The organism is Streptacidiphilus cavernicola (assembly GCF_042510955.1).
GTDB lineage: Bacteria > Actinomycetota > Actinomycetes > Streptomycetales > Streptomycetaceae > Streptacidiphilus > Streptacidiphilus cavernicola.
Genome location: NZ_JBHFAB010000007.1, coordinates 244,910 through 301,614 on the forward strand (window position 1 = coordinate 244,910; position 56,705 = coordinate 301,614).

Genomic DNA, 56,705 nt, shown 5'->3' on the forward strand with positions numbered 1-56,705 from the left:
CGGTCGGTCTTCCGCTGACGGTGGCTCGGATCCGGCACGACTGGGCGGGGCCGCCGGCGTTGCGGGCCCGGCCGGGCCCGCCGCTAGCATGGCGATCATGAACACGGCACCCGGACGCGTGGTCCTGCTCGGCGGCGGCTTCTCGAACGACCCGGACACCGTCCTCGACGACTACGTGCTCGGGCTGACCGGTCGGGCCCGGCCCAGGGTGTGCTTCGTGCCGACCGCGAGCGGCGACTCGGCCGGCTATGTCGAGCGCTTCCGCAGCGCCTTCGGGCCGCGCGACTGCGAGCCCGCCGAACTGCCGCTGTTCCGCCGCACCGAGCCGGACCTGCGCCGCTTCGTGCTGTCCCAGGACGTGCTGTACGTCGGCGGCGGCAGCACCGCGAACCTGCTGGCGGTCTGGCGGACCCACGGCCTGGACGAGATCCTGCGCGAGGCCTACGCGGCCGGGGTGCTGCTCTGCGGCATCAGCGCCGGGGCCGCCTGCTGGTTCGAGGCCTGCCTGACCGACTCCTTCGGCGCACTGGCTCCGCTGCCGGACGGGCTCGGCCTGCTGCCCGGCAGCATGTGCCCGCACTACGACTCCGAGGAGCACCGCCGCCCGGCGTACCGGGCCGCGGTCGGCTCCGGCGCGCTGCCCCCCGGCTGGGCCCTGGACGACGGCGCCGCCGCGCTGTTCACCGACGGGGCGCCGACCGAGGTGGTCACCCGCAGGCCCGGAGCAGCCCTCTACCGGGTCACCGCGAACGCCGAAGCCCCGTACACCCCCTGAGGGGCGTACGGGGCCTGGGGGGCCGCTGAGGGGCCCTGAGGGGTGCGGCTCAGCTCGCGCCGACCACGTCCACGTCCTCGGCGAAGTGGCAGGCCGACTCGTGCGCGGCCGGGGTGTCCTGACCCCGGAACAGCTCGGGGACGGCCAGCAACGGCTCATCGGTCGAGCACTTCTCCTGCGCCTTCCAGCAGCGGGTGCGGAAGCGGCAGCCGGACGGCGGGTTGGCCGGCGAGGGGATGTCGCCGGAGAGCAGGATCCGCTCCCGGCCCTCGCGCCCGGACGGGTCCGGCACCGGCACCGCGGACAGCAGCGCCTGGGTGTACGGGTGCGTCGGGTGCTCGTAGATCTCCTCGTCGGAGCCGATCTCCACCATCTTGCCCAGGTACATCACGCCGACCCGGTCGGAGATGTGCCGGACGATGGAGAGGTCGTGCGCGATGAACATGTAGGAGAGGTCGAACTCGCCCTGCAGCTGCTCCAGCAGGTTGATCACCTGCGCCTGCACCGACACGTCCAGGGCCGACACTGGCTCGTCCGCGATGATGATCTCCGGCTTGAGGGCCAGGCCGCGGGCGATCCCGATGCGCTGGCGCTGGCCGCCGGAGAACTGGTGCGGGTACCGGTTGATGTACTCGGGGTTCAGCCCGACCACGTCCAGCAGGTCCTGCACCGCCTTGCGGCGGTCTCCCTTGGGGGCCACCTCCGGGTGGATCTCGTACGGCTCGCCGATGATGTCGCCCACCGTCATCCGGGGGTTCAGCGAGGTGTACGGGTCCTGGAAGACCATCTGGATGTTGCGGCGGATCGACTTCAGCGCCTTGCCGGACGCCTTGGAGATGTCCTCGCCCTTGAACAGCACCTGGCCCGACGTCGCCCGTTCCAGGTTCATCAGCACCTTGGCCAGGGTCGACTTGCCGCAGCCCGACTCGCCGACGATGCCCAGGGTCTCGCCCTGGTAGAGGTCGAAGGAGACCCCGTCCACCGCCTTGACCGCGCCCACCTGCTTCTTGAAGACGATCCCCTGGTGCAGCGGGAAGTGCTTCCGCAGGTCGCGGACCTGGAGGATCGGCTCCCCGTGCCCGCTTCTGACCGATTCCGACGCCTCAGCCATGGAGGGTCTCCTTCCAGAAGTGGCAGGCGCTGCCGCGGCCCGGCAGCTCGCGCCCGTCGTCCTCGGTGACCGCGTGCAGCGGCGGCACCTCGACCCGGCAGACCTCCTGCGCCATCGGGCAGCGCGGGTTGAAGGCGCAGCCGGACGGGATCCGCAGCAGGTTCGGCGGCAGGCCCTTGATCGCGTAGAGCTCCTGCCCCTTCTGGTCCAGCCGCGGGATCGAGTCCAGCAGCCCGCGGGTGTACGGGTGCGCCGGGCGCGCGTACAGCTCGTGCACCGGGGCGGTCTCGACGATCCGGCCCGCGTACATCACCGCGATCTTGTCCGCGACGTCGGCGACCACGCCGAGGTCGTGGGTGATCAGGATCAGGCCCATGTCGTACTCGCGCTGCAGGTCCTGCAGCAGCTCCATCACCTGGGCCTGGACGGTGACGTCCAGGGCGGTGGTGGGCTCGTCGGCGATGATCAGGTCGGGCTCCAGCGCCAGCGCCATGGCGATCATGACACGCTGCCGCATACCGCCGGAGAACTGGTGCGGGTACTGGTTGACCCGCTCCTTGGCGGCCGGGATGCCGACCCGCTCCATCAGCTCGACGGCCTTGAGCTTGGCGTCCTTGCGGCTGCTGCCCTTGTGCACCCGGTACATCTCGCCGAGCTGGGTGCCCACGGTCTGCACCGGGTTCAGCGAGGACAGGGCGTCCTGGAACACCATGGCCATCTGCGCGCCGCGGACCTTGCGGCGCTCCTCGGCGGAGAGCTTGAGCAGGTCGCGGCCCTTGAACAGGATCTCGCCGCCGGTGACGAACCCGGGCGGGCTGTCCAGGATGCCCATCACGGCCTGCGAGGAGACCGACTTGCCGGAGCCGGACTCGCCCAGGATCGCCAGCGTCTCACCGGCCCTGACGCTGTAGTTCACCCCGTTGACGGCCTTGGCCACGCCGTCCCTGGTCCGGAACTCCACGTGCAGGTCGCGGACCTGCAGCAGGGGCTGGTTCTCGGTGTCGCCGGTCCTCGCGCGTGCGGAGACTGCTGTACTCACGTTTCCGCCTCTCTCAGCGCAGCTTGGGGTCGAGGGCGTCGCGAACGGCATCGCCGAGCATGATGAACGCCAGAATGGTGATGCACAGCGCGCCCGCGGGGAACAGCAGCATGTGCGGGGCGTTGCGGAAGGTGTCCGCCGCCGCCGAGATGTCGATGCCCCAGGAGACGGTCGGCGGCTTCAGGCCGACGCCGAGGTAGGACAGGGTCGCTTCGAGCGAGATGTAGGTGCCCAGGGCGATGGTGGCCACCACGATGATCGGAGCCAGCGCGTTGGGCATGATGTGGCGCAGCATCAGCCGGCCGTTGCCCGCGCCCAGCGCCCGCGCGGCGGTCACGTAGTCCTGCTGCTTCGCGGTGATCACCGCGCCTCGGGCGATGCGCGCGATCTGCGGCCAGCCGAGCACCACGATGAAGCCGACCACCACCCAGATCGACTGGCTCGGGATGACGGACAGGAAGACCAGGCCGCCGAGCAGGATCGGGATGCCGAAGAAGATGTCGGCGATCCGGGAGACCACCGCGTCGATCCAGCCGCCGAAGAAGCCGGCCAGACCGCCCATCACCGTGCCCAGCAGCGCCGCGCCCAGGGTGGCGAACACGCCGACCGTGATCGAGGCGCGGGCGCCGTAGATCGTCCTGGCGTAGACGTCGCAGCCCTGGGTGTCGAAGCCGAAGGGGTGCCCGGAGGTGGGGCCGAGCTGGGACTTCGACAGGTCGCACTGGAGCGGGTCGGTCGAGTCGAACAGACCGGGCCAGATCGCGACCAGCACCAGGAAGACGATCAGCACGCCGGAGATCAGGAAGACCGGGTTGGTGCGCAGCTCGCGCCAGGCGTCCTGCCAGAGACTGCGGGCCACCTCCCGGTCGGTGACCGCGACCGCCTCCGCCGACTGCGGCGGGGTGCGGGTCAGGTCCTCCTTGTCGAGCAGGGGCTGTGCCCCCATCGCGCCCAGCGTGGGGGTCTCCGGAAAGGCGCTGGAGGACTCGGTGCTGGAGACGTCGGGGATGCCCTCGGGCTTGTTCGGCTGCTGGTCAGACATAACGGATCCTCGGGTCCAGGACCGCGTAGAGCAGGTCGACGAGCAGGTTGGCCAGGAGGTACACCACCACCAGGATGGTCACGAAGCCGACCACCGTGGGGGTGTTCTGCCGGACGATGCCCTGGTAGAGCCAGTAGCCGACACCCTGGATGTTGAAGATGCGCTCGGTCACCAGCGCGCCGCCCATCAGGGCGCCGAGGTCGGTGCCGAGGAAGGTGATCACCGGGATCAGCGAGTTCCGCAGCAGGTGGTTCATCACCACCCGGCGGCGCGGCAGGCCCTTGGCGGTCGCGGTGCGGACGTAGTCGGCCTTGCTGTTCTCGGCGACGGTGGTCCGGGTCAGCCGGGCGACGTAGGCCAGCGACACCGAGGCGAGCACGAAGCCGGGCAGGATCAGGTCGCCGATCGGGGCGCCGTAGCCGGCCGTGGCGTTGACGATGCCCCACTTCACGCCGAGCAGGTACTGCAGCACGTAGCCGATCACGAACACCGGGATCGAGATGACCAGCAGGGTCAGCACCATCACCAGCGTGTCCACCAGCTTGCCCCGGCGCAGCCCGCTGATCAGGCCGAGCCCGATGCCGAACACCACCTCGACGGTGAAGGCCACCGCGGTGAGCTTGAGCGTGGTCGGGTAGGCCGACGCCAGCAGCGAGGTGACGGTCTGTCCACTGAAGGTGTTGCCGAGGTCCCCGGTGAAGATCCCCTTCATGTAGTGCAGGTACTGCAGCCACAGCGGATCGTTGAGCCCGAGCTGCTGCCGCAGCTGCGCGGCCACGGCCGGGTCCGGCGCCTTGTCTCCGAACAGCGCGTTCACGGGGTCGCCGAGAGCGTGCACCATCGCGAAGATGATGAATGTGGTCCCGATGAAGACCGGGATCATCTGGAGCAGTCGTCTGATGACGTAGCGCCCCATGGAACCTCCAGGGAGTGGGCGAGGCGGCAGCCGGGAACCTGTGGGTTCCCGGCTGCCGCCGTCCGTCGAGCAGCGGCCGGCGTCGGGCGGCTACTTGTTGACGGTGATGTCGGTGTAGACCGGGACGCTGAACGGGTCCAGCGTCACGTTGCTCACCTTGGACGACCAGCCGGCGGTGCCATTCTGGTACCAGAGCGGGATCACCGGCATGTCGGTGACCAACTGCTGCTCGGCACTCCGGAAGTCGGCGATGGCCTTGGTGGTGTCACCCTCGGCGTTGGCCTGGTCGACCAGCGAGTCGAAGGTCTTGTTGCTGTAGTGGGAGTCGTTGGAGGCCGCGTTGGTGTAGTAAAGCGGCTGCAGGAAGTCCTGGATCAGCGGGTAGTCCATCTGCCAGCCGGTGCGGAAGGCGCCGGTCTCCTGCTTCTTGGTGACCTGGTTGCGGAAGTCCGCGAAGGTGCCGACCGGCTTGCCGACGCAGGCCTTGTTGTTGCCCAGCACGTTGTTGATGCTGTTGCAGACCGCGTCCACCCACTCCTTGTGCGGACCGTCGGCGTTGTAGCTGATGGTCAGCTGGCCGCCGGGGATGCCGCCGCCCTGGGTGATCAGCTGCTTGGCCTTGGTGGGGTTGTAGGTGCAGAAGTCACCGCACAGCCCCTCCTTGTAGCCGCCCGCGTCGCCGAGCACCGGGGAGGTCCAGTCGGTGGCCGGGGTGCGGGTGTCGTTGAAGATCTGCTTGGTGATGGTCGGCCGGTCGATGGCCATGGACAGGCCCTGCCGGACCAGCTTCGCGTTCGCGGTGTTCCAGCCCGGCTGGTACAGCGGGAACGAGATGGTCTGGTTGATGCCGGCCGGCTCGTTGATGTAACGGCCGTTCAGGTCGGTCTGGACGGTCTTCAGCGCGGAGTTCGGCAGGCCGTTGTCGACGTCCAGGTTGCCCGACTGCAGGTCCGCGTAGGCGGCGTTGGCGTCGGTGTAGACCTTGAGGTCGATCCCGCCGTTCTTGGGCTTCTGGTCGCCCGAGTAGGTGGGGTTGGGCCGCAGCTGCATCTGCTGGCTGTGGGTCCACGACTGGATCACGTAGGGGCCGTTGCCGATCGGCTTGGCCTCCCACGCGGCCTTGTTGGTGAAGAACGCCTGCGGCAGCGGGTAGAACGCCGAGTAGCCCAGGGTGTCCGGCCAGGTGGAGAACTTGTGGGTGAGCGCCACGGTGAAGGTGTTGTCGTCGATGACCTTCAGCCCGGACATGGTCTTCGCGGTGGGCGCCCCGGTGGCCGGGTGCACGTCGGTGTAGCCCTTGATGGCGGTGAAGAACGGGTCCGTGTTGTTCTGGCCGTTGGGCAGGTAGGTGCCCCAGTTCCAGGCGTCCACGTAGGAGTGGGCGGTCACCGTGGTGCCGTCGCTGAACTTCCAGCCGGGCTTCAGCTTGATGGTGAAGTTCTGCTGGTCGGTGGTGGTGACCGACTCCGCGTTGGCGTTCATCGCCTTGGCGGTCTTCGGGTCGTAGGACTTCAGGCCCGTGAAGATCATGTTGAGCACCGCTCCGCCGTTCACCTCATTGGTGTCGGTCGGGATGAGCGGGTTCTGCGGGTCACCCCACCATGCGCGGACAACGCCACTGGCGTTCGCGGCGCCGGAGCTCCCGGAGCTGCCGCTCCCGCTCCCACTGCTGCTGCAGGCAGTGGCCGCAAGGGCGATGACGATCGCTCCGGCGGCGAACTTGGCTTGCGTGGCTCCACGCATGGACGTGCCTCCTCAGACGTGCTGTCCAGTCGTTCCCGTACGCGCGGCACCCACCCCTGGGCACCCCGATTCCTACTATCCGTCACCATCAGAACTGCTTATGACCAAATTACATTTCGTTTTGATCACACGCCTGTGACCCTTGTCTCGCAAGCCGGGCGTGTCCAGGTGGGTTCAAGCAGCCATCAAACGGACAGCAGGTGCGCTCGGGGCGCATCATGTCACCGATATCCGTACCATCGGGGCGCGGACACGCGAACCCCTCGACACTACGTACAGTCACGGCCCCGGGGATGCAAAAAACCGCCCGGCGACACCCTTTCGGGTGCCGCCGGGCGGCGTTCGGCCCAGCGCGCGGAGGCGCCCGCGGCTACTTGTTGCGGCCGCGCATCCGGCCGCGGGTCTGCGCGTCCAGGACGACCTTGCGGATGCGCACGGTCTCCGGGGTGACCTCGATGCACTCGTCCTCGCGGCAGAACTCCAGCGACTGCTCCAGCGAGAGCTTGCGCGGCGGCACCAGGTTCTCGGTGGTGTCGGAGGAGGCGGCGCGCATGTTGGTGAGCTTCTTCTCCTTGGTGATGTTGACGTCCATGTCGTCGGAGCGGGAGTTCTCTCCGATGATCATGCCCTCGTACACCTCGGTGGTGGGCTCGACGAAGATCACGCCGCGCTCCTGCAGGCCCATCATCGCGAACGGCGTCACCACGCCCGCGCGGTCGGCGACCAGCGAGCCGTTGTTGCGCATCCGCAGCTCGCCGAACCACGGCTCGTGGCCCTCGAAGATGCTGTGCGCGATACCGGTGCCGCGGGTGTCCGTGAGGAACTGGGTGCGGAAGCCGATCAGGCCGCGGGACGGGACCACGAACTCCATCCGGACCCAGCCGGAGCCGTGGTTCGTCATGGTCTCCATGCGGCCCTTGCGGACCGCCATGAGCTGGGTGATCGCGCCCAGGTACTCCTCCGGGGCGTCGATGGTCATCCGCTCGACCGGCTCGTGCAGCTTGCCGTTGATCTCCTTGGTGACCACCTGCGGCTTGCCGACGGTCAGCTCGAACATCTCCCGGCGCATGGTCTCCACCAGGATCGCCAGCGCCAGCTCGCCGCGGCCCTGGACCTCCCAGGCGTCCGGGCGCTCGGTCGGCAGCACCCGGAGCGAGACGTTGCCGATCAGCTCGCGGTCCAGCCGGTCCTTCACCATCCGGGCGGTGAGCTTGTGGCCCTTGCCGCCCTTGCCGACGATCGGCGAGGTGTTGGTGCCGATGGTCATCGAGATGGCCGGCTCGTCCACCGTGATCAGCGGCAGCGCGACCGGGTTCTCCAGGTCGGCCAGGGTCTCGCCGATCATGATGTCCGGGATGCCGGCGATCGCGCAGATGTCACCGGGGCCCGCCAGCTCGGCCGGCTTGCGGGTGAGCGCCTCGGTCATCAGCAGCTCGGTGACCTTGACCTGCTTGATCGTGCCGTCGCGCTGGATCCAGGCCACCTGCTGGCCCTTGCGGATCTCGCCCTCCTCGACCCGGCAGAGCGCGATCCGGCCGAGGAAGTTGTCCGCGTCGAGGTTGGTGACGTGCGCCTGCAGCGGCGCGCCCTCGGTGTAGGTCGGGGCCGGGACGGCCGACAGGATGGTGGAGAAGAACGGCTCCAGGTTGTCGCTGTCCGCCGGGACGGTGCCGTTCTCCGGCTTGGTCAGCGAGGCCACGCCGTCACGCGCGCAGGCGTAGACGATCGGGAACTCGATCTGCTCCTCGGTCGCGTCCAGGTCCAGGAAGAGGTCGTAGGTCTCGTTGATGACCTCGTCGATCCGGGAGTCCGGGCGGTCCGTCTTGTTGATGCAGAGGATCACCGGCAGGTTCGCGGTCAGCGCCTTGCGCAGCACGAAGCGGGTCTGCGGCAGCGGGCCCTCGGAGGCGTCGACCAGCAGCACGACTGCGTCGACCATGGACAGGCCGCGCTCGACCTCGCCGCCGAAGTCGGCGTGGCCGGGGGTGTCGATGATGTTGATGGTCACCACGTCGCCGCCACCCTTGGGGTGGTACTTGACCGCGGTGTTCTTCGCGAGAATGGTGATGCCCTTCTCGCGCTCCAGGTCGTTCGAGTCCATCATCCGGTCATCGAGGTGCTGATGAGCGGCGAAGGCGCCCGCCTGCTTGAGCATGGCATCGACCAGCGTGGTCTTGCCGTGGTCGACGTGGGCGACGATGGCGACGTTTCGGATGTCATTACGCGTGGGCATACGGGGGCGAATCTCCCGGGTCGTGGGGCGTGGACGGTGCCGTTTGGCTCGGGCCGCACTCGATGCGCCGACCCTCCCGAGTCGTCCGCGCCACCTGCCGCCGGTCCACCTGCCGGGCAGAACATGCCACGGCTTACCCCCATGGTACGGGGCCGCGCGCACTGGCACCGCCCGCGCCGGGGCCGCACCCCGGCGCGAGCGGTGCGACCCGCGTCACACTCCGCCCCGCCGCACCCTCGTGAACGGGCTCAGAACCGCCTCAGGAGTGGGCCTGGGTGAAGCCCAGGTCCTGGAACCGCGGCGCGGTGAAGCCGAAGGCCCCGGCGTTGGCCACGCCGGAGCGGACCGCGACCACCTCGGGGCGCTGGAACAGCGGCAGCGAGGGGGCCTCCTGCCAGATCCGCGCGTCCGCCTGGACCACCAGCTTCGCGGCCTGGGCCGGGTCCAGCGCCGAGGTGGCCTGGGCCAGCAGCCGGTCCACCTCGTCGGTGCCGGTGCCGGAGAGGTTCTGCCCGTTCACCGGCGCTCCGTCCGGGCCCACCTGCGGCTTGGTGAACAGCGCGGCCTCGTCGGCGACCGGGAAGGCGGAGGCGGGCCAGGAGAACAGCGCCAGGTCGAAGTCGCCCCCGGCCACGTGGTCGGTGAAGAAGGTGCCGCTGGAGACCGCCCGGGTGGTGACCGGGATTCCGATCTTGGCGAGCTGGGTCGTCAGCAGCCCGGCCACCTGCGCGTCCAGCGCCGAGCCGGTGCGGGTGAGCAGGGTCAGCGCGAGCTGGTGGCCGTCCTTGGCCCGTCCTCCGGTGGACGGCGCGGGCGAGCCGCTGGCGCCGCCGGCGCTGCCGGACGGGGCCGGGGTGGCGGCCGCGCTGGACGGCGCGACGGCGTCGCCCTGCACCGCGACCGGGTTGCCCAGCTTCCAGCCGGCCGCGTCCAGCCGCTTGGCGGCGTTGTCGGTGCCGGCCCCGAGCGCGCCGCTGTCGTCCTGGTAGCCCTGCTGGTCGGCCATCACCAGGTGGCTGCCGAGCGCCACCGCGGGCAGGCCGAGCGGGGTGAGCACCGCATTGGCGATCTGGGTCCGGTCGACCGCCTGGGCGACCGCCCGGCGCAGGTCCGGGTCGGCCAGCGGGCCGCTGCCGCCGTTCAGGGTGAGCTGGACGTAGGCCGGGGCGGAGGCCCGGTGCAGGGTCACCCCGGACACCGCGGCGGCCTTGGTCAGCGCGGCGGCGCCGTCGTCGTCGACGGTCTCGCTGAGGTCGGCGACGTCCAGCTTCCCGGCGCTGAGCGCGGCCGTGCGGGCCTCGGGGGCGACGGCGGTGAAGTCGATGGCGTCCAGCTTGGCCGGCTCGCCCCACCAGTGCGGGTTGCGGACCACGGTGACCGTGCCGCCGGTCGCCGACTTCAGCGTGAACGGGCCGGCGTCGGCCGCCAGCTTGGTCCGCGAGCCCTCGTTGAAGGCCGCCGCGGTGGCGGTGGCCGCGGCCGGGTAGAGCGGTGCGAACAGGCCCTTCCACGGGCCGTAGGGCTTGCTGAAGACCACCTTGACGTCCTGCGGGGTCGCCCCCTGGGAGACCGAGGCGATGTCGTCGTAGCCGGCCGTGCCCGCGGTCCAGAAGGCCTGGTCCTTGCCGTTGAGTGCGTGCCACTGGGCGCTGAAGTCGGCCGCCGAGAGCGGCTTGCCGTCGCTCCAGACCGCCTTGGGGTTGAGGTGGTAGACCACGGTCTGCGGCTGCGCGGAGGTCTGCTCGACACCGGTCAGGTAGTCCGGGTCCGGCTTGGCGTCGGCGTGCTCGTCCAGGGTGAACAGGGTGGGCAGCACCGCCTCGGCAACCAGCGTGGTGTCGTCGGTGGCATCGGCCTGGAAGGCGTTGAAGGTGCTCGGCACGGCGTCGACGGCCCAGCGCAGGGTGCCGCCCTGGACCACCGAGGCCCGGCCCGCCTGGACCAGGTCGGCGGCCCTGGGCGTGGCGCCTCCGCCGCCGCTGCCGCCGCCGGAGCAGGCCGCCAGGGTCACCCCGAGGGCGGCGGCGGCGACGGCGGCGATCGGGCCGTGGGAGAGCTGGCGACGGGACACGGTGACCTCATACCTTCGTGCGTGCACAGCGGCGCACATCGACCGGTGACTGGTGGTTTGACGCCCCATCACTGAAATCCACCGGAGCCGCGACCGGCGCCCGACACGGCTACGACAGTACGAAGAACCACCCGTTCGGGGCAGCGGTCGCACCGCCCGCGGGGCGCGCGCCGCCCGCGCGGACTCGGGAAATCCCGCCAATCCTGCCCAAGCCCTTCCCAGCGGCCTGTGATCGGGGACACACTCGCTTCCGCACCACTGCCTGACGGAACATCAGACATGTTGATCAGCACGCACGTGCGGAGGTGGCATCGTCATGCCCTCGACTGCTCCTACCCCCGGCCCCGCTCCCCTGGCCGCGGCCGGGCGCTGCCTGGAGGAACTGGACCGGGCGCTGCGGACCGCCTTCCCGGGAACCGACGACGCCGATCTCGACGTCCGGCGGGTCCGCACCGACCTGGTGCACCTGCGGGAGAGTCTCGCCCTGCTCAGCGCCGCGGCGGCGGGCCCGGTCCCCGGGCCGCGGGCGATGGTCGACGTCCCGGACACCCCGTACGACCCGTCGATGTGGCGTGACGCCGACGACGAAGGCATCGGCTGCCGGCACCGCTGACCGGTGCGCGGGAGCGACCAGCAGGAGGAAGAGAGCAGCGTGACGACCGAGATCCGGCCACCGGAGTCCCCGTCCAGTCCAGAACCGCCGGGACGGGGGGTCCACTCCCCCGGGCGGGCCGCCATCTCCGCGCGGCACCTGCGCACAGACCGCTGGTGGGTGCCCCAACTCGCCACCGGGCTGGGGCTGCTGGCGTTCATCGTGTACTCCACCTGGCGCGCGTTCTGGGGGCTGCACACCTCCTACGCGGCGCCGTACGTCTCGCCGTTCTACTCGCCCTGCCTGGCGGCCAACTGCCCGGACATGCCGGGCGGCGCGGACTGGGCGCTGTTCGGCAGTTGGTGGCGGATCTCCCCGGCGCTGATCGTGCTGATCTTCCCGCTGGGCTTCCGGATGACCTGCTACTACTACCGCAAGGCCTACTACCGGGCGTTCTGGTCCTCGCCCCCGGCCTGCGCGGTGGCCGAGCCGCACGCGAAGTACAGCGGGGAGACCCGCTTCCCGCTGGTGCTGCAGAACATCCACCGGTACTTCTTCTACTTCGCCATCGTGGTCGCCGGCATCCTGACCTACGACGCGGCGCTGGGCTTCCGCAACCCGGCCGGGCAGTGGGGGCACGCCGGCCTGGGGACCCTGGTGCTGCTCGTCAACATCGGGCTGATCTGGGCGTACACCCTGTCCTGCCACTCCTGCCGGCACATCGTCGGGGGGCGGCTGAAGCACTTCTCCAAGCACCCGGTCAGGTACCGGATGTGGAGCTTCGTCGGGAAGCTGAACGCCCGTCACATGCAGCTCGCCTGGGCCTCGCTGATCAGCGTCGGGGTCGCCGACCTGTACGTGTACCTGGTCGCCAGCGGTGCCTTCAGCGACCCCCGCTTCTTCTGAGAAGGACTGAACCGAATGACTGAGGTGGAGCGCCACAGGTACGACGTGGTCGTGGTCGGCGCCGGAGGCGCGGGGCTGCGGGCCGCTATCGAGGCCCGCGAGCAGGGGATGCGCACCGCGATCATCTGCAAGTCGCTGTTCGGCAAGGCCCACACGGTGATGGCCGAGGGCGGCATCGCCGCCAGCATGGGCAACGTCAACTCCGACGACAACTGGCAGACGCACTTCCGCGACACCATGCGCGGCGGCAAGTTCCTGAACCACTGGCGGATGGCCGAGCTGCACGCCCGGGAGGCCCCGGACCGGGTCTGGGAGCTGGAGACCTGGGGCGCGCTGTTCGACCGCACCAAGGACGGCCGGATCTCCCAGCGCAACTTCGGCGGGCACGAGTACCCGCGGCTGGCGCACGTCGGCGACCGGACCGGCCTGGAGCTGATCCGCACCCTGCAGCAGAAGGTGGTCAGCCTGCAGCAGGAGGACTTCAAGGAGTACGAGGACTACGAGGCCCGGATCAAGGTCTTCCAGGAGTACACCGTCACCCGGGTGCTGAAGGCGGAGGACCGGGTCAGCGGGGTGTTCGGCTACCAGCGGGAGTCCGGGCGGTTCTTCACCATCGAGGCGCCCGCGGTGATCCTGGCCACCGGCGGCATCGGCAAGTCCTTCAAGGTCACCTCCAACTCCTGGGAGTACACCGGCGACGGGCACGCGCTGGCGCTGCTGGCCGGGGCGAACCTGCTGAACATGGAGTTCGTCCAGTTCCACCCGACCGGCATGGTCTGGCCGCCGTCGGTGAAGGGCATCCTGGTCACCGAGTCGGTCCGCGGCGACGGCGGGGTGCTGCGCAACAGCGACGGCAAGCGGTTCATGTTCGACTACATCCCGGACGTGTTCCGGGAGAAGTACGCCGAGACCGAGGCCGAGGGCGACCGCTGGTACGCCGACCAGGCCAACAACCGGCGTCCCCCCGAGCTGCTGCCTCGCGACGAGGTGGCCCGCGCCATCAACTCCGAGGTCAAGGCCGGGCGCGGCACCCCGCACGGCGGGGTCTTCCTGGACGTCTCCACCCGGCTCCCGGCCGAGGAGATCCGGCGCCGGCTGCCGTCGATGCACCACCAGTTCAAGGAGCTGGCGGACGTCGACATCACCGCCGAGCCGATGGAGGTCGGCCCGACCTGCCACTACGTGATGGGCGGGGTCGAGGTCGACCCGGACACCGCGGCGGCGTCGGTGCCCGGCCTGTACGCCGCCGGGGAGGTCGCCGGCGGGATGCACGGCTCCAACCGGCTCGGCGGCAACTCGCTCTCCGACCTGCTGGTCTTCGGCCGCCGGGCCGGGCTGCACGCCGCCCTGTACGCGGCGGCGCTGGCGGTCCGGCCGACCCTGGACGAGGCGCAGATCACCGCGGCGGCGGCGGAGGCGGTCGCGCCGTTCGAGGGCGCCGGCGGCGACGGCGGCCCGGCCGAGAACCCGTACACGCTGCACCAGGAGCTCCAGCAGACCATGAACGACCTGGTCGGCATCATCCGCCGGGAGGGCGAGATGGCCGAGGCGCTGGAGCGGCTCTCCGGGCTGCGGGAGCGGGCCGAACGGGCCGTGGTCGAGGGGCACCGGCAGTTCAACCCGGGCTGGCACCTGGCCCTGGACCTGCGGAACATGCTGCTGGTCTCGGAGTGCGTGGCCCGCGCGGCGCTGGAGCGCACCGAGAGCCGGGGCGGGCACACCCGCGAGGACCACCCGGAGATGGACAGCGGCTGGCGCAAGGTCAACCTGATCTGCTCGCTGGCCGACAAGCCGTCGGCGGAGGGGCAGATCAGTCTGCGGCACAAGGACAACCCGCCGATCCGGGCGGACCTGCTGGGGCTGTTCGAGACCAGCGAGCTGAAGAAGTACCTGACCGAGCCGGAGCTGCCGGTGGCGGACGTCCCCGCGCAGCGCACCACCACCGACGTCCCGGACGGAGCCGAGCAGTGAGCTACCAGGCCAACTTCCGCGTGTGGCGCGGCGACTCCTCGGGCGGCGGGATCGAGGAGTACGAGGTCGAGGTGAACGAGGGCGAGGTTGTGCTCGACATCGTGCACCGGCTGCAGGCGACCCAGGCGCCGGACCTGGCCGTGCGGTGGAACTGCAAGGCCGGGAAGTGCGGGTCGTGCAGCGCCGAGATCAACGGGCGGCCCCGGCTGATGTGCATGACCCGGATGTCGACGCTGTCGCCCGACGAGCCGGTCACCATCACGCCGATGCGCACCTTCCCGGTGCTGCGGGACCTGGTGACCGATGTGTCGTTCAACTACACCAAGGCGCGGGAGGTCCCGTCCTTCATCCCGCCGCAGGGGCTGAAGCCGGGCGAGTACCGGATGCAGCAGGAGGACGTGAACCGGTCGCAGGAGTTCCGGAAGTGCATCGAGTGCTTCCTGTGCCAGAACACCTGCCATGTGGTCCGGGACCACGAGGAGAACAAGCCGGAGTTCTCCGGGCCGCGGTTCCTGATGCGGGTCGCCGAGCTGGACATGCACCCGTTGGACGACGCCGAGGGGACCGGTCTCGACCGGAAGCGGACCGCGCAGGAGGAGCACGGGCTGGGGATGTGCAACATCACCAAGTGCTGCACGGACGTCTGCCCGGAGCACATCAAGATCACCGACAATGCGCTGATTCCGTTGAAGGAACGGGCGGTCGACCGGAAGTACGATCCGCTGGTCTGGCTGGGGTCGAAGATCTCGCGTCGGAGGTAGGCACGGTCTGCGGGGAGCTGCACGACGGCGGGGGTTGCCGTTCGCGCAGTTCCCCGCGCCCCCAGCTGTCTGCAACGGGGCCGATTGCACACGCCGCAGCTACGTCCTCGGCAGTGCCAGTTCGAACCAGACGGTCTTGCCGCTGGGCGTCCGCCGACTGCCCCAGCGGTCGGCGAGCATGCTGACCAGTTGCAGGCCGCGACCGCCCTCGTCGGTGTCCCGGGCACGGCGGCGGCGGGGCTGGGCGTAGCCGTTGTCCCAGACCTCGCAGACCAGCTTGGTGTCCCTGAGCAGCCGCAGCCGGATGTTGCCGCGGCCGTGCCGCAGGGCGTTCGTGGCCAGCTCGCTGACGAGCAGTTCGCAGGTGTCGATCAGGTCGTCCAGGCCCCGGGCCAGCAGCCAGCCGCAGGCGAGTTCGCGGGCGCGGGCGACCGAGGTGGGCTCGGACGGGAGGGTCCAGTCGCCGACCGCGTCCGCGGGCAGCGCGTGCACCCTGGCCATCAGCAGCGCGATGTCGTCCTCGCCGTGGTGCGGGTCGAGGGCGGTCAGCAGGTGGTCGCAGAGGTTCTCCAGCTCGCGCGGCGGCCCGGAGAGGGTCTCCCGCAGCGCGGACAGGCCCTCCTCCAACTGGTGCTTGCGGGACTCGACCAGGCCGTCGGTGTAGAGGCCGAGCAGCGCGCCGTCCGGGATCTCGACGGTGACCTCCTCGAACGGCTCGCCGCCGACGCCCAGCGGCAGCCCCGGCGGGACGTCCAGCATCAGCGCCTCCTCGCCCGGGTTGACCAGCACCGGCGGCAGGTGGCCCGCGTTGGCGAAGGTACATCGCCGGGTGACCGCGTCGTACACGGCGTAGACGCAGGTGGCGAGGTAGAGCTCGACCCGGTCGGAGTCGGCGCTGATGTCGTCCGGGTCGTCGCCGAGGCCCCGGGCGATCTCGTCCAGGGCGGTCAGCACCTCGGCCGGGTCCAGGTCCAGCATCGCCAGGGTGCGGACCGCGGTGCGCAGCTGGCCCATCGCGACAGCGGCGTGCAGGCCGCGGCCCATCACGTCGCCGATGACCAACGCGGTCCGGTTTCCCGGGAGTTGGATGATGTCGAACCAGTCGCCGCCGACCTCGGTGCCGCTGCTGCCGGGGCGGTAGCGGCAGGCGATCTCCAGTCCGGACGCGGCCGGGCTGCCCGGGGGCAGCAGGCTGCGCTGGAGGATCAGCGCCCGCTCGTGCTCGCGCCGGTAGAGCCGGGCGTTGTCGATGCAGACGGCGGCGCGGGCGACCAGCTCGGTGGCGATGGCCACGTCCCTGGCGTCGAACGGCTCGCTGCCCTTGGCCCGGGAGAGCTGGACCAGCCCGAGCACGGTGTCCCTGGCGACCATCGGCACGATCACCGTGCTGGCGATCATCGGGTCCGGGTCGGGGTTGCCGGAGCTGGTCAGGGTGATGCTGCGGCCGGTGCGCAGCGCCTTGGCGTAGAGCGAGTGCGGCGGGTAGCAGAAGTTGCCGCCGATCTCGGCGCGCGGGCCCTGGTGTCCGGCGCCGGGGGTGAGCACCGAGGTGTGCGAGACGGTGCTGGCCGAGGCGACCCGGCGCAGTTCGCCGCCGCCGTCCGCGCGTCCGAGCTGCAGCCCGAGGCCGGGGTCGGTGTCGGCGGCCAGGACGCCCTGGTAGAGGTCGACCGAGGCCACGTCGCAGAAGCCGGGGACGGTGACGTCCAGCAGTTCGCGGGCGGTGGTCTCCAGGTCGAGGGTGGAGCCGATGTGCGCCCCGGCCTCGTTCAGCAGGGCCAGGCTGCGGCGGGCGCTGGCGGCCTCGCGCTCGGCCCGCTGGCGGCCGGTGACGTCGACCACCTGTCCGGCCACGCCCATCGGCCGGTTGTTGCCGCTGAGCAGCCGGTACAGCGAGATCGACCAGCGGCGGCGGCCGGGCTTGGCGGCCACCGCGCCGTTGAAGCGCAGGTCGACGATCGGGTCGCCGGTCTCCATCACGGTCCGCAGCGCCTGCTGCAGCCGGTCCGCCTCGGGCCGGGGCAGCAGGTCGTGCACGGTGACGCCCTGCAGCACGCCGGGGACCATGCCCAGGCCGTCGGCGAAGCTCTCGTTCACCCGCTGGACCGTGAAGTCCTGGTCGAACAGCACAAAGCCGGTCGGAGCCTGACCGAAGACCGCCTCGGAAGCGGCCAGATCGGTCTCGATCCGGCGCAGCTTGCGCAGGTCGACGGCCATGCAGACGACGCCGTTGCGGCCGTCCTCGCCCCGGGCCGGCATCAGGTACAGCTCGGCGACGCTCTCGACGCCGTCGCTGTCCCGGTAGGGGGCGGTGCCGACCCACTCCTGCCCGGCCAGGATCTCGGCCATCCGCTCCCGGCCTCGGCGCCAGAGCTCGCGCGGGGCGAAGGTGGTGACCGGGTCCCGGCCGACCGCCTCTTCGGCCGGGACGCCGAAGAACTCGGCGGCGCGGTCGCTCCACTGGCTGATCAGGCCGTCGGAGTCGATCGAGAAGGAGGCGATCCGTATGTAGTCGTAGATGGAGCCGGGCTCGCCGTGCCCCCAGTTCTCCAGGGCGGTGGGCTCACCTTCCGACGCGGCCGGCGCGGTCGTCGGGGCGGGAGCCATCGGGGCCGCGGGTGCCGCCGGGGCCGCGGGCACGTCCGCGGGACGGGTCTTGTGGTCCATCGCGTCCGATCGGCCCTCGGCGGCGGGGTGCGGAAAAGCACCCCGCGCATGCTCGGTGGACTCTGGGCCCGACCCGCTGCCCAGAGATGCCCTGCGTGTCGGCAACTCGCTCAACTGCCCGACTCCTCCAGCCATCGGAACCTGGGTGTCGCTGGTCCGAGTATTCATCATTCCGGGGCGACCGCACACGCCCCGGCGCCACACAACATCAAATCGAGGTAAGGAATTGCCATATCTGTCCACAGCCAGGGGACAGCGACGGAAACGGAACCCTACGCCTCAGTCGACCGGAACGGGAGGGTCTGCGGGCAGTCCCTGGCGGAACCAGACCACCTTTCCGGCGCCCTCGGCCCTGGTCCCCCAGCTGTCGGCGAGCTGGTGCACCAGCTGCAGCCCGCGTCCGCCTTCGTCGGTGCCCGCCGACTGCCGTTCCAGCGGCGGGTCCGGCAGCGGGTCGGCGACCTCGACCAGCAGGTTGTGCGCGGTCTTCCGCAGCCGCAGCCCGATCGGGGCCTCCGAGTAGCGGACCGCGTTCGTGACCAGCTCGCTGACCAGCAGCTCGGTGGTGTCCAGCAGCGGGCTGAGCTGCCAGCCGACCAGGGTTCCGCGGACCAGCCGCCGGGCCGCGGAGGCGGCGGTGGGCTCGGCCGCCAGGGTCCACGAGGCGGTCTCCCCCGGGGGCAGGCTGTCCTTGCTGCCGAGCCGGGCCAGCAGCAGCGCCACGTCGTCCGGCTCCTGCCCGCGCTCCAGGGTGCCGACCACGCGTTCGCAGGCCTCCTCCACCGTGTCGAACTCCTGGTCGAGGACCGCGCACAGCCGTCGGGTGCCGACGTCGATGTCCTCGGTCCTCGACTCGACCAGGCCGTCGGTGTAGAGCACCAGCAGGGTGCCCTCCGGCACGGTCAGCTCCACCGAGCCGAACGGCACCCCGCCGACGCCCAGCGGCGTGCCCGAGGGCAGGTCCAACTGCCGGGCCGGCTCCCCCGGGACGATCAGCAGCGGCGGGGTGTGCCCGGCCTTCGCCAGCACCAGGCGCCGGGTCCCCGGGTCGTAGACCGCGTAGACGCAGGTGGCGATCAGCGCCTCGTCGGGCCCCTGGGCCAGGTCGTCGGCCAGGTCGTGGACGTGCTGCAGCAGCACGTCCGGCGGCAGCCCGAGCATGGCCAGGGTCCGGACCGCGGTCCGCAGCCGTCCCATCGTCGCCGCCGCGCGCAGGCCGTGCCCCATCACGTCGCCGACCACCAGTGCCACCCGGTCGTCCGGCAGCGGGATCACGTCGAACCAGTCGCCGCCCACCTCGGTCCCGCTGCTGCCGGGGACGTACCGGTAGCCGATCTCCACCCCCGGCGGCTGCGGCACGGTCTGCGGCAGCAGGCTGCGCTGCAGCATCAGCGCGGCGGCCCGCTCACGGGCGTAGAGGCGGGCGTTGTCCAGCGAGGAGCCGGCCCGGTCGGCCAGCTCCCCGGCGAAGGCCACCTCGTCCCGGTCGAAGCCCTCGCGCCGACCGGCCCGGCTCAGCACCATCAGGCCCAGCACGATGCCGCGCGCCCGCAGCGGCACCACCAGCATCGAGTGCACCCCCAGCTCGTACGCGGCCCTGACCCGGGGGTCGTCCTGGCTGGTGGTCTCCTCCAGCAGGGCCGGGGACTCCAGCTGCTCGGTGATGCCGCTGCGCAGCACCCGGGCGAACAGCGAGCCCTCGGTCATGGTGATCCGGGTCCCCGGCATCATCATCGCGTCGGCGCTGGCGCTGGGCTCGATCGCGGCGGTGCCGGTCATCACCAGCGGGGTGAGCCGGGTGTGGGTGTGCCGGGGCAGGTCGTCGCCCTCGGCCACGGCCTGCAGCAGCACCACCCCGGCGTAGTCGGCCAGGGCCGGGACCAGGGCCCCGGCCAGCTCCTGGGCGATCCGTCCGGCGTCCAGCAGATCGCCGATCCGGGTGCCCAGGTCGTTCAGCAGGGCCAGCCTGCGGCGGGCGTGCTCAACCTTGGCGATGGCCCGGTAGCGGTCGGTGACGTCCATGATCATGCCGGTGAGGCCGAGCACCTGCCCGGTGCGGTCGTGCAGCCGGGCGTAGGAGATCGAGCGGAACCCGGCCCGGCGCGGACGGGGCCCGGTGACGGTCACGTCGACCACCGGCTCGCCGGTGGCCAGCACCTGCCGCTGGATCGCGGTCACCTCGTCCGCCGAGCCCTCCGGCAGCACCTCGCCGGTGGTCCGGCCGATGTGGTCGGCGACCGGCAGCCCGTTCATCCGGGCCAGCGTCTCGTTCAGCCGGACGTAGCGCAGCTGCTTGTCCAGCACCGCGATGCCCAGCGGGGATTGTTCGAACAGCGCGTCCTGGACCGCGAGGTCGTGCTCCACGGCGCTCAGCCGGTTCGCGTCCGCGAGCCGGACCAGCAGGTACGACACCCCGTCGCCGTCCACCAGCAGCGACACCCGGGCGTCCAGCACCACCCGGTGCCCGGCCCGGTTGTGCAGCACCACCGGGCCGCGCCAGCCGCCCTCGCGCAGCACCTCGTCGATCACCTCCTGGCCGCGGCCCAGCAGCACCGGGTCGTCGCCGACCAGCACCCCGACATGCCGTCCGACCAGGGACTCGCTCGGCCAGCCGAGGAGCTCCTCGGCGGCGGGGCTCCACATCGCGATGGTGCCGGAGGTGTCCATCATCGCGATGGCGACCCTGACGTCCTCCAGCACGCCGCCGTTGTCACCGCCGTTGGGGCCCTCGGCGAAGAGGCGGGGGGCGGACTGCGAGGGCCTTCGCGGGTCCGCGCGGAGGGAGTCGGTCGGGGAGTCGGCTGGGGGGCCGACCGGGAAGGGCGCGGGGCGGCGGGAGCGGAAGCCGAGGGTGGGGGTCTGCGGCTGGGGGCGGTCGTCCGGGCCGAGGATCGTGCCGGGGCCGGAGCCGGAGCCCGTGCTGGAACCCAAGCCTGAGCCGGAGGCGCGGGCTCGCTCAGCGACGTGCCGCAGCTCGGAGGCGTGCCGGGGTTCCGGCTCGGGGCCGCGGTCGGCGCCCCGGTCCGAGCCGCGGTCCGAGCCACGGCGGAAGTCGGCCGCCTGGCGCAGGGCGCGGGTGCGGCGGCGCATGCCGAAGCGGGGGGCCGCGCCACGACCCGCGGCGGAGGCGTCCTGCGGCTCGGTCCGGTCGCGCGGCTGGGCGACGGCGGCGGTCCCGCGCCTGCGCAGGCGTGCGCGGGCGGCTGCGATGCTGGGCCTGCGGCGTGGCTCCCTCACGTATTTCCTGTCCGGATCGCGGCACGGGCCACCGCTCGGGGAGTGGCCGAATACTGACATACCCGTTCAAAGATGGCTCTACCCCGGCGTACGGGTCAACTTGGGGGTCGCCAAGCGGGTCAACGAACGGGTCGCGGCGCGGGTCAGCACTCGGCAGGTCAGCGCTCGGCGGGGAGGGTGAGCAGCGCCGCGACCGCGGGGAGGGCGAACCGGTCCTGGTCCAGCCAGTCGACGCTGTCCAGCTCGGCGGCGGTGAGCCAGCGCAGCTCGGAGTGGTCCTGCAACGCGGCCGGGGTGCCGGACAACAGCTCGGCGGTCCAGATCTGCAGCTCCAGGTCGGCCCGGACCGGCCAGGCGCCGGGGATCCGGGCCAGCGCCCGCGCCTCCACGCCCAGTTCCTCGCGCAGCTCCCGGACCAGCGCCTGCGCGGCGGTCTCGCCCTGCTCCAGCTTGCCGCCGGGGAACTCCCAGCGGCCCGCCGTCTCCGCCGGCGCGCTGCGGCGGGCCGCCAGCACCCGGCCGTCCGCGAGCAGGGCGGCGCCGACGACGATCCGCCGGGCAGTGGTGTCGCTGTGCGTCATGGGACGAGCCTAGGGGGCGTTCCGGCGGGGCCGGGCCATGGCCGATAATTACCGGACCCGCCTCCGTGGGGGATGAAGGCGGGTCCGGGGTCCGTGGGTACTGCGGCGGTGCGGGCGCTGCGGTCGTACGGCGGTGCGGCGCCGCGTCCGTGCGCTCGACTCACTGCACGGACGGCATCCCCAGCAGCACTGGTTCCGTGGCCGCCGCGCCACGGGTGCAGGCGTCGTGGCAGTCGGCGTCCAGGCTGCAGCAGAGCGAGCAGATCGTACCGCTGTGGAACGGGCAGTCGGCCGTGTCCGGGGTCTCGTACGCGCCGTCGCAGACCACGCAGGTCAGCGTGCTGATCTCGGCGCCGGGCTCGACGCTGCCCGCGGCGGCGAGGGCGTCCGGGTTGGGCCGGGCCACGTAGTAGCGGCCCCGGGTGGCCCAGGCGATCAGCGGGCTGCAGACCACGGCCAGGGCGAGCGCGATGAACGGCGAGAACGCCTTGGCGTAGTCGCCGAAGAAGCCGTAGAAGGCGAAGATCGAGACCCCCGCCGCGACGCACATCGCGCCGAAGCCGACCGGGTTGACCGGGTGCAGGTAGGCCCGCTTGAACTCGATGTACTTCGGGCTGAGCCCGAGCGGCTTGTTGATCACCAGATCCGCGGTGACCGCGCCGATCCAGGCGATGGCGACGTTGGAGTAGAAGCCGAGCAGCGAGTTCAGCGCGCTGAACATGTTGAGTTCCATCAGCAGCAGCGAGATCCCGCAGTTGAGGAAGATGTACCAGACCCGGCCCGGGTGACGGTGCGTCAACCGGGAGAAGAAGTTCGACCAGGAGAGCGAGCCCGAGTAGGCGTTGGTCGAATTGATCTTCACCTGGGAGACCACGACGAACAGCCCGGCCAGCGGCAGCGCCGCCGCGCCGAACCAGGGCCGCAGCGACTCCACGTACGGGGCGATCGGCTCCAGCGCCTTGGCGTTGCCGACCACGCCCAGCGCGCTGAACGCCAGCAGCGCGCCGCCGAGCTGTTTGGCTGCGCCGATCACCACCCAGCCGGGCCCGGCCGCGAGCACCGCGAAGTTCCAGCGGCGGGCGTTGCCCGGCGTCTTCTGCGGCATGAAGCGCAGGTAGTCGGCCTGCTCGCCGATCTGCGCGATCAGGCTCAGCGCGATGCCGGTGCCCAGTCCGAAGCCCATGACAGTGAAGCCGGAGCCGACCCCGTGCGTCCCGCCGAAGTGCGTGAACGCCGAGAAGGTGTGCGGGCTGTGGACCGCCAGGACGACGAACGGGACGATCAGCCCGAGGATCCACAGCGGCTGGGTCCAGGCCTGCATCCGGGCGATCCAGGCCATCCCCTTGAACACGATCGGGATCACGATCAGCGTGGTGAGCAGGTACCCGATCGGGGTGGGGAGGTGCAGCACCTGGTGGAACGCCTGCGCCATGATCGAGCCTTCGAGCGCGAAGAAGATGAAGGTGAAACTGGCGTAGACGAGCGAGGTGAGGGTGCTGCCGAAGTAGCCGAAGCCGGAGCCCCGGGTCAGCAGGTCCATGTCGACGCCGTTGGCGGCGCAGGCGCGGGCGATCGGGATGCCGGTGAGGAAGATGACCACGGCCGCGGCCAGGATCGCCGCCAGTGCGTTGGTGAAGCCGTAGGACATCACGATCCCGGCCCCGATCGCGTAGTCCGCGAGGTAGGCGATCCCGCCGAGGGCGGTGGTCGCCACCGCGAACGGGGACCAGCGGCGGAACGAGTGCGGCGCGTAGCGCAGCGAGTAGTCCTCCAGCGACTCGTCGGCCGCGGACTTGGCGTAGGAGCGGTGCGCTTTCGGCGCCTCCGGCTGCTCCGGCTGCTCCGGCTGCTCCGGCTGCTCCGGCTGCTCGGTGGCGGGTGCTGCTGCGGTATCGGTCATCGCGGGCTCCCTGGGGACGGCGAGGCGTGGCCGACACGCTAGGCACGCCGTGTAAAGCGCGGCGTACACCGGGCGTTTCCATCGGGTGACATGATCCGGTCACCGATGTCCGGGAGTCCGTTGAGCTGTCCGCGTAGAACCGCGCACGGATGGCCGGATTCTGAGCCAATGGAAGCAGCGGCGCGCGCACAGACGAGGAGACCACCGTGGCCCAGCCCGAGCCCCTACCCCAGCCCATGCCACAACCCCTGCCTCGGCCCGAGGCCCCGCTCCCCGTCCCGATGCCCTCGGCCGACCAGGTGGACCTGCGTCCGCCGGACCGGGCCGAGGCCGTGCTGATCGTGCGCGGTCTCAAGGGCGCGGGCGCGGGGCCGAACGGGCTGACCGAGCTCCAGAAGCTGCTGATCCGGGCCATCTCCCGGTCCATGACCGGCTTCGAGGTGGACCCGGACGGGGTCGAGCCGCTCGGCCCCGAGCAGCTCGCCCGCGGGCTGGCCCGGCGCAACGAGGTGTTCCGGACCAGGATCCTGCAGCTGATGCTGATCAACGAGCTGGTGCTGTCGCCGCCCCCGCCGGAGGTCGCCGCGGCCGTCGGGCGCTACGCGGAGGCGCTCGGCGTGGACGACGGCATGCGTGAGATCGCCAAGGACTTCGCCGAGGGCGCGCTCGGCCTCGCCCTCACCGACTTCGACCGCAGCGGCTACACCGCCGAGTGGGACGGCGGCCGGCACGCCCAGCTGCACGCCAGGGTCGCGCTGACCGAGCCGTGGCAGCAGGTCGTCGACGACCCGGACCTCGCCGCGCGCTGGGCCGACCTCGCGCACTGCCCGCCCGGCTCGCTCGGCCTCGGCGTCCACCGCTTCTACCAGGCCAGGGGGTTCGTCCACCCGGGCCTGCCGGACAGTGCGCCGCCGTACCTGGCCCAGCACGACTGGGTGCACGTCCTGGCCGACTACGGCACCACGCTGGAGGCCGAGTTGGAGGTGTTCGGGCTGATCGGGCGGGGCATCCCGGACCCGCGTGGCTTCTCGCTGCTGGCGATGGTGCTCGGGCTGTTCGAGACCGGCCTGCTGGAGCGCGCAGCGGGACTGTTCCAGGCCGACGCCGGCCACCTCTCCGGCGAGGGGGTGGCGCTGCGGCTCGGCGACGCGATGCGCCGCGGCGCGGTGACCGGGACCGACCTGCTCGCGGTCGACTGGTTCGCGCTCGCCGAGCTGCCGGTCGACACCGTCCGCGAGCAGCTCCGACTGCCCGCCAAGGACCCGCTCGCCGTCCGCGCGGGCTCGGTCGGACCGTGGTCCCGCGGCGGCATCTCCCCATACCAGCGGGGCTCGGGGATGCGCCTGGCCAGCGCCGAGGGGCGCCGCTACGACTCCTTCGGGGCGGAGGTGTAGCCGCAGGTCCGCCCCGGGGCGGGGGCTGGGGCGAGCTGGTGGGGCGGAGGTCGCGGCGGGGCCCCGGCGGGCGCCGGAAATCCGGTGTCGGCCGATGCGTCGCGGCGGTTACTGTTCCCGGCACAGGGACGGACGGAGACGTCGTCCGACGGGTTCAGCGGGAAGGTTGTGGCGATCCATGGCAGCGGTGGTGGCGGCGAAGACCCTGGCGGAGGACCTCGTGTCGGCCGCGATGGGCCGATGCCTGCCCGCGGCGCTGTCCGGCCGCGACCCGCTGGTCCGGTCGTCCGAGCACGCCGACTTCCAGTCGAACATCGCGCTGTCGCTGGCCCGGTCGGCCGGAACGACCCCGCAGGAGCTGGCGCGGACGCTGCAGCAGGAGCTGGACGCGGGCCCGTTGACGGCGGCCAGGTCCGGGCCCGGTTTCCTGAACCTGACCCTGGCCGACAGCGCGCTGTGGGGCCTGGTCGCCGCCCGGCTGGCGGACCCGCGGCTGGGCGTGGGCGCCCCGCAGGCCGGGATCCGGACGGTGGTCGACTACTCGGGGCCGAACATCGCCAAGGAGATGCACGTCGGGCACCTGCCCAGCACGGTGATCGGCGACTGCCTGGCCCGGGTGCTGGGATTCCTCGGCGGCGAGGTGCTGCGGCAGAACCATCTCGGCGACTGGGGAACCTCGTTCGGCATGCTGATCCAGTACCTGGACGAGCACCCGGAAGCACCCTGGCGGAGCCGGGACGACGCGGTCGGGGGCTTCTGCGCGGGCGACGGCGACATGAGCGCGGCCGAACGCGACGTGAGCGAGCGGATCTCGGCGCTGGACCAGCTGTACCGGGCCGCTCGGGCCGAGTTCGAGGCCGACGCCGGGTTCGTGCAGCGGTCCCGGCTGCGGGTGGTGGCGCTGCAGTCCGGCGACGAGCCCACCCTCGCCGTGTGGCGGGAGCTGGTCGCGGTGTCCACGGCGGCGTTCCAGCAGATCTACGACCGGCTCGGGGTGCTGCTCACCCCGCGGGACGCGGCGCCCGAGTCGACGTACAACCCGGTCCTGGGCCGGATCGTCGAGGAACTGGCGGCAGCGGGCCTCGCGGTGGAGAGCGAGGGCGCGCTGTGCGTGTTCTCGGACGACACCACCGGGCCGGACGGGCAGCCGGTGGCCCTGATCGTCCGCAAGCAGGACGGCGGCTACGGCTACGCGGCCACCGACCTGGCGACGCTGCGGCACCGGGTCGAGGCCCTCGCCGCAGACCGGATCCTCTACGTGGTCGACGCACGGCAGGCGCTGCACTTCCGGATGGTGTTCTCCGCCGCCCGGCGGGCCGGGTGGCTGCCGGACCGGGTGCACCCGGCACATGTGCCGTTCGGCATGGTGCTGGGGCCGGGCGGACGGCCGTTCAAGACCCGGTCCGGCACGACCGTGGCACTGTCGGAACTGCTGGACGCGGCCGTGGACGGAGCGCGGGCGGCGATCACCGACAAGCCGCACGGGCTGCCGCCGGCCGAGCTGGAACGGGTGGTCGCGGCGGCGGGGATCGGCGCGGTCAAGTACGCCCAGCTGTCGACCTCGCGGGGGAAGAACTCGGTCTTCGACATCGAGCAGATGGTCTCGCTGCACGGTGACACCGGCGTCTACCTGCAGTACGCGCACGCCCGGATCCACAGCATCCTGGCCAAGGCCGCCAAGGCCGCGGCGGAACGGCCCGAGGAGCCGGAGAGCCACGAGGGGCCTGACCGTTCGCTCGACACCGCCCTGCCATTGCACCCGGCCGAGCGGGCCCTGATCCTGCTGCTGGACGGCTTCGCCGAGGTCCTCGGCGAGGTCGCCACGGAGCTGGAACCGCACCGGCTCTGCGGCTACCTGTTCACCCTGGCCAAGGCGTTCACCGACTTCTACGGCGCCTGCCCGGTCCTGAAGGCAGCCTCACCGCAGTCCCGCGACAACCGGCTGGCCCTGTGCCAACTCACCGGAAAAACCCTCGCCCAGGGCCTCGACCTCCTCGGAATCCAGACCCCGCAACGGATGTGACCCCACCTCAGAAGTTCGAGCCTCGGCCGACGGCGAACTCGCCCTGGTGGCATCGGTCCTCGCCGGCCCAGGCCCGGTGATCGAGCCGTACGACGGCGATGTTCACCGCCCGGCCGTTTGCCGCTCACGCGGTTGCGCGGAGGCCATCGTCCGGGGCTCCTACCGTGGGGGCGACGCTTCAGCCGGGCGGTCTCTCCCCGGAGATCTCCGCCCCTCGACGCGCCGACAAGCGCCTCTTCGGCCACTGCGCCGACGTGCGGGAACGCCCGCTGCGGCGCCAGTGATCACCGGCAGCGCTTGTGTACACATGGAACACTCAGTACGCTTGAGCGCATGACGCAGCCACTACCCATAGAGTCCATCCGCGACGTGCGCGCGCACCTGGCGGAGGTCGTGGAGCGCGCGGACCGCGACGATGTGCCCACAGTGATCACGCGCCGAGGCAGGGAAGTCGCCGCGGTCGTCTCCATCGAGGTGCTGCGCAAGTACCAGGAGTGGGAGGAGCGCGAGATCAACCGGATCATCGACGAGCGCATGGCCAACCCCGCACCCGGCATCCCGATCGAGGACATCATGAGGGAGACGCTGGCGCGCAGTGAGTGAGTACCGAACCGTCTTCCGCCCCGAAGCGCAGGCCGAGCTTCGGAAGATCCCCCGTGGTATGGCGCTGCGCATCCTGGCCAAGCTGACCGAGCTGGAAAGCGATCCACTCGGCTTCAACACCACCGCACTCGTATCCCAGCCAGACCGCCGGCGGCTGCGGGTCGGCGACTACCGCGTTGTTTACACGATCGACAACGGAGAACTGGTGGTCTGGGTCGTTCACGTGGGACACCGGTCCGCCGTTTACGACACCTGACTGTTGTCGATCCGGCGGATCAGAGCTTCAGCAACGCGGCATGTTCGGAATCGCCTGCGATGACGCGCTTGAACGAGTCCCCGCTTCTCAGGAGGCCACCGAGGCGGAACTGGTCCGGGCGCGTGTGCATGTCAGCTCCACGCGCCTCCAGGTCAAGGTTCGGCCGCACCAGCGGACGTTCGCGAACGCTGGCGAGGAACGGATCGTCCGCCGGGGCCTCCCACGCCTCGACGGAGACCCGATGGACGTCGACCTCACGACGCAGGCGCTGTGACGCCTCCTCGGCAAGGTCGAAGAGCGCGTCGGCATCGGGGGCACCCACGACGAGGACGTCCACACCAGCAGGCGGCAGCCCCGGCTCACCGTTGTACCGAGCGGCCCACGAGCCGTACAGGAGCACCAACGCGAGGAACTCCCCTGCATGCGGGACCGGAGGATGGGGAGCAGGCTCGGCGGTGCTTTCATTGGACGCTGGATGTCCAGCGTCCAATGAAAGCAACATTCCGCATTCGCACATTCGCACATTAGCTCGATGCGACTACACGTTGAAGCGGAACTCCACCACGTCGCCGTCCTGCATGATGTATTCCTTGCCCTCGATGCGGGCCTTGCCCTTGGCGCGGGCTTCGGGAATGGAGCCGCAGGCGACCAGGTCGTCGAAGGAGACGATCTCGGCCTTGATGAAGCCCTTCTGGAAGTCGGTGTGGATCACGCCTGCGGCCTCGGGGGCGGTGGCGCCCTTCTTGATGGTCCAGGCGCGGACCTCCTTCGGGCCGGCCGTGAGGTAGGTCTGCAGGCCGAGGGTCTCGAAGCCGACGCGGCCGAGGGTGGACATGCCGGCCTCCTCCTGGCCCATCGACTGGAGCAGCTCCAGGGCCTCGTCCTCGTCCATGCCGATCAGCTCGGACTCGATCTTGGCGTTGAGGAAGATGGCTTCGGCCGGGGCGACCAGGTCGCGCTGGGCCTGCTTGAAGTCGTCGTCGGTCAGCTCGTCCTCGTCCACGTTGAAGACGTAGAGGAAGGGCTTGACGGTGAGCAGGTGCAGCTCGCGGACGGAATCCTTGTCGAAGCCGGTCTCGAAGAGGGTCTTGCCGGACTCCAGGATCTTCTGGGCGGCCTCGGCGGCGGCCAGCAGGACCGCGGACTCCTTCTTGAGGCGCGACTCCTTCTGCAGCCGGGGGATGACCTTCTCGATCGACTGGAGGTCGGCGAGGATCAGCTCGGTGTTGATGGTCTCGATGTCGTCCTTGGGCGAGACCTTGCCGTCCACGTGGACCACGTCCGGGTCCTCGAAGGCCCGGATGACCTGGCAGATCGCGTCGGACTCGCGGATGTTGGCGAGGAACTTGTTGCCCAGGCCCTCGCCGACGCTCGCGCCGCGGACGATGCCGGCGATGTCCACGAAGTCCACCGTGGCCGGGAGCACCCGCTGCGAGTCGAAGATCTTCGCCAGGACGGCCAGCCGCGGGTCAGGGACGCCGACCACACCGACGTTGGGCTCGATCGTCGCGAACGGGTAGTTGGCCGCCAGCACGTCGTTCTTGGTCAGGGCGTTGAAGAGCGTGGACTTGCCGACGTTCGGCAGGCCGACGATTCCGATGGAGAGCGACATGTGGCGAGATCCTGGTGGAGGAGGCGGCCCGGGAGCCGGGAACGTCCGGAGACGCGGCGGAAGGACGGCGGGAGCGGATGACGGGACGGGTGACGCAAACGGCTCCCCAGTCTATAGAGCCTCCGGCGGCCGACGGTCCGGGCAGCCTCTAGGCAGGACGGGTGACACTGCGCGGCGGTCCGCGTGTCCGTCACCCTGAGTGGCGTTCATCCGACCGTACGTTGGTCGCGTGGAGTACCGAAGCATGCCCGACGCGCGCACGACCGACCGCCCCGGCGCCGCGACAGCCCCCCGGCGGGCCGCGGGCGTGCCCGGACCCGCACGCTCCCCCGAACCCGCGCCGCGCGCCCCGGAGCCCCGCCAGGCCGCCGGGGCCAGGACCGCGCCCCGTCCCGGGCCCCGGTCCGGCGGCTCCAGCGCACCGCACCGGCTCACCGCGGTCGGCGGGGCGGTGGTCACCCTCGGCGCCACGCTGCTCGGCGGGGCGATCGACTTCTGGCTGTTCGGCGGCACCGGGATCGTGATGGGCCTGGCCTACATCGCAACCTGCTTCCAGGTCGCGGTGCGGGTACGGGCCGCCGACCTGGCGATCGCCCCGGTCAGCGGGCCGATCGCGTTCGCGGCCACGCTGCTGGTGATGGGCGCTGGGCCGGACCACAGCGTGCTGGGACGGATCATCGGGCTGGCCACCGCACTGGCCCTGCAGGCCGGCTGGCTGTTCAGCGGGACGGCGGTGTCGGTGCTGATCGTGCTGGCCCGCCGGATCGCCCTCAACCGAGCCCGGCGCAGGGCCGCGCAGTAGGCCCGACGCGAGGCCGCGCAGTCGGCCCGGCGCAACGCCCAAGGCCCGGCGCAGGGCCGCGGCGAAGCCGTTCCGGACTCGGCTGAGCCCGGCCGGGCCCGGCCGGGCTCAGCCCAGCTTGGAGGCGGCCATCGCGGCGCCGACGATCCCGGCGTCGTTCTGCAGTTCCGCGGGGACGATCTCCGCGCGCAGCGGCTTCAGCAGCGGGAGGAACTTGTCCGCCTTCCGGCTGACCCCTCCGCCGATGATGATCAGCTGCGGCGAGAACAGCGCCTCGACCATGCCGAAGTAGTCGTCGAGCCGCTCGGCCCACTCCGACCAGCTCCAGTCGTGGTGCTCCTTGGCCGCGGACGAGGCGTGCCGCTCCGCGTCCTTGCCGTGCAGCTCCAGGTGCCCCAGCTCGGTGTTGGGGACCAGCCGGCCGTCGATGAACAGCGCGCTGCCGATGCCGGTGCCCAGGGTCAGCAGCAGCACCACGCCCTTGCGGCCCTTGCCCGCACCGTAGGCGACCTCCGCCAGCCCGGCCGCGTCGGCGTCGTTGACCACCGCCACCGGCAGCCCCAGCGCCTCCTGGAACAGCGAGGCGGCGTCCAGGTCGACCCAGCCCTTGTCGACATTGGCGGCGGTCCGGGTGTGGCCGTCCACGACCACACCCGGGAAGGTCAGCCCGACCGGACCCTTCCAGTCGAAGTGTCCGACCACTTCCTGGACCGCCTTCACCACGGCCTTGGGCTCGGACGGCTGGGGCGTGAGCACTTTGTGCCGTTCCTGGGCCAGCTCGCCGCGATCGAGGTCCGCCGGAGCGCCCTTGATCCCGGAACCGCCGATGTCCACACCGAAGACGTTCACGCTGGGATACCCCTGTTCGTCGTTGAACACGTCGTTGAACTTCCTGTCGCCAACGTAGGGCCTACCCCGTCCGTGTGCCTTACTTACCCGCCGCTTCGGCGCGCAGGTCGCGGCGCAGTTCCTTGGGGAGCGAGAACTGCAGGTGCTCCTCGCTGGTCCGGACCTGCTCCACGTCGCCCCAGCCGCGCGCGGCCAGCCACTCCAGCACGCCTTCGACCAGGATCTCCGGCACCGACGCGCCGCTGGTCACGCCGACCGTGCCGACGCCCTCCAGCCAGGCCTCGTCGATCTCGTCGGCGAAGTCGACCAGGTACGCGGCCTTGGCCCCGGCCTCCAGCGAGACCTCGACCAGCCGGACCGAGTTGGAGGAGTTGCGCGAGCCGACCACGATGACCAGGTCCGACTCCCCGGCGATCTGCTTGATCGCGGCCTGCCGGTTGGAGGTGGCGTAGCAGATGTCGTCGCTGGGCGGGCTGGTCAGCAGCGGGAAGCGCTGCTGCAGTGCGCCGACGGTGGCCATGGTCTCGTCCACCGAGAGCGTGGTCTGCGACAGCCAGACGACCTTGGACTCGTCCCGCACGGTGACGTTGGCGACGTCCTCCGCGCCGTCCACCAGGTGGGTGCGCTCGGGCGCCTCGCCCATGGTGCCGACGACCTCCTCGTGGCCCTCGTGGCCGATCAGCAGGATGTCGTAGTCCTCCTCGGCGTAGCGCAGCGCTTCCTTGTGCACCTTGGTGACCAGCGGGCAGGTGGCGTCGATGGTAGCCAGCTTGCCGCGCTTCGCCTCGTCGTGGACGGACGGGGCGACGCCGTGCGCGGAGAAGACCACGATGGAGCCCTCGGGCACCTCCTCGGTCTCGTCGACGAAGACGGCCCCCTTCTTCTCCAGGGTCTGCACCACGTACTTGTTGTGGACGATCTCCTTGCGGACGTAGATGGGAGACCCGTACTGCTCCAGGGCCTTCTCCACAGCGATGACGGCGCGGTCGACACCCGCGCAGTAGCCGCGCGGGGCGGCGAGCAGGACACGACGGGAAGCAGTAGCAGGCATGCCACCAGCGTACCGGCAGGCACTGTCGGACCCGGCGGCTACGCTCGGTCCATGCCCCTCGACAACTCGCCGGACGCGCCCATCCCGGTCGGCCGGGTCTCCCAGCTCATCGGCGGCTGGATCAACCGGCTCGGCGCGGTCTGGGTGGAGGGGCAGATCACCCAGCTCAGCCGCCGTCCCGGGGCCGGGGTGGTGTTTCTGACGCTCCGTGACCCGGCGCAGGACGTCTCGCTCTCGGTCACCTGCTACCGCGCCGCCTTCGACCCGGTCGCCGACCTGGTCAGCGAGGGCTCCCGGGTGATCCTGCACGCCAAGCCGGAGTGGTACGGGCCGCGCGGCACGCTGTCGCTGCGCGCCGCCGAGATCCGCCTGGTCGGGCTCGGCGACCTGCTGGCCCGGCTGGAGCTGCTCAAGCGCACGCTGGGCGCGGAGGGGCTGTTCGCCGCCGAGCGGAAGCGCCCGCTGCCGTTCCTGCCGCGGTGCATCGGCCTGGTCACCGGACGCGCGTCCGCGGCCGAGCGCGATGTGCTGCAGAACGCCCGTCGGCGCTGGCCCGCGGTGCGGTTCGAGGTCCGCAACGTCGCGGTGCAGGGGGTGCACGCGGTCTCCGGGGTGATCGCGGCGGTGCGGGAGCTGGACCAGCACCCCGAGGTGGACGTGATCATCGTGGCCCGGGGCGGCGGCAGCGTCGAGGACCTGCTGCCGTTCTCGGACGAGCAGCTGGTCCGCGCGGTCGCGGCGGCGCGGACCCCGGTGGTCAGCGCGATCGGCCACGAGCCGGACCAGCCGCTGCTGGACTACGTCGCCGACCTGCGCGCCTCCACCCCGACCGACGCCGCCAAGCGGGTCGTCCCCGACGTGCGGGAGGAGCTGGCCCGGGTGCACGGGCTGCGGGACCGGGCCCGGCACGGCATCCGGGCCCGGCTGGAGCGGGAGCGCGGCGGGCTGGAGGCGGTCCGCAGCCGCCCGGTGCTAGCCGCGCCGCGGCGGATGGTGGACGAGCGGGCGGCCGAGGTGTCGACACTGCTGGAACGCTCGCGGCGGACCCTGGACCACCGGCTCGACCGGGCCGGGTCCGAGCTGGAGCACACGCTGGCCCGGGTGGTCGCGCTCTCGCCCGCGGCGACGCTGCGGCGCGGGTACGCGGTGCTGCAGCGGGAGGACGGCGCGGTGGTCCGCGACGCGGCGGAGGTCGGCGCGGGGGACGTCCTGCGGGCCCGGGTCGCCGAGGGCGGCTTCGATGTGACGGTACGTCAGGACTGAGTCGGCGGGGCCAGGAGGAACGTCAGCATCGGGCGAGTCGGGGCTGAGGTCGGTCAGGGTCAGCGTGCGTCGGGGCTGAGGCGGGTCAGTGGGGTCGAACCCGGGTCGGTGAAGCCGAGCGAGCGGTACAGGCCCTCGGCCTGGTCGGTGGCGTTGAGGTGCACCCGGGCCACACCGTGCCGGTCGTACCAGGCGAGCAGCTGTTCCACGCAGACCCGGGAGTAGCCGCGGCGGCGGTGCTCCGGGTCGGTGCAGACGCTGGAGACATGGCCGACCAGGACGGCCCCCGCGGTCCGCGGCGTCGGCAGCCGCCGGTCCAGCGTCCCGACCGCACAGGCCGCGAGGCGGCCGGGGCGACCGGGGTCGTCCACCACGAACCCGACGAGACCGCCGACCCCGACCCCGACCCCGAGCGGGGTGACCGCGCCGGGCGGCTCGTCCGCCGCCGCGGGGGCGGCGAGTTGCTCGCGGAAGGCTCGTTCGCTCTCGGCCCGCCAGGGGCCGTGGTCGTCCTCAGCCGCCTTGCCCATCGCGGCGAACATCACCCCGCGGAGCCGGGCCAGCTCCGGGGCGTCGGCGGGGACGGCGGCGCGTACCGGGATCATGGGCCGGAGGCTAGCGGACCCGGGTCGGGGCTGTCTCCGGATTTGTCGGCGGCGGAATTGTCGGCAGCTCCCCCTACTCTGGGGGGATGGCGAAGCGGGCAGAACCAGCAGCGACGGCAGCGGCAACGGCAGCAGCAGCGACGTCGGTGGACGACGGCCTGGGCTACGAGCAGGCGCGGGACGCCCTGCTCGACGTCGTCCGGACGCTGGAGACCGGCGGGACCTCGCTGGAGGAGTCGCTGGCCCTGTGGGAGCGCGGCGAGCAGCTGGCCAAGGTGTGCGAGCGCTGGCTCGACGGCGCCCGCGCCCGGCTGGACGCCGCCCTGGCGGAGGGCGAGGACGCCGAGGAGCCCGCCGCGGGGTGAGCTGAATCACTTCACAGATCATCTGCTTGGGAAATAGTTGAAGCTTCACCTAGGTTGAGGACTGTGCAACCGGCGGTCATGCCGCTCCACGACCGACCGCCCCGACCTGACCTGACCTGACCCGAAGGTGAACTGATGTCTGACGCCCTGGTACTCGACGCCGCCGCCCAGGACCTGCTGTTCCGTGAGGCCCGCACCGCGAACACCTTCACGGACGAGCCGGTGACCGACGAGCAGATCCAGGCGATCTACGACCTGGTCAAGTACGCACCCACGGCGTTCAACCAGCAGCCGCTGCGGGTCGTCCTGGTCCGTTCCGCCGAGGCCCGCGAGCGCCTGGTCGCGCACATGGCCGACGGCAACAAGGCCAAGACCGCCGCCGCCCCGCTGGTCGCCATCCTGGCCGCGGACCACGAGTTCCACGAGGAGCTGCCGGCCCAGTTCCCGGCCTTCCCGCAGGCGAAGGACCTCTTCTTCTCCGAGCGCCCGGTCCGCGAGAGCTCCAGCAGCTTCAACGCCGCGCTGCAGGCCGGCTACTTCGTGGTCGGCATCCGCGCGGCCGGCCTGGCCGCGGGCCCGATGACCGGCTACGACGCGGCCGGCATCAACAAGGAGTTCCTGGACGGCGACCACTCGGTGCTGACCGTCGTCAACATCGGCAAGCCCGGCGCCGACGCCTGGTACCCGCGCAACCCGCGCCTGTCCTTCGACGAGGTCGTCACCACCGTCTGATCCCGCCTCCCGGCCTTCAGGCCTACTGCGGCCCTCCTCCTCCGTCGCCCGCCGCGCCGGAGGAGGAGGGCCGTCGTACGTCCGACGCCCGGCTCAGTGCTTCTTCGCGATGGTGTTGACGTAGTTGGCGCCCCCTGCGTAGAGGCCGTCGACGGTGTGCTGGACCTGGGACAGGGTCATCGTGTGCGCGGAGTTGTAGTAGAGCCAGTTGACCTGCATGTCCCACTGCCGGTCACCGCCCAGGTGCAGGGTGTTGACGAACCATGTGTTGAAGTTCGCCGACATCGGTTCACGCGGGTAGTACTTGCCGGTGGTCGTGTACAGCACGCTGCCGTCCATCGAGTACGTCACCACGCCCTTGGCCGCCGTGATCACCAGGGTGTGCCAGCCGTTGAGGCTGATCATGTTCTTCTGGGTGATCCGGTCGCCCGCGTCGGCGCTGTACCACGTGGTGGTGTCCAGGCGCGGACCGGGCGCGCCCCAGCCGCCGTTGGGCTCGTACTCGGCGTCGATCTCGCTGTACTTCGGGTTGTCCGGCGAGATCATGTAGAAGTCCTCGTTGATGGGGTCGCCGTTGACGCCGTGGGTGGGCTGGTCGTTGAAGTGGATCCGCGCGGCGTACGTCCCGGTGAAGAAGGGGATGTCCCTGCTCTGGATCTCCGCCTGGGTGGTCCCCGACTTCGTGCCGTCGGTGGTGGCGCGGAGGTTGAGGACCTGGCCGCCCTTGGCTCCGGACATCACCGGGAAGCTGACGCCCGACGCCTTCCAGGTGTCCAGGACGCCCGGACCGCCGTCGGCCGTGCGCACGATCCAGCCGTGCTGGTTGAGTGCCGGGTCGTCGGGCCCGGTGTAGTGGAAGTCGTCGAAGACCACCCCGGCTGCCGCGTCCAGCGGCACCGGGGCCGAGGACGCCGGCGCCGCAGCGCCGGCGGGTTCCGTGCCCCAGGCCAGCCGGCCGTTGACATAGGCGGTGATGTGCTCGTTCTCGCGATAGGCCTTCGCGTCGGCGCCGTTGAACGAGAAGTCGGCGGACTCCTTCATCGCCGCCTTGTCCGGGCGGTAGAGCTGGAGCTCGATCGCGCCGGAGTTGGCCTTCGGGGCCAGGCTGCCCGCGTCAGCGGTGAAGGAGACCTGGAGGTAGTGGTCCGCGTCGCCGACCGGGCTCGGCAGGGCGACGATCTTCTCGGCGACGTGCGAACAGCCGACTTCGGCGTAGATGCAGTTGAAGGCGTAGCCCCGGGTGCCCTCCTGCTTGAAGTAGTAGCGCAGCGTCACCTCGTCGAGGACTACGGGCTGCTGGGCGGTGTTGACGAGTTGCATCCACGGTTGCGAGAACGAGGCCGAGTCCGAGGGCTGCGCCCCGGGGCGGTACCGCACCGAGAGCAGCGGCGCGGCGGGCCCTGTCGCGTCGCCGGACCGGCTGCCGCTGCTGGACGCCTTGCTGTGCCAGAGCGGCCGGGTCACGAAGACGACTGCGGCCACCAGGGAGAAGAAGACCACCGCACGGAACACCGTCGCCGCTCTGCTGGTGGACTGGGCGCGGCGACGGCCGAGGGCAGAACCCATGATGGCTCCTAGCGAAGTGCAGAGGCCGTGCTTGCGGCAGGCCTGGAGAAGAAGAAGGGGAAGCAGTCGCGCACAGCCCGGCTAGCGGCTGGTCGGGCTTCCATCCGGGGCAGGGAAATAGGGGTCGTAGCCGGTCCGCGACTGGTGGCCCGTCGGGTCCGCCTGGTCCGTCGGGCTCCCGTAGGCGCCGACCGGGACCGGGAACGCCTGCTCCGGCCGCTGCTGTCGGACCACGCGCAGCGGGAGGGTCTCCTCCCAGCGCCCGCCCGCCGGGATCGCCGCCGACCCGGGCACGTCGTCGTCCGCCCCGACCGTCTGCGGCTCCTCGCCACCGCCGACCTCGACCGTGGCGCGGGTGCCCCAGTTGGTGCTGCGCAGGGTCGCGAGCGACCACAGCCGCAGCGGCAGCAGCAGGCAGAGGTTCATGAGTGCGTACAGCGGCGCGCAGAAGAAGGTGAACATCCGGTCGAAGAACCCGACCGTGATCGCCCCCCGCAGATAGTGGACCGAGCGCACCCAGGCCATCACGCACATGTAGCCGACGTAGGCGGCCAGCATCTTCCAGCTGGTCGGATGGAGCCCGATCGCGACCAGCGCGCTCAGCAGCCCGCCGGTGAAGAGGACCCAGGTGACCAGTTCGATCAGGTTGAGCCACCAGTACATGCGGGTGATCCGGAACTTCCCGAAGAGCAGGAAGCCCTCGCGGATGAAGGACTTGCCCCAGCGGATCTGCTGGCGGATGTAGTGTTGAGCCGCTCGGGCACGTCCGTGTAACCCACCGAGGAGGGCTGGATCAACGACAGCCCCTCGGTGAGGCAGTAGTAGGTCAGCCGGCGGTCGTCACCGAAGGTCGCCGGACGGCCGAGGAACCGCTGGTCGAGGAAGTCGTCGAGGTACTTGCGCACCACCCAGCCCCGGTACATCGCCAGCGAGCCGCAGGCGCAGAGCACCGAGCCGAGCCGGGAGTACGCCACGCGCTCGCCGAGGAAGGCGTTGACGTAGCGCATGTCTATCAGCCGGGTGAGCAGGTTGGTGCTCCGGTTGTGCGCGAGGACCAGGCCGGTGACGCAGTGCACCCGACGCTTGCTGAAGGGCTCGGCGAGTTCGGAGACGGCGTGCTGGTCGAGCACGGTGTCGGAGTCCACACAGAGGTACATGTCGGCGTTGGGGGCCTGTTCGAAACCCGCCGCGAGGCCGTGCCGCTTGCCGCGGTTGTCCGGAAAGCGGATGAAGTCCAGCCGGACGCCCAGGCGTTCGAACTGCGGGCGCATGTCGTGGATGAGGGCGGCGCAGGACATGTCGCTGGAGCAGTCGTCCACCACCGTCAGCGAGTCCACCAGCATGGTCTGGGCCAGGATCGAATCCAGGCAGCGGCGCAGCATGGCAGGCGCCTCGTTATAGGACGTAACAACTCCGTGTACGTAGTACCCACGGCTGTGATGGCGGAAGGAAAGCTCGGGTTTCCTTCGTCGCCGTATGGACAGAACCAGCTTCAGGAACAGCAGCGTTCCGACCGTCACCCCGTACCAGTGGAGGTGCGCTCCGGCTCTGATGAGCGTGTGCATGCCGGACTTGGCCTTCCTGGTGACCGAAACGTGTGTTCTCAGTGTGAAGATAGCCCACGAATGTTGCGCATTGGTGACGGAGGTGCTGGGGAGGGCTGGCCGCAAACCCGACATTCACGACCGCACGTGGGCGTTTGGGCCCGCTCGTCGGTACTCGGAGCCCGAATTGAGGCACCGTGGACGGACATCGGAGTGACGAACGACACAGCCGTCGCCGGTGTCCGGTTCACCCGGAAATAGTGGGCTAGGTAGAAATCCGGCAGCATTTCGGCTGTCCACAAAGCTCCCCAGGCCGCCGTGGGGTGCGAGTGGGTGTGAGCGGGAGGTGAGGATATAGTCCACCCCCTGGCAAGAGCGGAAAGGAAACCGATGCGGCTCACTGTGATAGGTACCGGGTACCTGGGTGCCACCCATGCCGCGTGCATGGCGGCGATCGGCCACGACGTCCTCGGAGTGGATGTCGACGAGGACCGGATCGCCGCGCTGACAAACGGTCAGGCGCCGTTTTACGAGCCAGGGTTGTCCGAACTGCTCAGGGAGCAGACCGAAGCCGGCCGACTGCGGTTCACGACGTCCTACGAGGAGGCCGCCGCTTTCGGCGAGGTGCACTTCGTCTGCGTGGGAACCCCGCAGCACAAGGACAGCGGTGCCGCGGACCTCGGCTACATCGACGCCGCGATCGACTCCCTGGCACCGCACCTGACCCACCCCTGCCTCGTGGTCGGCAAGTCCACCGTGCCGGTCGGCACCGCGAGCCGGCTCGCCGAGCGCCTCGCCGGGGCGGCTCCGGTCGGCAGCCGGGCCGCCCTGGCCTGGAACCCCGAGTTCCTCCGCGAGGGCTTCGCCCTGGACGACACGCTGCGACCGGACCGGCTGGTCTTCGGCATCGGCCCGGAGGCGCCCGAGGCCGAAGCCGTGCTGCGCGCGGTCTACGCTCCGCTCGACCCGGAACCACCGCTGGTCGTGACCGACCTGGCCACCGCCGAACTGGTCAAGGTCTCCGCGAACTCCTTCCTGGCCACCAAGATCTCCTTCATCAACGCCATGGCCGAGGTCTGCGAAGCGACCGGCGCCGATGTGCTCCAGCTCAGCAGGGCCCTCTCCTACGACACCCGGATCGGCGGGCGCTTCCTAGGCCCGGGCATCGGTTTCGGCGGCGGCTGCCTGCCCAAGGACATCCGCGCCTTCCAGGCCCGCGGCGAGGAACTGGGAGTGGATCGGGCACTGCGCTTCCTGCGTGAGGTGGACGCCATCAACCTGCGGCGCCGCGAGCGTGCCGTGGAACTCGCCGCCGAGTTGTGCGGAGGAAGCCTGACGGGCCGCCGGGTGGCCGTCTGGGGCGCCGCGTTCAAGCCGGACTCGGACGACATCCGCGACTCGCCCGCGCTCGCGGTGGCCGCGCGGATGCACGCGCTGGGTGCCGATGTCAGCGTCTTCGACCCGAAGGCGATGGACAACGCGCGGAAGGTGCAACCAGAACTCGGGTACGCGACCGGGGCCCTGGCGGCCGCCGAAGGCGCCGAGGTCGTCCTGCTGCTCACCGAGTGGTCGGAGTTCAGCGAGATCGACCCGACCGCGGTCGCCGCGGTGGTCGCACAGCGCGCTGTGGTCGACGGCCGGAACGCGCTCGACCGTGCCCGTTGGCAGGGGGCCGGGTGGACCTACCGGGGACTCGGCCGGCCCTGACCCCGCCGGGGGGCTACTTCAGCGTCGCTGCGAAGGCGGCCAGGGCGGTGTAGGACTCGGTGCCGGTGATCGCGGTGGTGCCCTTGGGGGTCTGCAGGACCAGGGCCCGGTAGCGGTCGCCCTGGTAGTGGCTCCAGACGGTGCCGTCGACGGTGCTGGTCGCGGGCTGCTTGACGCCGTTGGTGGTGGCGTCGGCGAGGAAGGCGTCCATCGGGCCGTTGCTCTGCCGGATCGCCACGTACTGCCCGTGCGGGTCGATGAAGCCCAGGGTCCACTCGGCGTTCGCGGGGTCGGAGCCGTCGTACTCCACCGCCGTGGCGTTCCAGCCCTTGGCCAGGCCGACCGGGGCCAGCACCGGGTACGGCGCCGCCCGCCGGGCGGACTGCACCGCGGCGTTGTACTCCACCGGGTGCACCCCGTCGCCGCCGCTGTGCGGGATGAAGTAGTAGATGACCAGCCCGGCCGCCATCACCGCGATCAGCGACAGGACCATGTCCCGGGCCGACTTCCCGGCCATCCCCGGACGCTTCTGGGTGCGGGTGGGTGCTGTCCCGGTCTGCGCCGGCGCGCTCTCTGTTGCCACCCGTCCATGGTGGACCATGGCCCGACCCCGGTCCGGCACCGGGGTCCCGGCCCACTCGATGGCCTGCCCGATGGCCTGCCCGCCGGCCCACCGCCGGTGCGCCGGCCAGTGCCCCAGGCCACAGACATCCCCGCAGGTCGTCGGTACCATCGGCACACCCTCATCCGGCCGTCGTCGTACAGAGAGGTACGCAACCGATGACCGAACCACAGTCGCACAACCTTCCGTCCTCGCTCGAAGTAGCCCCGGAGGCACCCGACCGCAACCTCGCCCTGGAGCTCGTCCGCGTCACCGAGGCCGCCGCGATGGCGGCCGGTCGCTGGGTCGGCCGCGGCGACAAGAACGGGGCCGACGGCGCCGCCGTACGCGCCATGCGCACGCTCGTCCACACCGTCTCGATGAACGGCATCGTCGTCATCGGCGAAGGCGAGAAGGACGACGCCCCGATGCTCTTCAACGGCGAGCGGATCGGCGACGGGACCGGCCCCGAGTGCGACGTCGCCGTGGACCCGGTGGACGGCACCACGCTCACCGCCAAGGGCATGCCCAACGCGGTCGCGGTGCTCGCCGTCGCCGACCGCGGCACCATGTTCGACCCCAGCGCCGTCTTCTACATGGACAAGCTGGTCGCGGGCCCGGAGGCGGCCGGTGCGGTGGACATCAGCGCGCCGGTCGAGCACAACGTCCGCGCGGTCGCGCGGGCCAAGGGCTGCGCGCCCGAGGACGTCACCGTGGTGGTACTGGACCGGCCGCGGCACGACACGCTGGCCGCGGACATCCGGGCCACCGGGGCGCGGATCAAGTTCATCTCGGACGGCGACGTGGCCGGCGCGGTCATGGCCGTCCGCGAGGGCACCGGCGTCGACCTGCTGCTCGGCGTCGGCGGGACGCCCGAGGGGATCATCGCCGCCTGCGCGATCAAGTGCCTCGGCGGAGTGATCCAGGGCCGGCTCTGGCCCAAGGACGAGGCCGAACGGCGCAAGGCGCTGGACGCGGGCCACGACCTGGACCGGATCCTGCACACCGACGACCTGGTCAGCGGTGACAACGTGTTCTTCGTCGCCACCGGCATCACCGACGGCGAGTTGCTGCGCGGGGTGCACTACGGGCCGGAGACCGCGACCACCAGCTCCCTGGTGATGCGGTCCAAGAGCGGCACCATCCGCCGGATCGAGAGCACCCACCGGCTGTCCAAGCTGCGGGCCTACAGCGCGATCGACTTCGACCGGGCGCGCTAGCCGTACCCGGCCCGCGGGTCGGCCCCCGGCGCGTCCCGCGGGGGTCCGTCCCCGCCGCGGTCGGCGCCCGGCAGGCCCGGACGGGTCAGCCCGCCGCGGCGATCTGCCGTGTGGCCCGCGCCGCCTCCCGGAGCTCCTGCTCCCGGCGGCGGCGCCGGGCCAGCACCACCCGGCGCTCGGCGGCGGTCAGGCCGCCCCAGACGCCGTACGGCTCCGGCTGCAGCAGTGCGTGCTCCCGGCAGGACATCAGCACCGGGCAGCGCGCGCAGACCCGCTTGGCCTGCTCCTCGCGGGCCAGCCGGGCGGCCGTGGGCTCCTTGGACGGCGCGAAGAACAGCCCCGCCTCGTCCCGGCGGCAGGCCGCGTTGGTGTGCCAGGGAGTGTCATCCGTGGACCCGCGTTGAACCGGGACGTGTGTACCGGACTCGTCCAGACGGGCTTCTATCGGATGAAGCACGACACACTCCTGACGACAGTGGCGAGAGCACGGTGAGGGGTACCGCACATCGCCGAACGGTCAAGCGATGTGAGGCCGATCTACCCCGTGGGACACCGATTCATGCACTGCGCACACAATCCGACGAACGGATCCGCACCGGATCCGCACCTCGCCGAGCCGTCGGGCTCACTCGTCCAGGAAGCGGCGCGCGGCCTCCCGGGCCTTGGCCGCAAGCTTGTTCGGCCTGCGCAGTTTGGCCTCGACTCCGCCGAACACCGCGGAGCCCTTGATGGTCACCACCGGGCCGTGCGGATCGGTCCCCTCCTGCTGCTTCACGTCGAAGCCACCGAAGATCCCGGCCCCGCCGCCGCGCAGGGTGACGTGTTCGGGGACCCTGATCTCGACCCCGCCGAACACCGCGGTGCAGTGGATCACCAGCTCGGGAGCGTCGAACACGGCTTCGGTCAGGTCGATCTCCACCCCGCCGAACACCGCCAGCGCCTTCAGCGACCGTCCGGCCCGGAACCGGCCCTTGCGCTGGGCCCCGCCGAACACCGCGACCATGGTCTCCGGCTCGGTCCTGGACGGCAGCGCGGACCGGTCCTGCTGCCCGGCGGGCCGTGGCACCGAGGCGGTCCCGGCGGCGGCGGCGTGGGTGGCCGCGTGCGAGGGGAGGTCCACGGTCAGCGGGACCAGCTCGCCGAGCGTCTTCGCGGCGTAGACCGAGTCCACCCGCTCCGAGTGCTCCTCGGCGGTCAGCCGCCCCTCCGCGTACGCCTCGCGCAGAGCCTCGGCCACCCGCTCGCGATCGGCGTCCGAGGCACGCAGGTCCGCCTCCGCGGGATCGGCGTAGGGCTTCGGCTTCTTCAACGGGTCCGGCAGGGAAGAGTTGTCCACAGGGTGAGGATAGTCACCCGCCCGCCGTCCGTGACAGCCCCGATCAGTACCCTGGTGGACGAGCTCCGATCGCCGATGATTGAGGACCCCGCCATGCCCGACTTCGCCTACACCGACCTGCTGCCGCTCGGCGCGGACCCCACCCCGTACCGGCTGCTCACCAGCGAGGGCGTCAGCACCTTCGAGGCGAACGGGCGGACCTTCCTCCAGGTGGAGCCCGAGGCGCTGCGACTGCTCGCGGCCGAGGCGATGCACGACATCTCGCACCTGCTGCGCCCGGCGCACCTGGCCCAGCTGCGCCGGATCCTGGACGACCCGGAGGCCAGCCCGAACGACCGCTTCGTGGCCCTGGACCTGCTGAAGAACGCCAACATCGCGGCCGGCGGGGTGCTGCCGATGTGCCAGGACACCGGCACCGCGATCGTGATGGGCAAGCGCGGCCAGAACGTGCTGACCGAGGGGACGGACGAGGCGGCGCTGTCGCAGGGCATCTACGACGCCTACACCAAGCTCAACCTGCGCTACTCGCAGATGGCCCCGCTGACCATGTGGGACGAGAAGAACACCGGCAGCAACCTGCCCGCGCAGGTCGAGCTGTACGCGACCGACGGCGGCGCGTACAAGTTCCTGTTCATGGCGAAGGGCGGCGGCAGCGCCAACAAGTCGTACCTCTACCAGGAGACCAAGGCGATCCTCAACGAGGCGTCGATGATGGCCTTCCTGGAGGCGAAGATCCGCTCGCTGGGGACGGCCGCCTGCCCGCCGTACCACCTGGCCATCGTGGTCGGCGGGACCAGCGCGGAGTTCGCACTGAAGACCGCGAAGTACGCCTCCGCGCACTACCTGGACACCCTGCCGACCGAGGGCTCGGCCACCGGGCACGGCTTCCGCGACCTCGAACTGGAGGCGAAGGTCCAGGAGTTGACCCAGAAGATCGGAATCGGGGCGCAGTTCGGCGGCAAGTACTTCTGCCACGATGTCCGGGTGATCCGGCTGCCGCGGCACGGGGCGTCGCTGCCGGTGGCGATGGCCGTCTCCTGCTCGGCCGACCGGCAGGCGCTGGGCAAGATCACCGCCGAGGGCGTCTTCCTGGAGCAACTGGAGACCGACCCGGCGAAGTACCTGCCGGAGACCACCGACGAGCACCTGGACGACGCTGTGGTCCGGATCGACCTCGACCAGCCGATGGCGGACATCCGCGCCGAGCTGAGCAGGCACCCGGTGAAGACCCGGCTCTCGCTCACCGGCACGCTGGTGGTCGCCCGCGACATCGCCCACGCCAAGATCAAGGAGCGCCTTGACGCGGGCGAGGGCATGCCGCAGTACCTCAAGGACCACCCGGTCTACTACGCGGGCCCGGCCAAGACCCCCGAGGGCTACGCCTCCGGCTCCTTCGGCCCGACCACGGCGGGGCGGATGGACTCCTACGTGGACCAGTTCCAGGCGGCCGGCGGCTCGATGGTGATGCTGGCCAAGGGCAACCGCTCGCAGCAGGTCACCGACGCCTGCGCCGAGCACGGCGGCTTCTACCTCGGCTCGATCGGCGGCCCGGCGGCCCGGCTGGCGCTGGACTGCATCAAGAAGGTCGAGGTGCTGGAGTACGCCGAGCTGGGCATGGAGGCGGTCTGGCGGATCGAGGTGGTGGACTTCCCCGCCTTCGTCGTGGTCGACGACAAGGGCAACGACTTCTTCACCGACCCGGGCGCCGACACCCAGCCACTGATCACCAGCATCCCGGTACGGTCGGCGGAGTAAGCCGTGAGCGGCACCGCCTACCCGAGGTAGGGCGTCGTCCGGTGGTCCAGGAAGTGATCGAGGCGAAGCCGTTGGGTGTGATGCATGGGCAGCGTCGGCACGTCTTCCGGTGCGACGAAGCGCAGTTCCGTCGACTCGTCCGATATGGCCAGTTGTCCGCCGACGACGCGCGCTGTGAAGCAGACATTGAACTGTCGGCGCACTTCTCCGTCGCTGTAGGCGATCACGTGTCGCGGGTCGGTGTACGTGCCGACAAGGCCGGTGATCTCGACGTCCAGTCCGGTCTCTTCCTTCACCTCGCGGACAGCAGTGCCTGGCAGGGAGTCGGCCATCTCCATACCCCCGCCCGGCAGCGCCCACAGGCCGTTGTCGGTCCTGCGCTGGAGCAGGATGCGCCCGTCCTCGTCCGCGACGACGGCAGAGGCCGCCACGACAAGACTGTTCGGCTGCGGGGCATCCGGGTCGTCGTAGAACTCTGTTCGCGCCATAGGCTCAGCCTTCCCGCTCGACGGACGCCGCTGTTGCCCAGACGGCTTCGAAGCTCTGAGCGTACGTGTCGAATATCCCGCCGTCGCCGACCTTGCGAAGGCGCCACAGCGGCGCTGCATAGGCGTTCACGCCCCATACGTGGGCATTGACCAGCATCTCTTCGTCGGCCCGGTAGAGGCTGTTTGTAGAGGGTCGTGCCGTGCGTGCGGATCTCGATCCCCGGCACCCCGAGAAGCGACCGGTAGTGCAGCAACGCCAGACGGCAGCACGTAGGCCGACACGGGTACGTCAGCGCGCTGGTCGTACAGCGCTACCAGTTCGGGGCCGACCGCACGGGCGGGGCGTGCCTGACGCAGAGCCGGCCACAACGCATGGACATCCTCCCCGAGGGCTTCAGCAGCACGTAAGGCGGTCGCCCGGCGGGGCGTCCGTCCGAGATTCACCCAGCGCTCTACCGATTTGGCGTCCACCTGGACGCGCTCCGCGAGGCTGCCCTGAGTCCACCCGCCAGCCGCCATGGTCGCGCGGAGCCGTTCGTTCTGCATGGTCGCTCGCTCCCAAACTTCCGGACGTTCCAAGGGACGTTCTACCCCATGCAGGACGTCCGGAAGTGGGATCCGTGGGAGGTTCCCCCGTCCTACGGGCCACCTCGAAGATCGTGGAAGGCAATCGATGGAAGGCGGTCCGCTGATGTGGTGGCTCTACACAGCGAGGAAGGAAACGTGCACCGGATGCGGCAGGTTGGCCATCCTCGTCGCGCGCACGCAGCTCTGCTTCCAGTGCGGGGCGCAGTAGTGAGCCCGAGGGAGGACGACTGCGCGGAGTGCCTGAGGCTGGCCGAGCAGGAGCAGGCAGCGATGTTGACTGCCGACTACTCCCGGCGGACGGATGTTCGTGTGATATGGCATCGACACATCACGGCAGTCCACGCCGAGGAAGAAGAAGGCGGGGAGCCCGCTACAGCGCCGAAGTTCGCTGAGGATCGGGCGAGAATGGGGGCATGGCATCCGAAGCGGCTGAGTTCGTTCTGAGCATGGGGGATCTGCGCGAGGTCACGGCCTTTGCCGAGGTGTGTGCGCGGGAGGTGCTGGGGATCTTCGAGGACGAGCGGCCGGAGGACTCGCGGCCTCGGCGCGCGATCGACACGGCAAGGGAGTTCGCCGGGGGCGGCAAGCGCGGTAAGGCGCTGCGCGACGCGGCCTGGGCGGCGCTCAAGGCGGCGAAGGAGGCGCAGCCGGCCGCGGCGGAGGCGGCGCGCGCGGCGATGGCGGCGGCGGGCGCCGCCTACCTGCATCCGTTGCCGAACGCCTCGCAGGTCAAGCACATCCTCGGGTCCGCCGCGCACGCGGCCAGGGCGGCCGAGCTCGCCGCCGACGCCGATCGGGCCGCCGGGACCGATCGGGCCGTCGGCGACGAACGCGTCGCCGAGGCGGTGCGCCACGCGACCCCGGCCCTGGTCGACGTGCTCAAGCGATACCCGGCGGCACCGGCCGGCGGCGGACGCGTCGGCGAACTGACCCGCCTGCTGGACGCCGCCCTCCGCAGCTGAGCGTCCAGCAGGCACCGTCGTGGGCCGGCAGGGTCAGGCGTTGCCGTCAGGAATTGCCGTCAGCGTTGCCGTCAGTAGTCGTTGCAGTTCCCGACCATGTTGGTGTGGAAGTAGTCCGCACCGTCCACGTAGGGAGCGAAGACCCAGCCGCTGATGGGGTTCCAGCCCTGCTCGTCCTGGGTCGACCAGGCGTCGATCTTGTACCAGACGTCGCCGTCGTTGTAGACCTGGCCACCGGAGACCCAGCAGCCGACGTTGACGACGTCGGGCGCCCACAGGGTGATGGACTTCGAGGAGGACGCGTTGGGCGAGGAGTACACGCCGACGCCGTGCGACGTGCGGATGTCGTCACCGAGGTAGTCCCCGGGTTCGAGGGTGAGGGGGTGGGCGGCGGCGGGTGCGAGCACGGCACCGGCCGGGTCGGCGTGCGCCGCGCCGGCGCCGAAACCCGCCAGGCTCGCCGCAGCCAGTCCGAGGGCGGCGGCGGTGGTCGCCATACGCTTCACATTCTTCACGTGCATTCCTTCCCCGTCAGCCTCCGCGGATGTGGCGGCGGCTGCTCTGTCTCGGACGCGTCGCGGTGTCGACGCCAGGTGGCAGGAACGGCACTGCCGACCCGTGACACGACGCTAGGGAGCGGGGTCCGTCGGTCGTCCTTGGTTCGTCCTAGGCTGGGACGGGCGGCCGACGGGAACATGCGCGGCGTCATCGCCGCTGTGGCTGGGTGGAGGAGGTTGTGGACATGGGCGCAGCGGCAGGGCAGGACGGCGGGTACCGGGTCGAGCACGACTCGATGGGTGAGGTGCGGGTGCCCGCGGCGGCGAAGTGGGGGGCGCAGACGCAGCGGGCGGTGGAGAACTTCCCGATCTCCGGGCAGCGGCTGGAGCGGGCGCACATCGAGGCGCTGGCGCGGATCAAGGCGGCGGCGGCGCGGGTGAACGCCGGTCTCGGCGTGCTGGACCCGGCGACCGCCGCGGCCGTGGTGGAGGCGGCGGACGAGGTGGCCGCGGGGCGCTGGGACGCCGAGTTCCCGATCGACGTGTTCCAGACCGGCTCCGGCACCTCGTCCAACATGAACGCCAACGAGGTGATCGCGGCCCTGGCGAGCGAGCGGCTCGGGTCGCCGGTGCACCCGAACGACCAGGTGAACGCGAGCCAGTCGTCCAACGACGTCTTCCCCAGCTCGATCCATGTCGCGGCGACGGCCGCGGTCACCCGGGACCTGGTCCCGGCGCTGGAGCACCTCGCGGCGGCACTGGAGCGGAAGGCCGAGGAGTTCGCCGGGGTGGTGAAGTCCGGGCGGACGCATCTGATGGACGCCACCCCGGTCACCCTGGGCCAGGAGTTCGGCGGCTACGCGGCCCAGGTCAGGTACGGGGTGGAGCGGCTGCGGGCGACGCTGCCCCGGGTCGCCGAGCTGCCGTTGGGCGGAACGGCGGTCGGGACCGGGATCAACACCCCGGCCGGCTTCTCCGCCGCGGTGATCGCCGAAGTGGCGCGGGCCACCGGGCTGCCGCTGACCGAGGCCAGGAACCACTTCGAGGCGCAGGGCGCCCGGGACGGCCTGGTCGAGCTGAGCGGGCAGCTGCGGACGATCGGGGTCGGCTTCACCAAGATCGCCAACGATCTCCGCTGGATGGGCTCGGGGCCGCGGACCGGGCTGGCCGAGATCAACCTGCCGGACCTGCAGCCGGGCTCCTCGATCATGCCGGGCAAGGTCAACCCGGTGATCCCGGAGGCCGTGGTGATGGTCGCGGCCCAGGTCGCCGGGAACGACGCCACCGTGGCCGTCGCGGGCGCGGCCGGCAGCTTCGAGCTCAATGTGATGCTGCCGGTGATCGCCCGCAATCTGCTGGAGTCGGTCCGGCTGCTGGCCAACGTCGCCCGGCTGCTGGCCGACCGGACCGTGGACGGGATCACCGCCAATGTCGAGCGGCTGCGCGAGTACGCCGAGTCCTCACCCTCGGTGGTGACCCCGCTGAACCGCTACCTCGGCTACGAGGAGGCGGCGAAGGTCGCCAAGCAGGCGCTGGCGGAGCGGAAGACGATCCGTCAGGTGGTGCTGGAGCGCGGGTATGTGACGCAGGGGAAGCTGACCGAGGAGCAGCTGGACCAGGCCCTCGACGTGCTGCGGATGACCCGGCCCTGAGCAACGACTGCCCTGACCGGCCGCCCACGGACCGGCCGCCCCCGCGTCCGCCCCGCTCACATCGCCGCAGCAGCCGCCGCGGTCAGTGAACGGGCGTAGCCGACGCGGGCGTTGAAGTCCTGGACCTGCATCACCGAGTACACCGGGAGCTGCAGCTGGTGCAGCATCCCCGGGCCCTGCACCACGATCTGCACGCTGCCCTCGGTGCGCTCCTCCTTGGCCAGCAGGAACAGCAGGCCGAGGCCGCAGAGCAGCAGGGTGAAGACGATGGTGCAGACGATCGCCCAGGTGGGGATCACCCGGTTGCTGCGGGACAGGTCGGTGAAGGACCAGGTCACCTGGCCGATCGGGCGGCTGCCGCTGGGGGTGATCACCTCGTGCTGGGTGCAGACGATGTCGCCGATGGTGACCAGGGTGTCGGCCGGCAGCTGGAGCATCGGCTGCATCCCGGACATCCCCGGCATGCCCGGCGTCCCGTACATACCGGGCGGGGGCTGCGGCGGCAGGTACTGCTGCTGCGGGGGCATCGGCGGCGGCGTGGGCGGGTTCCAGCCGGGCGGCGGGGTCGGCGGCGGCGTCGGCGGCGGGTTCCAGCCGGGCTGCGGCGGGGTCGGCGGCGTCGGCGGCGGGGTGGGCTTGTCCCAGCCCGACGGCTGCGGCGGGTTCTGCCCGTTCCAGGGAGGAGGCGTGGTCACGGGCTGAGTCCTTAATCGGGCCGACGGGTGTCAGCTGAAGGATAGTGCGTCCTCCAGCCGACACCCGTCGGTTGTTCACAAGGGCTGCCAGGCTGTGACCTCAGGCGATGGCGATGTCGTCGGCCGAGTAGGCGCTCTGGCCGTACCAGCCGTGCAGGTAGAGGGTCACGGCACCGGAGGAGCCGGTGGTGAACGGAACCGTGAGCTTCTGCCAGGTGCCACCGGGGCTGGCCCAGGTGCTGGCGGTGGCGCCGCCGCTGACGCCGAGGTAGACGTAGCTGCCCTGGATCCACCCGGTGAGGGTGTAGGCGGTGTTCGCCTTCAGGGTCAGCGTCTGCTGGCACTGGGCGGTGTCACTGGACGTCGGCGTCGCCGTCAGCGCATGGCTGCCGGAGTGCACCGGACTGCTCTGGACCACCGCGGTGGCCGCGGCGGAGCAGGTCCAGGGGGCGAGCGAGCCGGTCTCGAAGCCGCCGTTGACGACCGCGCCGCTGCCGGGCGGCGTCGTGGTGGGCGGTGCGGTGGTGGGCGGTGCGGTGGTGGGCGGGGTGGTGGTCGGGGGCGTCGTGGTGGGCGGAGTGGTCGTCGGCGGCGTCGTGGTCGGCGGCGTCGTGGTGGGCGGCGTCGTGGTGGGCGGGGCGCTGGTCGGCGGGGCGGCACAGCCGGCCGCGGAGCCGTTGGTGTCGGTCACCGTGTCGTTGAACAGGGTGGCCGCCGGGTCCAGGTCGTACATCGAGAACATCATCGTTCCGCCCAGACCGTTGCAGTGCATGTAGTCGGTCGTGGCCTGGATCGAACGGGCGTCCTCACCGCTCCAGAAGTTGGTCCCGTCGTAGAAGTACGCCGCCTGGGCCGTGGGATCCCAGAAGGTGTCGGCGGCGTTGTCGACGACGCCGGTCAGCTCCTTGTACATGCGCACGCCGGCCACGTTGCCGGAGTCGGCCGCGCCTGGCGCGGGTGCGCTCGCGGGCTGGAACAGGCCGTGGTTGGCCCCGGCCGCGACGCCGGTCCAGCCGCGGTAGTAGAACGGGATGCCCAGCGTCAGCTTGCCCGCTGGGAAGCCGCCGGGGATGCCGTACTGGGAGTCGCCGACGGTGTACGCCCGTACCGCCGAGTCGATCGAGTACTTGCCGGTCCCTGGCGCGATCGGGGTCATCGGGTCATTGGGATCGTTGTAGATCGGCGCCTGGTGGTTGGTCGGCCCGGTGGGCTCGAAACCGCCGTGCATGTCGTACGTCATGGCGTCGCCGAAGGTCAGGTACTGGGCGATCTGGTTGGTCTGGATGTTCTGGATCTTGTCCTGACCGGACGGGAGCGCGGCGCTGAGCGCGTAGGTCTTGCCGTCCGCCGCGCCCTGGGTGTTCAGCTCGCTGCGGAACTCGGCCAGCAGCGCGGTGAAGTTCGCCTTGTCCGCGGTGCTGGAGTGGTTGCCGGTGTGGCCGCCGCCGCCCGGGTACTCCCAGTCGATGTCGAAGCCGTCGAAGATGCCCTTGCCGGTGCCCGCGCCGCCGTAGCCGTTCTGCGAGGGCAGGTTGCCCTTGATGAACATGTCGATGCAGGAAGAGACCAGGGCCTTGCGCGAAGCGTCGGTGGCGGCCGCGTCCGAGAAGTACTTGGAGTAGGTCCAGCCGCCGATCGAGAGCAGGATCTTCAGGTTGGGGTTCTTCGCCTTGAGTTCCTGCAACTGGTGGAAGTTGCCGACGATCGGCATGTTGTAGGCGTCGGAGGTGCCGTCGACGCTGATGCTGGAGTCGTACGACTTGCCGTAGTCCGCGAACGAGTCGCCCGCGCCGTCACCGGCGTTGGGGTTGTTCTCGTCCTGGGACGCGGCGGAGTTGGCCTCGAAGCACTGGTGCGTGTTCGGGTCGATGTTCTCGAAGTCGTAGATCAGGTAGTCGAGCTTGCCGGCGATGCCCTCGGTCTGCAGGTTCTTGGGGTAGAAGGCGTTGGCGTAGATCGACCACTGGTCGAAGTAGCCGACCTTGAGGCCGCCGCTGGTGGCGGCGGCCCCGGTGGTGTTGCCCGCGGGCGTGGCCGCACCTGCCGAGGTGCCGAGCAGGGATGCGGACAGGCCCAGCAGGGCGGCCGCGCAGGACACGGCCGCCAAGCCGAAACGTCGGGAACGGTGCATGGAGCGTCCTCCCGGTGTGGGGGTTGAGGGGGACGGAAGCGCATGCGCAGAGTGTGAGCAGGTACCTGCCATTGACTGTGGTACAGACCAATGAACCCGTCAAGGGTCTGGACCAATATGGAATGACGGGTGATCAGTTCCTTTGTGGCCAAGGGCCTTTCGGGCCTGTCAGCGCACGTGGACGGTTACCGTGACGGTCTTGAGGACCGCTGGAAGCTTGCTGGTGTCGACCTTCAGGATCTCGCCGCTGTCCTCGGTGCCGGTGGCCGGCAGCGTCTTCTGGTGAACGCCCCAGACCCCGTCGGGGTCCGCGGTGGGGCTGCTGTCACCGTTGTCGCCGATGTAGTCGATGCCGAAGTCGTCGTCGTTGGACAGGTACAGCGTCCGGCCCGCGTCCGTGGTGGCGACCCCCTCGACCTTGTCGTGGCCGAACAGCTTTCCGGTCGGGTCGAGTTGGCTCAGCAGCGTGCCGACCTGGAGGTACGGCTGCTTCTGTGCCACCTGGACGCCCGCCGCGGTCAGCGCCGCCAGCGCGGTGTCGGTGTCGTCCGCCCCGACGAAGGCCTCCGGCGACTTGCCACCGATGGTCAGGCCGCTGACGTCGGTGGCGCCGTTGGTGTCGATCTCGTAGAGGGTCTTGTTCGCGAACGGCTCGAAGTTGCCGTCCCGCTCGTCGACCAGGAACTTCGTGTTCGACAGCGCGGTGATCTCGCTGGTGGCGTCCCCGGTGCCGGCCGGGTTGTCCAGCAGGTAGAGGTACTGCTTGGTCTGGAACGTGCGCAGGTTGATGGTGACGATGCGGGTGGCGGCGACCTTGGAGTACTTGGTGCTGCCGAGGTCCGGCAGCTGGAGCGCCGCCTGCATCGCACCGACCAGGGTCGAGCCGTCCGGGGTGACGGTCAGGCCCTCCATGCCCTTGTTGTTGGCGCGGTGGGCCAGCTCGGCCGGGAGATGGCCGACGATGGTGTGGAACGCGTTGTTCGGGCTGTCCTGGTCGGGGGTCAGCCGGCCCAGCTCGTAGCCGTTGGCGTCGAAGTGCGTGACGTAGGGGCCGTACTCGTCCGACACCCAGAACGTCCCGTCCGGGAGCGCCACCAGGCCCTCGGAGTCGTACCCGTCCGGGTCGTTGGGGATCGGCACGCCGGTCGTGCCGTGGCTGTCGGCGACGCTGTCGATCTTCTCGTTGGTGTCGGGGGCCAGCGGGGGGCGTCCGCTGTAGGGCTGGCCGTAGACCCCGGCGGGGCCCTTGACCTTCTTCGGGCCCTTCAGGGTGACCGTCCTCTGCAGCTCGGCCTTGCCGTCGACCAGCTTGAACTCACCGATCTGCGGCGTGAAGCCGGGCAGCGGCTCGGACTTGTTGCCGACCGGGTCGTCGGCGTTCGGGCCGCGGTCGGTCAGCCCGTAGAACCAGCCCGCCCGGCCCGGCACCGGCGCCAGCGAGGAGCCGTAGCCCTCGCCGGAGATCGAGGTGGTGCTGCCGTTCGGGCCGGGGACGGTGCCCAGCGGCGGCAACGGGGAGCCCTTCGCCGAGGCGTCCTTGAACAGCTGGACGGCGTCGGTCGCGGTGTAGCTGAAACTGTCGGTGCCGGTGAAGCCCGGCTTCGGCGTGTAGCTGAAGCTGCCGTCGGCGTTGACCTTCACCGTGCCGTCGGACGGCTCGGTGTTCCGGACGACGGCGGTCGCCCGGTAGTCGTTGCGCAGGACGTTGCCGGTCACCGTGCCGTGCCCGGTGTAGGAGTCGGCGACCACGCCGAAGTCGTGCGTCGGCGCGGACAGCCAGCCGACACCCTGGGCCACGGCGGTGCCGGTACCGGCCAGGGCGACGGCCACGGCGATCGCGAGAACAGCGCGGGTACGCTTATGAGAAAGGATTCCTGAGGTCACGTCAATGAACGTGAAGCCCGACGGTGAACCCCGGGGCGGTGTCCGGTGAACACCCGACATTCGCAACACGAACACTGGCGTCGCGGTCAGCGGGTGCGTCCCCGGGCTTCAAGGGGACCAGGGGTCCCTGCACAGGGGATCGAGCCCGGCCGCACTGGGCCGCAGTCAGCCATGCCCCTCAAAACCCTGGTCAGCGATTCGGCATCAGCCAGGCCTGCGAACAGACGGGATCCGCGTGGCTGACCTGGCCCGGCCCGGGACAGCAAGTCCGCCTCGACGGTGGTGCCCCGGAGCAGCATGCCACCGGCTGTCGGCAGCAGCGGTTCGGAGACACTGGAGCTTCGTCATCTTCGAACGTGCTGGTCAGCGGGGCTGGTGTGCGGGCTGTCCGGGGTACTCGTGCCGGTTGAGCGCGGGAGTCTGCGGCCTTGATCGTCCGTCAGTGCCTGGCTTCGAGGTTCATGAGCACGAGCAGGGCGCGCAGGAGGGCGGTGGCGCGGGCGGGGGCGGGGGCGGGGGCGGTGCGGAGCTTGGTGAGGATCCGCCAGTTCTTCAGGTGGGCGAAGCCGTGTTCGACCGGGGCGCGTCCGGCGGCCAGGATCCGGGTGGCCTGCTTCTGGCCCGGGGTGAGCCTGCGGGCGCGGGCTTCCGTCCCTGACGGGATCGGAAGGCTCGGGAGTGCAGACGCCGACGCTCCAAGGCGATGTCAACATCCCAGCTCAGCGCGTGCGTCCCCTAGGTTTTAGGCGGATTCCGGGCAGCTCCGGCGCAGGGATCGAAGGCCCGTCGTAGCCCTGCACCGTGCCGAACCGGTCGCCGTTCATCCAGTCCTCGCGGGCCTGGGTGATCTCGTCGTGGGTCCTGGCCACGAAGTTCCACCACATCACCAGCTTCTCCTCGAACGGCTCGCCGCCGAGCAGCAGCAGCGCGCTGTCGGAGTCCGCGCGCAGCGGCAACTCCCTTCGGCTGCAGCCGAGGTAGAGCATCGAGCCGGGCTCGACCGGGACGCCGTCCACCTCGGCCCGGCCGGACATGGACAGCACCGCGTACTCGAAGTCGGGTTCGACCGGGAGCCGCGCCGAGGCGCCCGCGGTGAGCGCCAGGTCCGCGCCGACCAGCGGGGAGAAGGTGCGGCCGGGTGAGCGGGAGGTGTCCAGCTCGCCCATGATCACGGTGGCCCGCAGGCCGGGGGCGGAGACCTCGGGCAGCAGCGGATGGTGCTCGAAGTGCGGGTCCGTGCCCCGGTGCCGGTCCGGCAGCGCGACCCAGAGCTGCGCGCCGTGCAGCCGCGGGCCGTGCTCCCGCGGGGACTGCTCGGCGTGCGAGATGGCCCGACCCGCCGTCATCAGCCCCAGCTCGCGCGGCCGTACCGTGGCCACGCTGCCGAGGCTGTCCCGGTGCAGCACCTCGCCGTCGTGCAGCCAGCTGACGGTCTGCAGGCCGGTGTGCGGATGCGGGGCGACCTGCATCCCCGGGGCGCTCTCGATGTCGTCCGGGCCGTAGTGGTCCACGAAGCACCAGGCGCCGACCATCCGCCGGCCCAGGTTCGGCAGCAGCCGCCGCACCACGGTGCTCTCGCCGAGCGGCACCAGCTTCGGCGCCAGCAGCTCCCGCACCGGCCGACCCGACACGTCCTCCCGGCCACCGCACACCCGCGCCTGCGGCTCCGTCTCCAGGTTGCTCATGACCGCAAGCCTAGGACGGCGCGGCCAGAACGGCGGCCAGGCGGTGCAGGCCGAGCACCGCGTCGGCGCCGAACATCCGCGGTGCATCCGGGAGGTGGCGGACCGCCAGCATCGCGTGCAGGACGTCCCCGTTGGGGCGGCGGCTCAGCGCCCGCAGCAGTAACTCCACCTGGTCCGGGCCGTCCCCGCGGCCCGCCCTGGCAGCGCTGTCCGCCCCGCCGACCCCGCCCCCGCGCGCCGTCCGGCGCCCCGCGCCGGCCAGGGTGTCCCGGCACAGCAGGTACGCGTCGCCGCGTCCGCGGACCAGCTCGGGCCGGTCGTTCAGGCCGAAGACGGCGATGGTCTGACGCCCCTTCGGGGTCCGCCCCCGGTAGAGCCCGCTGCTGAACAGCAGCCGCAGGTGGTCCGCCGGGTCGTCCCGGCTCGGGTCGATCAGCAGGCACTCCCCGCTGACCTCGTCGCAGGGGTACAGCTCCCGCTTCTGGTTGCTGTTGCAGTACGAGCAGGCGAGGAAGTGGTTCAGCCAGTCGAACGCCCGCAGCGGGGCCAGTGCGATCGGCTGGAAGTGGTCGATGTCGGTGCCCATGCTGTCGCAGCAGTACATGCAGCGCGCGCTCTCGCCGGTCATCCGCAGCAGCGACCGGCGCAGGCCCTGCCGGACCGTGCGGGCACCGCTCCACTCGCGGCGGACCGCGGCGGTGCTGAGGTCGGTGCGGTGCAGTCGCTCGCCGCGAAGCCGCAGCCGGTGCGCCAGGTCGGGCGGGAGCGGCTGCCGCTGAAGCGGGATCACTCGCGGCGCCCGAGCAGGGCGGCCACCTCGGCCGCCCTGGTGCTCAGTGAGCTGGTCAGCTTGGCCGACAGCTCCTCGTACTCGGCGCGTTCGGCGTCGGTGGCGACGCCGTCCATCATCGCGCCCTCCAGGTCGCCCGCCCGGAGCCGGAGCCGCTCGGCCTCCGGCGAGAACGGGGTGTCCAGGCCGAACAGCTCGGACATGATCGCGTCGTCGCCGGTGCCGTAGACGACCCGCTGGTAGAGGTCCACCGAGACGACCTCGGGGGCGGTCCGGTCACCGGCCGAGCCGAGCCGGATCAGGCCGCCCGGGTCGGCGCTCTGGCAGATGTACGGGCTGTGCGTGGTGACCACGAACTGGACCGCGGGGAAGTGGGTCTTCAGCCACCCGCCGATCCGCTGCTGCCAGGTGACGTGCAGATGGGCGTCGATCTCGTCGATCAGGACCACCGCGGGGTAGGGCATCACCGTGCCGCTGGCTCCGAGGAGCGGGAGATCGGCGTTG

General features: G+C 71.0%; 49 protein-coding genes and 1 pseudogene (1 of these 50 cut by a window edge). 18 read left to right on the plus strand and 32 right to left on the minus strand.

What is annotated here, in order from left to right:
• Positions 1–97: 97 nt before the first annotated feature.
• Complete coding sequence (locus ACEZDE_RS12390) at positions 98–775, plus strand: Type 1 glutamine amidotransferase-like domain-containing protein (RefSeq protein ID WP_380535551.1); 678 nt, start codon at positions 98–100, stop codon at positions 773–775.
• 49 nt (positions 776–824) lie between these two features.
• On the opposite strand, the gene ACEZDE_RS12395 is transcribed toward ACEZDE_RS12390, so the two are convergent.
• The 7 genes from ACEZDE_RS12395 to ACEZDE_RS12425 all read right to left on the minus strand — a co-directional run bounded on the left by ACEZDE_RS12395 (position 825) and on the right by ACEZDE_RS12425 (position 10,930).
• Entirely contained in the window at positions 825–1,886 is a 1,062-nt protein-coding gene (locus tag ACEZDE_RS12395) for an ABC transporter ATP-binding protein (RefSeq protein ID WP_380535553.1), read from the minus strand.
• Positions 1,879–2,925 (minus strand): ABC transporter ATP-binding protein, encoded by a 1,047-nt coding sequence (locus ACEZDE_RS12400; protein ID WP_380535555.1) that lies wholly within the window; start codon positions 2,923–2,925, stop codon positions 1,879–1,881. Before ACEZDE_RS12400 ends, ACEZDE_RS12395 begins: the two co-directional genes overlap by 8 nt.
• A gap of 13 nt (positions 2,926–2,938) precedes the next feature.
• Positions 2,939–3,967, minus strand: a complete 1,029-nt coding sequence (locus tag ACEZDE_RS12405; protein WP_380535557.1) for an ABC transporter permease — start codon at positions 3,965–3,967, stop codon at positions 2,939–2,941.
• Positions 3,960–4,883: an ABC transporter permease gene (locus ACEZDE_RS12410; RefSeq protein WP_380535559.1), complete on the minus strand. Its 924-nt coding sequence runs from the start codon at positions 4,881–4,883 to the stop codon at positions 3,960–3,962. The genes ACEZDE_RS12405 and ACEZDE_RS12410 overlap by 8 nt, the downstream gene beginning before the upstream one ends.
• 90 nt (positions 4,884–4,973) lie before the next feature.
• Entirely contained in the window at positions 4,974–6,626 is a 1,653-nt protein-coding gene (locus ACEZDE_RS12415) for a peptide ABC transporter substrate-binding protein (protein WP_380535561.1), read from the minus strand.
• A 370-nt stretch (positions 6,627–6,996) separates the two neighbouring features.
• A complete protein-coding gene (gene typA, locus ACEZDE_RS12420) occupies positions 6,997–8,859 on the minus strand; it encodes a translational GTPase TypA (RefSeq protein WP_380535563.1) in 1,863 nt (620 codons plus the stop codon).
• A gap of 259 nt (positions 8,860–9,118) precedes the next feature.
• Positions 9,119–10,930 carry an ABC transporter family substrate-binding protein gene (locus ACEZDE_RS12425; protein ID WP_380535565.1) on the minus strand — a complete coding sequence of 604 codons (1,812 nt, stop codon included), beginning with the start codon at positions 10,928–10,930 and terminating at the stop codon, positions 9,119–9,121.
• 316 nt (positions 10,931–11,246) lie between these two features.
• Between ACEZDE_RS12425 and ACEZDE_RS12430 the strand changes: the two genes are divergently transcribed.
• From ACEZDE_RS12430 to ACEZDE_RS12445, 4 genes are read left to right on the plus strand one after another with little or no spacing between them, the layout of a single operon-like run.
• Positions 11,247–11,543 carry a hypothetical protein gene (locus ACEZDE_RS12430; protein WP_380535567.1) on the plus strand — a complete coding sequence of 99 codons (297 nt, stop codon included), beginning with the start codon at positions 11,247–11,249 and terminating at the stop codon, positions 11,541–11,543.
• A 39-nt stretch (positions 11,544–11,582) separates the two neighbouring features.
• Positions 11,583–12,428, plus strand: coding sequence for a hypothetical protein (locus tag ACEZDE_RS12435; protein WP_380535568.1), 846 nt, complete (start codon positions 11,583–11,585; stop codon positions 12,426–12,428).
• A gap of 15 nt (positions 12,429–12,443) precedes the next feature.
• Entirely contained in the window at positions 12,444–14,399 is a 1,956-nt protein-coding gene (locus ACEZDE_RS12440; protein ID WP_380535569.1) for a fumarate reductase/succinate dehydrogenase flavoprotein subunit, read from the plus strand.
• Complete coding sequence (locus tag ACEZDE_RS12445) at positions 14,396–15,160, plus strand: succinate dehydrogenase/fumarate reductase iron-sulfur subunit (protein ID WP_380535570.1); 765 nt, start codon at positions 14,396–14,398, stop codon at positions 15,158–15,160. Before ACEZDE_RS12440 ends, ACEZDE_RS12445 begins: the two co-directional genes overlap by 4 nt.
• 99 nt (positions 15,161–15,259) lie before the next feature.
• Here ACEZDE_RS12445 and ACEZDE_RS12450 read toward each other — a convergent pair whose 3' ends face one another.
• The 4 genes from ACEZDE_RS12450 to ACEZDE_RS12465 form a co-directional block, all read right to left on the minus strand.
• Positions 15,260–17,827 (minus strand): SpoIIE family protein phosphatase, encoded by a 2,568-nt coding sequence (locus tag ACEZDE_RS12450; protein WP_380535572.1) that lies wholly within the window; start codon positions 17,825–17,827, stop codon positions 15,260–15,262.
• Between the two features lie 279 nt (positions 17,828–18,106).
• On the minus strand, positions 18,107–21,064 hold the full coding sequence (locus tag ACEZDE_RS12455) for a SpoIIE family protein phosphatase (protein ID WP_380535573.1): 2,958 nt from the start codon (positions 21,062–21,064) through the stop codon (positions 18,107–18,109).
• Positions 21,065–21,222: 158 nt separating this feature from the next.
• A complete protein-coding gene (locus tag ACEZDE_RS12460; RefSeq protein ID WP_380535575.1) occupies positions 21,223–21,645 on the minus strand; it encodes a (deoxy)nucleoside triphosphate pyrophosphohydrolase in 423 nt (140 codons plus the stop codon).
• Between the two features lie 160 nt (positions 21,646–21,805).
• Complete coding sequence (locus ACEZDE_RS12465; RefSeq protein ID WP_380535577.1) at positions 21,806–23,545, minus strand: purine-cytosine permease family protein; 1,740 nt, start codon at positions 23,543–23,545, stop codon at positions 21,806–21,808.
• Between the two features lie 236 nt (positions 23,546–23,781).
• Between ACEZDE_RS12465 and ACEZDE_RS12470 the strand changes: the two genes are divergently transcribed.
• The 4 genes from ACEZDE_RS12470 (at position 23,782) to ACEZDE_RS12485 (ending at position 27,821) form a co-directional block, all read left to right on the plus strand.
• The gene (locus ACEZDE_RS12470) at positions 23,782–24,939 is read left to right on the plus strand and encodes a hypothetical protein (protein ID WP_380535580.1); all 1,158 of its coding nucleotides are present in this window, start codon (positions 23,782–23,784) and stop codon (positions 24,937–24,939) included.
• Positions 24,940–25,117: 178 nt separating this feature from the next.
• On the plus strand, positions 25,118–26,962 hold the full coding sequence (gene argS, locus ACEZDE_RS12475) for an arginine--tRNA ligase (protein ID WP_380535582.1): 1,845 nt from the start codon (positions 25,118–25,120) through the stop codon (positions 26,960–26,962).
• A 333-nt stretch (positions 26,963–27,295) separates the two neighbouring features.
• Positions 27,296–27,565 (plus strand): type II toxin-antitoxin system Phd/YefM family antitoxin, encoded by a 270-nt coding sequence (locus ACEZDE_RS12480; RefSeq protein WP_329583153.1) that lies wholly within the window; start codon positions 27,296–27,298, stop codon positions 27,563–27,565.
• On the plus strand, positions 27,558–27,821 hold the full coding sequence (locus ACEZDE_RS12485; RefSeq protein WP_380535584.1) for a type II toxin-antitoxin system RelE family toxin: 264 nt from the start codon (positions 27,558–27,560) through the stop codon (positions 27,819–27,821). The genes ACEZDE_RS12480 and ACEZDE_RS12485 overlap by 8 nt, the downstream gene beginning before the upstream one ends.
• Positions 27,822–27,840: 19 nt before the next feature.
• Here the strand turns inward: ACEZDE_RS12485 and ACEZDE_RS12490 are convergent, their stop codons facing one another.
• Entirely contained in the window at positions 27,841–28,158 is a 318-nt protein-coding gene (locus ACEZDE_RS12490) for a hypothetical protein (RefSeq protein WP_380535587.1), read from the minus strand.
• 201 nt (positions 28,159–28,359) lie between these two features.
• Entirely contained in the window at positions 28,360–29,433 is a 1,074-nt protein-coding gene (ychF, locus tag ACEZDE_RS12495; protein WP_380535588.1) for a redox-regulated ATPase YchF, read from the minus strand.
• Between the two features lie 244 nt (positions 29,434–29,677).
• Between ychF and ACEZDE_RS12500 the strand changes: the two genes are divergently transcribed.
• On the plus strand, positions 29,678–30,235 hold the full coding sequence (locus tag ACEZDE_RS12500; RefSeq protein ID WP_380535590.1) for a DUF6542 domain-containing protein: 558 nt from the start codon (positions 29,678–29,680) through the stop codon (positions 30,233–30,235).
• Between the two features lie 108 nt (positions 30,236–30,343).
• On the opposite strand, the gene ppgK is transcribed toward ACEZDE_RS12500, so the two are convergent.
• Both ppgK and ACEZDE_RS12510 read right to left on the minus strand, forming a co-directional pair.
• The gene (gene ppgK / locus ACEZDE_RS12505) at positions 30,344–31,084 is read right to left on the minus strand and encodes a polyphosphate--glucose phosphotransferase (protein WP_380535702.1); all 741 of its coding nucleotides are present in this window, start codon (positions 31,082–31,084) and stop codon (positions 30,344–30,346) included.
• A 79-nt stretch (positions 31,085–31,163) separates the two neighbouring features.
• Positions 31,164–32,135 (minus strand): 4-hydroxy-3-methylbut-2-enyl diphosphate reductase, encoded by a 972-nt coding sequence (locus ACEZDE_RS12510; RefSeq protein WP_380535591.1) that lies wholly within the window; start codon positions 32,133–32,135, stop codon positions 31,164–31,166.
• A gap of 51 nt (positions 32,136–32,186) precedes the next feature.
• On the opposite strand from ACEZDE_RS12510, the gene xseA reads away from it, so the two are divergent.
• On the plus strand, positions 32,187–33,398 hold the full coding sequence (xseA, locus tag ACEZDE_RS12515) for an exodeoxyribonuclease VII large subunit (RefSeq protein WP_380535594.1): 1,212 nt from the start codon (positions 32,187–32,189) through the stop codon (positions 33,396–33,398).
• A 59-nt stretch (positions 33,399–33,457) separates the two neighbouring features.
• On the opposite strand, the gene ACEZDE_RS12520 is transcribed toward xseA, so the two are convergent.
• On the minus strand, positions 33,458–34,003 hold the full coding sequence (locus ACEZDE_RS12520; protein WP_380535596.1) for a GNAT family N-acetyltransferase: 546 nt from the start codon (positions 34,001–34,003) through the stop codon (positions 33,458–33,460).
• A gap of 86 nt (positions 34,004–34,089) precedes the next feature.
• Here ACEZDE_RS12520 and ACEZDE_RS12525 point away from each other — a divergent pair, with 86 nt between their 5' ends.
• Together ACEZDE_RS12525 and ACEZDE_RS12530 are read left to right on the plus strand one after the other, a co-directional pair.
• Complete coding sequence (locus ACEZDE_RS12525) at positions 34,090–34,368, plus strand: exodeoxyribonuclease VII small subunit (protein ID WP_380535597.1); 279 nt, start codon at positions 34,090–34,092, stop codon at positions 34,366–34,368.
• Between the two features lie 135 nt (positions 34,369–34,503).
• Positions 34,504–35,100 carry a malonic semialdehyde reductase gene (locus ACEZDE_RS12530; RefSeq protein WP_380535599.1) on the plus strand — a complete coding sequence of 199 codons (597 nt, stop codon included), beginning with the start codon at positions 34,504–34,506 and terminating at the stop codon, positions 35,098–35,100.
• Positions 35,101–35,193: 93 nt separating this feature from the next.
• Here the strand turns inward: ACEZDE_RS12530 and ACEZDE_RS12535 are convergent, their stop codons facing one another.
• The 3 genes from ACEZDE_RS12535 to ACEZDE_RS12545 form a co-directional block, all read right to left on the minus strand.
• Positions 35,194–36,666, minus strand: coding sequence for a cellulose binding domain-containing protein (locus ACEZDE_RS12535; protein WP_380535601.1), 1,473 nt, complete (start codon positions 36,664–36,666; stop codon positions 35,194–35,196).
• 81 nt (positions 36,667–36,747) lie between these two features.
• The gene (locus ACEZDE_RS12540) at positions 36,748–37,329 is read right to left on the minus strand and encodes a hypothetical protein (protein WP_380535603.1); all 582 of its coding nucleotides are present in this window, start codon (positions 37,327–37,329) and stop codon (positions 36,748–36,750) included.
• Complete coding sequence (locus ACEZDE_RS12545) at positions 37,308–38,345, minus strand: glycosyltransferase family 2 protein (protein WP_380535605.1); 1,038 nt, start codon at positions 38,343–38,345, stop codon at positions 37,308–37,310. Before ACEZDE_RS12545 ends, ACEZDE_RS12540 begins: the two co-directional genes overlap by 22 nt.
• Before the next feature lie 255 nt (positions 38,346–38,600).
• On the opposite strand from ACEZDE_RS12545, the gene ACEZDE_RS12550 reads away from it, so the two are divergent.
• Positions 38,601–39,917 (plus strand): UDP-glucose dehydrogenase family protein, encoded by a 1,317-nt coding sequence (locus tag ACEZDE_RS12550; protein ID WP_380535607.1) that lies wholly within the window; start codon positions 38,601–38,603, stop codon positions 39,915–39,917.
• A 13-nt stretch (positions 39,918–39,930) separates the two neighbouring features.
• Here the strand turns inward: ACEZDE_RS12550 and ACEZDE_RS12555 are convergent, their stop codons facing one another.
• Positions 39,931–40,500, minus strand: coding sequence for a DUF4245 domain-containing protein (locus ACEZDE_RS12555; RefSeq protein WP_380535609.1), 570 nt, complete (start codon positions 40,498–40,500; stop codon positions 39,931–39,933).
• Between the two features lie 197 nt (positions 40,501–40,697).
• Here ACEZDE_RS12555 and glpX point away from each other — a divergent pair, with 197 nt between their 5' ends.
• A complete protein-coding gene (gene glpX / locus ACEZDE_RS12560; RefSeq protein WP_380535611.1) occupies positions 40,698–41,738 on the plus strand; it encodes a class II fructose-bisphosphatase in 1,041 nt (346 codons plus the stop codon).
• Between the two features lie 85 nt (positions 41,739–41,823).
• Here the strand turns inward: glpX and ACEZDE_RS12565 are convergent, their stop codons facing one another.
• Both ACEZDE_RS12565 and ACEZDE_RS12570 read right to left on the minus strand, forming a co-directional pair.
• A complete protein-coding gene (locus ACEZDE_RS12565; protein ID WP_380535613.1) occupies positions 41,824–42,195 on the minus strand; it encodes a WhiB family transcriptional regulator in 372 nt (123 codons plus the stop codon).
• A 168-nt stretch (positions 42,196–42,363) separates the two neighbouring features.
• The gene (locus ACEZDE_RS12570; protein ID WP_380535615.1) at positions 42,364–43,074 is read right to left on the minus strand and encodes a DUF1707 SHOCT-like domain-containing protein; all 711 of its coding nucleotides are present in this window, start codon (positions 43,072–43,074) and stop codon (positions 42,364–42,366) included.
• A gap of 93 nt (positions 43,075–43,167) precedes the next feature.
• Between ACEZDE_RS12570 and ACEZDE_RS12575 the strand changes: the two genes are divergently transcribed.
• A complete protein-coding gene (locus tag ACEZDE_RS12575) occupies positions 43,168–44,829 on the plus strand; it encodes a fumarate hydratase (RefSeq protein WP_380535618.1) in 1,662 nt (553 codons plus the stop codon).
• Between the two features lie 17 nt (positions 44,830–44,846).
• Here ACEZDE_RS12575 and ACEZDE_RS12580 read toward each other — a convergent pair whose 3' ends face one another.
• Both ACEZDE_RS12580 and ACEZDE_RS12585 read right to left on the minus strand, forming a co-directional pair.
• Positions 44,847–45,317 (minus strand): NUDIX domain-containing protein, encoded by a 471-nt coding sequence (locus ACEZDE_RS12580; protein WP_380535620.1) that lies wholly within the window; start codon positions 45,315–45,317, stop codon positions 44,847–44,849.
• A 4-nt stretch (positions 45,318–45,321) separates the two neighbouring features.
• Positions 45,322–45,863 (minus strand): annotated as a pseudogene (locus ACEZDE_RS12585) (helix-turn-helix domain-containing protein).
• Between the two features lie 455 nt (positions 45,864–46,318).
• Between ACEZDE_RS12585 and ACEZDE_RS12590 the strand changes: the two are divergent.
• Entirely contained in the window at positions 46,319–46,867 is a 549-nt protein-coding gene (locus tag ACEZDE_RS12590) for a putative immunity protein (protein WP_380535622.1), read from the plus strand.
• Positions 46,868–46,938: 71 nt separating this feature from the next.
• Here ACEZDE_RS12590 and ACEZDE_RS12595 read toward each other — a convergent pair whose 3' ends face one another.
• Positions 46,939–47,382: a hypothetical protein gene (locus tag ACEZDE_RS12595; protein WP_380535624.1), complete on the minus strand. Its 444-nt coding sequence runs from the start codon at positions 47,380–47,382 to the stop codon at positions 46,939–46,941.
• A gap of 227 nt (positions 47,383–47,609) precedes the next feature.
• On the opposite strand from ACEZDE_RS12595, the gene ACEZDE_RS12600 reads away from it, so the two are divergent.
• Complete coding sequence (locus tag ACEZDE_RS12600) at positions 47,610–49,016, plus strand: class II fumarate hydratase (RefSeq protein WP_380535626.1); 1,407 nt, start codon at positions 47,610–47,612, stop codon at positions 49,014–49,016.
• Between the two features lie 56 nt (positions 49,017–49,072).
• Here the strand turns inward: ACEZDE_RS12600 and ACEZDE_RS12605 are convergent, their stop codons facing one another.
• From ACEZDE_RS12605 to ACEZDE_RS12635, 7 genes are all read right to left on the minus strand, one after another.
• Complete coding sequence (locus tag ACEZDE_RS12605) at positions 49,073–49,711, minus strand: hypothetical protein (RefSeq protein WP_380535627.1); 639 nt, start codon at positions 49,709–49,711, stop codon at positions 49,073–49,075.
• A gap of 100 nt (positions 49,712–49,811) precedes the next feature.
• Positions 49,812–51,842: a glycosyl hydrolase family 18 protein gene (locus tag ACEZDE_RS12610; protein WP_380535629.1), complete on the minus strand. Its 2,031-nt coding sequence runs from the start codon at positions 51,840–51,842 to the stop codon at positions 49,812–49,814.
• 168 nt (positions 51,843–52,010) lie between these two features.
• Positions 52,011–53,672 (minus strand): esterase-like activity of phytase family protein, encoded by a 1,662-nt coding sequence (locus ACEZDE_RS12615; protein WP_380535631.1) that lies wholly within the window; start codon positions 53,670–53,672, stop codon positions 52,011–52,013.
• A gap of 493 nt (positions 53,673–54,165) precedes the next feature.
• Complete coding sequence (locus ACEZDE_RS12620; RefSeq protein ID WP_380535704.1) at positions 54,166–54,390, minus strand: transposase family protein; 225 nt, start codon at positions 54,388–54,390, stop codon at positions 54,166–54,168.
• Positions 54,391–54,445: 55 nt separating this feature from the next.
• A complete protein-coding gene (locus tag ACEZDE_RS12625; RefSeq protein WP_380535633.1) occupies positions 54,446–55,411 on the minus strand; it encodes a pirin family protein in 966 nt (321 codons plus the stop codon).
• 10 nt (positions 55,412–55,421) lie between these two features.
• The gene (locus ACEZDE_RS12630; protein WP_380535635.1) at positions 55,422–56,201 is read right to left on the minus strand and encodes a hypothetical protein; all 780 of its coding nucleotides are present in this window, start codon (positions 56,199–56,201) and stop codon (positions 55,422–55,424) included.
• On the minus strand, positions 56,198–56,705 hold the final stretch of the coding sequence (locus tag ACEZDE_RS12635) for an AAA family ATPase (RefSeq protein WP_380535637.1). It continues 806 nt past the right edge of the window; only the last 508 of its 1,314 coding nucleotides appear in the window; the start codon falls outside the window, past its right edge; its stop codon occupies positions 56,198–56,200. Before ACEZDE_RS12635 ends, ACEZDE_RS12630 begins: the two co-directional genes overlap by 4 nt.

What these genes read in the sequence shown, in the direction of transcription:
- ACEZDE_RS12390 (WP_380535551.1), top strand. Translation starts at nt 98, where the DNA reads ATGAACACGGCACCCGGACGCGTGGTCCTGCTCGGCGGCGGCTTCTCG.
- ACEZDE_RS12395 (WP_380535553.1), bottom strand. Translation starts at nt 1,886, where the DNA reads ATGGCTGAGGCGTCGGAATCGGTCAGAAGCGGGCACGGGGAGCCGATC.
- ACEZDE_RS12405 (WP_380535557.1), bottom strand. Translation starts at nt 3,967, where the DNA reads ATGTCTGACCAGCAGCCGAACAAGCCCGAGGGCATCCCCGACGTCTCC.
- ACEZDE_RS12410 (WP_380535559.1), bottom strand. Translation starts at nt 4,883, where the DNA reads ATGGGGCGCTACGTCATCAGACGACTGCTCCAGATGATCCCGGTCTTC.
- ACEZDE_RS12415 (WP_380535561.1), bottom strand. Translation starts at nt 6,626, where the DNA reads ATGCGTGGAGCCACGCAAGCCAAGTTCGCCGCCGGAGCGATCGTCATC.
- typA (WP_380535563.1), bottom strand. Translation starts at nt 8,859, where the DNA reads ATGCCCACGCGTAATGACATCCGAAACGTCGCCATCGTCGCCCACGTC.
- ACEZDE_RS12430 (WP_380535567.1), top strand. Translation starts at nt 11,247, where the DNA reads ATGCCCTCGACTGCTCCTACCCCCGGCCCCGCTCCCCTGGCCGCGGCC.
- ACEZDE_RS12440 (WP_380535569.1), top strand. Translation starts at nt 12,444, where the DNA reads ATGACTGAGGTGGAGCGCCACAGGTACGACGTGGTCGTGGTCGGCGCC.
- ACEZDE_RS12450 (WP_380535572.1), bottom strand. Translation starts at nt 17,827, where the DNA reads ATGGACCACAAGACCCGTCCCGCGGACGTGCCCGCGGCCCCGGCGGCA.
- ACEZDE_RS12460 (WP_380535575.1), bottom strand. Translation starts at nt 21,645, where the DNA reads ATGACGCACAGCGACACCACTGCCCGGCGGATCGTCGTCGGCGCCGCC.
- ACEZDE_RS12465 (WP_380535577.1), bottom strand. Translation starts at nt 23,545, where the DNA reads ATGACCGATACCGCAGCAGCACCCGCCACCGAGCAGCCGGAGCAGCCG.
- ACEZDE_RS12470 (WP_380535580.1), top strand. Translation starts at nt 23,782, where the DNA reads ATGCCACAACCCCTGCCTCGGCCCGAGGCCCCGCTCCCCGTCCCGATG.
- argS (WP_380535582.1), top strand. Translation starts at nt 25,118, where the DNA reads ATGGCAGCGGTGGTGGCGGCGAAGACCCTGGCGGAGGACCTCGTGTCG.
- ACEZDE_RS12480 (WP_329583153.1), top strand. Translation starts at nt 27,296, where the DNA reads ATGACGCAGCCACTACCCATAGAGTCCATCCGCGACGTGCGCGCGCAC.
- ychF (WP_380535588.1), bottom strand. Translation starts at nt 29,433, where the DNA reads ATGTCGCTCTCCATCGGAATCGTCGGCCTGCCGAACGTCGGCAAGTCC.
- ACEZDE_RS12500 (WP_380535590.1), top strand. Translation starts at nt 29,678, where the DNA reads ATGCCCGACGCGCGCACGACCGACCGCCCCGGCGCCGCGACAGCCCCC.
- ACEZDE_RS12510 (WP_380535591.1), bottom strand. Translation starts at nt 32,135, where the DNA reads ATGCCTGCTACTGCTTCCCGTCGTGTCCTGCTCGCCGCCCCGCGCGGC.
- xseA (WP_380535594.1), top strand. Translation starts at nt 32,187, where the DNA reads ATGCCCCTCGACAACTCGCCGGACGCGCCCATCCCGGTCGGCCGGGTC.
- ACEZDE_RS12520 (WP_380535596.1), bottom strand. Translation starts at nt 34,003, where the DNA reads ATGATCCCGGTACGCGCCGCCGTCCCCGCCGACGCCCCGGAGCTGGCC.
- ACEZDE_RS12525 (WP_380535597.1), top strand. Translation starts at nt 34,090, where the DNA reads ATGGCGAAGCGGGCAGAACCAGCAGCGACGGCAGCGGCAACGGCAGCA.
- ACEZDE_RS12530 (WP_380535599.1), top strand. Translation starts at nt 34,504, where the DNA reads ATGTCTGACGCCCTGGTACTCGACGCCGCCGCCCAGGACCTGCTGTTC.
- ACEZDE_RS12535 (WP_380535601.1), bottom strand. Translation starts at nt 36,666, where the DNA reads ATGGGTTCTGCCCTCGGCCGTCGCCGCGCCCAGTCCACCAGCAGAGCG.
- ACEZDE_RS12540 (WP_380535603.1), bottom strand. Translation starts at nt 37,329, where the DNA reads ATGTACTGGTGGCTCAACCTGATCGAACTGGTCACCTGGGTCCTCTTC.
- ACEZDE_RS12545 (WP_380535605.1), bottom strand. Translation starts at nt 38,345, where the DNA reads ATGTCGGGTTTGCGGCCAGCCCTCCCCAGCACCTCCGTCACCAATGCG.
- ACEZDE_RS12550 (WP_380535607.1), top strand. Translation starts at nt 38,601, where the DNA reads ATGCGGCTCACTGTGATAGGTACCGGGTACCTGGGTGCCACCCATGCC.
- glpX (WP_380535611.1), top strand. Translation starts at nt 40,698, where the DNA reads ATGACCGAACCACAGTCGCACAACCTTCCGTCCTCGCTCGAAGTAGCC.
- ACEZDE_RS12575 (WP_380535618.1), top strand. Translation starts at nt 43,168, where the DNA reads ATGCCCGACTTCGCCTACACCGACCTGCTGCCGCTCGGCGCGGACCCC.
- ACEZDE_RS12580 (WP_380535620.1), bottom strand. Translation starts at nt 45,317, where the DNA reads ATGGCGCGAACAGAGTTCTACGACGACCCGGATGCCCCGCAGCCGAAC.
- ACEZDE_RS12590 (WP_380535622.1), top strand. Translation starts at nt 46,319, where the DNA reads ATGGCATCCGAAGCGGCTGAGTTCGTTCTGAGCATGGGGGATCTGCGC.
- ACEZDE_RS12600 (WP_380535626.1), top strand. Translation starts at nt 47,610, where the DNA reads ATGGGCGCAGCGGCAGGGCAGGACGGCGGGTACCGGGTCGAGCACGAC.
- ACEZDE_RS12610 (WP_380535629.1), bottom strand. Translation starts at nt 51,842, where the DNA reads ATGCACCGTTCCCGACGTTTCGGCTTGGCGGCCGTGTCCTGCGCGGCC.
- ACEZDE_RS12625 (WP_380535633.1), bottom strand. Translation starts at nt 55,411, where the DNA reads ATGAGCAACCTGGAGACGGAGCCGCAGGCGCGGGTGTGCGGTGGCCGG.